This window comes from Pseudoalteromonas sp. BZA4 (assembly GCF_040104395.1).
Classification (GTDB): domain Bacteria; phylum Pseudomonadota; class Gammaproteobacteria; order Enterobacterales; family Alteromonadaceae; genus Pseudoalteromonas.
On the sequence record NZ_JBECOT010000033.1, the window covers coordinates 1 to 46,491 of the forward strand.

45 protein-coding genes, 1 tRNA gene and 3 pseudogenes are annotated in these 46,491 nt (G+C 42.2%); 31 read left to right on the forward strand and 18 right to left on the reverse strand.

Annotated features, from left to right (window positions below; genetic code table 11):
- A pseudogene (locus ABMY41_RS13740) lies at nucleotides 1-322 on the forward strand (DDE-type integrase/transposase/recombinase); the annotation flags it as partial.
- Between the two features lie 31 nt (nucleotides 323-353).
- Here ABMY41_RS13740 and groL read toward each other — a convergent pair.
- The 3 genes from groL to ABMY41_RS13755 form a co-directional block, all read right to left on the reverse strand.
- The gene (groL, locus tag ABMY41_RS13745) at nucleotides 354-2,000 is read right to left on the reverse strand and encodes a chaperonin GroEL (protein WP_054552424.1); all 1,647 of its coding nucleotides are present in this window, start codon (nucleotides 1,998-2,000) and stop codon (nucleotides 354-356) included.
- 51 nt (nucleotides 2,001-2,051) lie between these two features.
- Nucleotides 2,052-2,339 carry a co-chaperone GroES gene (locus tag ABMY41_RS13750; RefSeq protein WP_036973362.1) on the reverse strand — a complete coding sequence of 96 codons (288 nt, stop codon included), beginning with the start codon at nucleotides 2,337-2,339 and terminating at the stop codon, nucleotides 2,052-2,054.
- Between the two features lie 143 nt (nucleotides 2,340-2,482).
- A complete protein-coding gene (locus tag ABMY41_RS13755) occupies nucleotides 2,483-2,959 on the reverse strand; it encodes an FxsA family protein (RefSeq protein WP_054552425.1) in 477 nt (158 codons plus the stop codon).
- A 162-nt stretch (nucleotides 2,960-3,121) separates the two neighbouring features.
- On the opposite strand from ABMY41_RS13755, the gene cutA reads away from it, so the two are divergent.
- From cutA to ABMY41_RS13830, 15 genes are all read left to right on the forward strand, one after another.
- Nucleotides 3,122-3,442 (forward strand): divalent-cation tolerance protein CutA, encoded by a 321-nt coding sequence (gene cutA, locus ABMY41_RS13760; RefSeq protein WP_054552426.1) that lies wholly within the window; start codon nucleotides 3,122-3,124, stop codon nucleotides 3,440-3,442.
- Complete coding sequence (locus tag ABMY41_RS13765) at nucleotides 3,442-5,268, forward strand: protein-disulfide reductase DsbD (RefSeq protein WP_287245752.1); 1,827 nt, start codon at nucleotides 3,442-3,444, stop codon at nucleotides 5,266-5,268. Before cutA ends, ABMY41_RS13765 begins: the two co-directional genes overlap by 1 nt.
- Nucleotides 5,269-5,616: 348 nt before the next feature.
- Complete coding sequence (gene aroQ / locus ABMY41_RS13770; RefSeq protein ID WP_175078906.1) at nucleotides 5,617-6,069, forward strand: type II 3-dehydroquinate dehydratase; 453 nt, start codon at nucleotides 5,617-5,619, stop codon at nucleotides 6,067-6,069.
- 30 nt (nucleotides 6,070-6,099) lie between these two features.
- Nucleotides 6,100-6,570, forward strand: coding sequence for an acetyl-CoA carboxylase biotin carboxyl carrier protein (gene accB / locus ABMY41_RS13775; protein WP_175083047.1), 471 nt, complete (start codon nucleotides 6,100-6,102; stop codon nucleotides 6,568-6,570).
- A gap of 23 nt (nucleotides 6,571-6,593) precedes the next feature.
- A complete protein-coding gene (gene accC, locus ABMY41_RS13780) occupies nucleotides 6,594-7,934 on the forward strand; it encodes an acetyl-CoA carboxylase biotin carboxylase subunit (RefSeq protein WP_054552430.1) in 1,341 nt (446 codons plus the stop codon).
- Nucleotides 7,935-8,076: 142 nt separating this feature from the next.
- Complete coding sequence (gene tsaE, locus ABMY41_RS13785) at nucleotides 8,077-8,550, forward strand: tRNA (adenosine(37)-N6)-threonylcarbamoyltransferase complex ATPase subunit type 1 TsaE (RefSeq protein WP_055020890.1); 474 nt, start codon at nucleotides 8,077-8,079, stop codon at nucleotides 8,548-8,550.
- 66 nt (nucleotides 8,551-8,616) lie between these two features.
- On the forward strand, nucleotides 8,617-9,924 hold the full coding sequence (locus ABMY41_RS13790; protein ID WP_349275100.1) for an N-acetylmuramoyl-L-alanine amidase: 1,308 nt from the start codon (nucleotides 8,617-8,619) through the stop codon (nucleotides 9,922-9,924).
- A 23-nt stretch (nucleotides 9,925-9,947) separates the two neighbouring features.
- Nucleotides 9,948-11,792, forward strand: a complete 1,845-nt coding sequence (gene mutL, locus ABMY41_RS13795; RefSeq protein ID WP_269408450.1) for a DNA mismatch repair endonuclease MutL — start codon at nucleotides 9,948-9,950, stop codon at nucleotides 11,790-11,792.
- Nucleotides 11,793-11,807: 15 nt separating this feature from the next.
- The gene (miaA, locus tag ABMY41_RS13800; protein ID WP_175079159.1) at nucleotides 11,808-12,725 is read left to right on the forward strand and encodes a tRNA (adenosine(37)-N6)-dimethylallyltransferase MiaA; all 918 of its coding nucleotides are present in this window, start codon (nucleotides 11,808-11,810) and stop codon (nucleotides 12,723-12,725) included.
- A gap of 80 nt (nucleotides 12,726-12,805) precedes the next feature.
- Complete coding sequence (gene hfq / locus ABMY41_RS13805; protein ID WP_054552435.1) at nucleotides 12,806-13,069, forward strand: RNA chaperone Hfq; 264 nt, start codon at nucleotides 12,806-12,808, stop codon at nucleotides 13,067-13,069.
- Nucleotides 13,070-13,086: 17 nt separating this feature from the next.
- Entirely contained in the window at nucleotides 13,087-14,376 is a 1,290-nt protein-coding gene (hflX, locus tag ABMY41_RS13810) for a ribosome rescue GTPase HflX (RefSeq protein ID WP_054563491.1), read from the forward strand.
- A 91-nt stretch (nucleotides 14,377-14,467) separates the two neighbouring features.
- The gene (hflK, locus tag ABMY41_RS13815) at nucleotides 14,468-15,634 is read left to right on the forward strand and encodes an FtsH protease activity modulator HflK (protein ID WP_054563492.1); all 1,167 of its coding nucleotides are present in this window, start codon (nucleotides 14,468-14,470) and stop codon (nucleotides 15,632-15,634) included.
- 5 nt (nucleotides 15,635-15,639) lie between these two features.
- Nucleotides 15,640-16,518 (forward strand): protease modulator HflC, encoded by an 879-nt coding sequence (hflC, locus tag ABMY41_RS13820; RefSeq protein WP_058583966.1) that lies wholly within the window; start codon nucleotides 15,640-15,642, stop codon nucleotides 16,516-16,518.
- Nucleotides 16,519-16,744: 226 nt separating this feature from the next.
- Complete coding sequence (locus ABMY41_RS13825; RefSeq protein WP_054552439.1) at nucleotides 16,745-18,058, forward strand: adenylosuccinate synthase; 1,314 nt, start codon at nucleotides 16,745-16,747, stop codon at nucleotides 18,056-18,058.
- 112 nt (nucleotides 18,059-18,170) lie between these two features.
- Entirely contained in the window at nucleotides 18,171-18,779 is a 609-nt protein-coding gene (locus ABMY41_RS13830; RefSeq protein WP_349275083.1) for a tetratricopeptide repeat protein, read from the forward strand.
- Between the two features lie 50 nt (nucleotides 18,780-18,829).
- Here ABMY41_RS13830 and ABMY41_RS13835 read toward each other — a convergent pair whose 3' ends face one another.
- Entirely contained in the window at nucleotides 18,830-20,689 is a 1,860-nt protein-coding gene (locus ABMY41_RS13835) for a sodium:proton antiporter (RefSeq protein WP_251603637.1), read from the reverse strand.
- Between the two features lie 909 nt (nucleotides 20,690-21,598).
- Here ABMY41_RS13835 and proB point away from each other — a divergent pair.
- Complete coding sequence (proB, locus tag ABMY41_RS13840; protein WP_175079156.1) at nucleotides 21,599-22,705, forward strand: glutamate 5-kinase; 1,107 nt, start codon at nucleotides 21,599-21,601, stop codon at nucleotides 22,703-22,705.
- Nucleotides 22,702-23,949 carry a glutamate-5-semialdehyde dehydrogenase gene (locus ABMY41_RS13845; protein WP_138617986.1) on the forward strand — a complete coding sequence of 416 codons (1,248 nt, stop codon included), beginning with the start codon at nucleotides 22,702-22,704 and terminating at the stop codon, nucleotides 23,947-23,949. Before proB ends, ABMY41_RS13845 begins: the two co-directional genes overlap by 4 nt.
- A 158-nt stretch (nucleotides 23,950-24,107) precedes the next feature.
- On the opposite strand, the gene ABMY41_RS13850 is transcribed toward ABMY41_RS13845, so the two are convergent.
- Nucleotides 24,108-24,183, reverse strand: a tRNA-Ala gene (locus tag ABMY41_RS13850).
- A 165-nt stretch (nucleotides 24,184-24,348) separates the two neighbouring features.
- Between ABMY41_RS13850 and ABMY41_RS13855 the strand changes: the two genes are divergently transcribed.
- The gene (locus tag ABMY41_RS13855) at nucleotides 24,349-24,735 is read left to right on the forward strand and encodes a hypothetical protein (protein WP_054563498.1); all 387 of its coding nucleotides are present in this window, start codon (nucleotides 24,349-24,351) and stop codon (nucleotides 24,733-24,735) included.
- A complete protein-coding gene (locus tag ABMY41_RS13860; protein WP_062566636.1) occupies nucleotides 24,736-25,236 on the forward strand; it encodes a prolyl-tRNA synthetase associated domain-containing protein in 501 nt (166 codons plus the stop codon). It begins immediately after the preceding gene.
- Here ABMY41_RS13860 and ABMY41_RS13865 read toward each other — a convergent pair.
- Complete coding sequence (locus ABMY41_RS13865) at nucleotides 25,203-26,339, reverse strand: MFS transporter (RefSeq protein ID WP_175083043.1); 1,137 nt, start codon at nucleotides 26,337-26,339, stop codon at nucleotides 25,203-25,205. The genes ABMY41_RS13860 and ABMY41_RS13865 overlap by 34 nt on opposite strands.
- 232 nt (nucleotides 26,340-26,571) lie before the next feature.
- Here ABMY41_RS13865 and ABMY41_RS13870 point away from each other — a divergent pair, with 232 nt between their 5' ends.
- The 4 genes from ABMY41_RS13870 to ABMY41_RS13885 all read left to right on the forward strand — a co-directional run bounded on the left by ABMY41_RS13870 (nucleotide 26,572) and on the right by ABMY41_RS13885 (nucleotide 29,620).
- The gene (locus ABMY41_RS13870) at nucleotides 26,572-27,111 is read left to right on the forward strand and encodes a DUF2058 domain-containing protein (protein ID WP_063701878.1); all 540 of its coding nucleotides are present in this window, start codon (nucleotides 26,572-26,574) and stop codon (nucleotides 27,109-27,111) included.
- A 103-nt stretch (nucleotides 27,112-27,214) separates the two neighbouring features.
- Entirely contained in the window at nucleotides 27,215-27,538 is a 324-nt protein-coding gene (locus tag ABMY41_RS13875) for a c-type cytochrome (protein ID WP_289097531.1), read from the forward strand.
- Between the two features lie 129 nt (nucleotides 27,539-27,667).
- Entirely contained in the window at nucleotides 27,668-28,435 is a 768-nt protein-coding gene (locus ABMY41_RS13880) for a class II aldolase/adducin family protein (RefSeq protein WP_054552449.1), read from the forward strand.
- A gap of 9 nt (nucleotides 28,436-28,444) precedes the next feature.
- Nucleotides 28,445-29,620 (forward strand): mandelate racemase/muconate lactonizing enzyme family protein, encoded by a 1,176-nt coding sequence (locus ABMY41_RS13885; protein ID WP_054552450.1) that lies wholly within the window; start codon nucleotides 28,445-28,447, stop codon nucleotides 29,618-29,620.
- A 65-nt stretch (nucleotides 29,621-29,685) separates the two neighbouring features.
- On the opposite strand, the gene ABMY41_RS13890 is transcribed toward ABMY41_RS13885, so the two are convergent.
- From ABMY41_RS13890 to zapB, 9 genes are all read right to left on the reverse strand, one after another.
- A complete protein-coding gene (locus ABMY41_RS13890; RefSeq protein ID WP_287245762.1) occupies nucleotides 29,686-30,060 on the reverse strand; it encodes a hypothetical protein in 375 nt (124 codons plus the stop codon).
- A gap of 8 nt (nucleotides 30,061-30,068) precedes the next feature.
- Nucleotides 30,069-31,616, reverse strand: a complete 1,548-nt coding sequence (locus ABMY41_RS13895) for a S41 family peptidase (protein WP_289097532.1) — start codon at nucleotides 31,614-31,616, stop codon at nucleotides 30,069-30,071.
- A gap of 44 nt (nucleotides 31,617-31,660) precedes the next feature.
- Complete coding sequence (locus tag ABMY41_RS13900; RefSeq protein ID WP_349275088.1) at nucleotides 31,661-32,503, reverse strand: amidohydrolase family protein; 843 nt, start codon at nucleotides 32,501-32,503, stop codon at nucleotides 31,661-31,663.
- Nucleotides 32,500-33,225, reverse strand: a complete 726-nt coding sequence (locus ABMY41_RS13905; protein ID WP_349275101.1) for an SDR family oxidoreductase — start codon at nucleotides 33,223-33,225, stop codon at nucleotides 32,500-32,502. The genes ABMY41_RS13900 and ABMY41_RS13905 overlap by 4 nt, the downstream gene beginning before the upstream one ends.
- A gap of 9 nt (nucleotides 33,226-33,234) precedes the next feature.
- Complete coding sequence (locus ABMY41_RS13910) at nucleotides 33,235-33,723, reverse strand: peptidylprolyl isomerase (RefSeq protein ID WP_054563509.1); 489 nt, start codon at nucleotides 33,721-33,723, stop codon at nucleotides 33,235-33,237.
- A gap of 63 nt (nucleotides 33,724-33,786) precedes the next feature.
- Nucleotides 33,787-35,283, reverse strand: a complete 1,497-nt coding sequence (locus ABMY41_RS13915) for a LysM peptidoglycan-binding domain-containing protein (RefSeq protein WP_349275090.1) — start codon at nucleotides 35,281-35,283, stop codon at nucleotides 33,787-33,789.
- 28 nt (nucleotides 35,284-35,311) lie between these two features.
- Nucleotides 35,312-36,298, reverse strand: a complete 987-nt coding sequence (locus tag ABMY41_RS13920; protein WP_349275092.1) for an MBL fold metallo-hydrolase — start codon at nucleotides 36,296-36,298, stop codon at nucleotides 35,312-35,314.
- A gap of 68 nt (nucleotides 36,299-36,366) precedes the next feature.
- Nucleotides 36,367-36,654, reverse strand: coding sequence for a cell division protein ZapA (locus ABMY41_RS13925; protein ID WP_054563511.1), 288 nt, complete (start codon nucleotides 36,652-36,654; stop codon nucleotides 36,367-36,369).
- Entirely contained in the window at nucleotides 36,654-36,884 is a 231-nt protein-coding gene (gene zapB, locus ABMY41_RS13930; RefSeq protein ID WP_054563591.1) for a cell division protein ZapB, read from the reverse strand. The genes ABMY41_RS13925 and zapB overlap by 1 nt, the downstream gene beginning before the upstream one ends.
- A 240-nt stretch (nucleotides 36,885-37,124) precedes the next feature.
- On the opposite strand from zapB, the gene rlmJ reads away from it, so the two are divergent.
- Nucleotides 37,125-37,964: a 23S rRNA (adenine(2030)-N(6))-methyltransferase RlmJ gene (gene rlmJ / locus ABMY41_RS13935; protein ID WP_175079149.1), complete on the forward strand. Its 840-nt coding sequence runs from the start codon at nucleotides 37,125-37,127 to the stop codon at nucleotides 37,962-37,964.
- A 55-nt stretch (nucleotides 37,965-38,019) separates the two neighbouring features.
- On the opposite strand, the gene ABMY41_RS13940 is transcribed toward rlmJ, so the two are convergent.
- The 3 genes from ABMY41_RS13940 to ABMY41_RS13950 all read right to left on the reverse strand — a co-directional run bounded on the left by ABMY41_RS13940 (nucleotide 38,020) and on the right by ABMY41_RS13950 (nucleotide 40,388).
- Nucleotides 38,020-38,829: an META domain-containing protein gene (locus ABMY41_RS13940; RefSeq protein ID WP_058583951.1), complete on the reverse strand. Its 810-nt coding sequence runs from the start codon at nucleotides 38,827-38,829 to the stop codon at nucleotides 38,020-38,022.
- Between the two features lie 150 nt (nucleotides 38,830-38,979).
- The gene (locus tag ABMY41_RS13945) at nucleotides 38,980-39,546 is read right to left on the reverse strand and encodes an alkylphosphonate utilization protein (protein WP_058583950.1); all 567 of its coding nucleotides are present in this window, start codon (nucleotides 39,544-39,546) and stop codon (nucleotides 38,980-38,982) included.
- Between the two features lie 80 nt (nucleotides 39,547-39,626).
- Nucleotides 39,627-40,388, reverse strand: a complete 762-nt coding sequence (locus ABMY41_RS13950) for a transporter substrate-binding domain-containing protein (protein WP_349275096.1) — start codon at nucleotides 40,386-40,388, stop codon at nucleotides 39,627-39,629.
- A gap of 104 nt (nucleotides 40,389-40,492) precedes the next feature.
- Between ABMY41_RS13950 and ABMY41_RS13955 the strand changes: the two genes are divergently transcribed.
- The 6 genes and pseudogenes from ABMY41_RS13955 to ABMY41_RS13980 form a co-directional block, all read left to right on the forward strand.
- Nucleotides 40,493-41,770: an HDOD domain-containing protein gene (locus ABMY41_RS13955; RefSeq protein ID WP_349275098.1), complete on the forward strand. Its 1,278-nt coding sequence runs from the start codon at nucleotides 40,493-40,495 to the stop codon at nucleotides 41,768-41,770.
- Nucleotides 41,771-41,824: 54 nt separating this feature from the next.
- On the forward strand, nucleotides 41,825-42,439 hold the full coding sequence (locus tag ABMY41_RS13960) for a paraquat-inducible protein A (RefSeq protein WP_175079148.1): 615 nt from the start codon (nucleotides 41,825-41,827) through the stop codon (nucleotides 42,437-42,439).
- Between the two features lie 43 nt (nucleotides 42,440-42,482).
- Nucleotides 42,483-42,836, forward strand: a complete 354-nt coding sequence (locus ABMY41_RS13965; protein ID WP_175079147.1) for a hypothetical protein — start codon at nucleotides 42,483-42,485, stop codon at nucleotides 42,834-42,836.
- 104 nt (nucleotides 42,837-42,940) lie between these two features.
- Nucleotides 42,941-44,263, forward strand: a pseudogene (locus ABMY41_RS13970) (TolC family protein).
- Nucleotides 44,256-45,713 (forward strand): efflux RND transporter periplasmic adaptor subunit, encoded by a 1,458-nt coding sequence (locus tag ABMY41_RS13975; protein ID WP_287243916.1) that lies wholly within the window; start codon nucleotides 44,256-44,258, stop codon nucleotides 45,711-45,713. Before ABMY41_RS13970 ends, ABMY41_RS13975 begins: the two are co-directional and overlap by 8 nt.
- Nucleotides 45,710-46,366, forward strand: a pseudogene (locus ABMY41_RS13980) (efflux RND transporter permease subunit); the annotation flags it as partial. The gene ABMY41_RS13975 and the pseudogene ABMY41_RS13980, both read left to right, overlap by 4 nt.
- Nucleotides 46,367-46,491 lie beyond the last annotated feature (125 nt).

A 46,491-nucleotide genomic window follows, 5' to 3' on the forward strand; every position in this document is an offset into this window, starting at 1 on the left:
GCGCGAAGAAAGAAGGTACAATCAAAGCGAGTAACTTACTACGACGCCAATTTAATGTTGATACAGCAAATACCGTGTGGGTATCAGACATCACACAAGTACGCTGTAAAGATGGTTGGCAGTATTTGTGCGTCATCCTTGACTTGTACTCTCGTAAGGTTGTTGGCTGGGTAACAAGCCGGATAAACAACGCCGAGTTAGTTATTAAAACACTGAGAAAGGCATGGTCAGCACGTAACCCTGATGGTGCGAACTTGCTCTTTCATTCAGACTGATAGCTGACAGCTTAAAACTGATAGCTAAAAGAAAACCCAGCCGGAGCTGGGTTTTTTAAGCGAAGTGCTTGGGGATGATTACATCATGCCGCCCATACCACCCATGCCGCCCATACCGCCCATATCTGGAGCAGCTGGCTCATCTTTCGGGATTTCAGCAACCATTGCTTCAGTTGTGATCATAAGACCCGCGATTGAAGCTGCGTACTGTAGTGCAGAACGCGTTACTTTAGTTGGGTCTAAGATACCCATTTCGATCATGTCGTTGTACTCGCCTGATGCTGCGTTGTAACCGTAGTTACCTTCACCGCCTTTTACTGAGTTAACAACAACAGATGCTTCGTCACCTGCGTTAGTTACGATTTGACGAAGTGGTGCTTCCATCGCACGTAGTGCAACTTTGATACCGTGGCTTTGGTCTTCGTTGTCGCCAGCAAGTTCAACAAGTTTGCTTGCTACGCGAACTAGTGCAACACCACCACCTGGTACAACACCTTCTTCAACCGCTGCGCGAGTTGCGTGTAGTGCATCTTCAACGCGGTCTTTTTTCTCTTTCATTTCGATTTCAGTTGCTGCGCCAACTTTGATTACTGCAACACCGCCAGCTAGTTTAGCCATACGCTCTTGTAGTTTCTCTTTATCGTAGTCAGACGTCGCTTCTTCGATTTGTGCTTTGATTTGTGCAACACGACCATTGATGCCGTCTTCTTCGCCTGCACCGTCGATGATTGTTGTATCATCTTTAGTGATCACAACGCGCTTAGCTGTACCTAAGTCTTCGATTGTCGCTTTCTCTAGCTCTAAACCGATTTCTTCAGAAATAACAGTACCACCTGTTAACACTGCGATGTCTTGTAGCATTGCTTTACGACGGTCGCCGAAACCAGGTGCTTTAACCGCAGATACTTTAACGATGCCGCGCATGTTGTTCACAACAAGAGTTGCAAGTGCTTCACCTTCAAGGTCTTCAGCAATGATAAGTAGTGGCTTGCTAGCTTTTGCAACAGCTTCTAATGTAGGTAGTAGCTCACGGATGTTAGATACTTTTTTGTCTACAAGTAGAATGAATGGGTTGTCTAGCTCTACAGCGCCTTTTTCAGCGTTGTTGATGAAGTATGGAGAAAGGTAACCGCGGTCAAACTGCATACCTTCAACTACGTCTAGTTCGTTTTCTAACGACTGACCTTCTTCAACAGTGATAACGCCTGAATCACGGCCTACTTTTTCCATTGCTTCTGCAATGATGTCACCGATTTCTTTATCAGAGTTAGCAGAAATAGTACCTACTTGTGCAATTGCTTTAGTGTCTGCACATGGAACAGAAAGTGCTTTAAGCTCTTCAACTGCTGCAGTAACTGCTTTGTCGATACCGCGCTTAAGGTCCATTGGGTTCATACCCGCTGCAACTGCTTTTAAGCCTTCGTTTACGATAGCTTGCGCTAATACTGTTGCAGTTGTTGTACCGTCACCAGCAGCGTCATTCGCTTTAGACGCTACTTCTTTAACCATTTGTGCGCCCATGTTTTCGAACTTGTCTTCAAGCTCGATTTCTTTTGCTACAGATACACCATCTTTAGTGATCACTGGAGCGCCGAATGATTTGTCTAATACAACGTTACGGCCTTTAGGACCTAAAGTTACTTTTACTGCGTTTGCTAAAATGTTTACGCCAGTTAGCATTTTGCCACGTGCGTCACCTGCAAAAAGTACTTCTTTTGCTGCCATGATTAAATTCCTCTTAAATTCTGTAAACGGGTTGCTAAACGAAAAGTAGGATTAGCCTACAATGCCTAGAATGTTATCTTCACGCATGATCAGGTACTCTTGACCTTCGATCTTTTCAGCTTTTTCAACATAAGAGCCGAACAGCACAGTGTCACCGGCTTTAACTTCTAATGCTCTTACTTCACCGTTGTCTAAAACACGGCCATTACCAACAGCGATAACTTCTCCGCGAGTTGATTTTTCAGCTGCAGAGCCAGTTAATACAATACCGCCAGCAGACTTAGTTTCTTCTTCTAGACGCTTAACGATGACGCGATCATGTAAAGGACGAATGTTCATTTATTTAGTTCTCCTAACAGTTTCTGAACAGTACAGAAAAAATCTTGTGTTATTGCAGGGGAGTGCTAAGCCACCCGTTGCGTTTCATTGCATTCATTAATGGGGGTGGCTTAAAAAAATCCAAGTACAAAAATTAAAAAATTTTAATCTTTTCGCTCAAATTCACCATCGATAGTTGTCGGTTGATGGTTTGGCTCTTCATGAGTGGTTGTTTTACTATGGTATTGGAAGTGTGCAGAGCCTTGATTTGCCTGCGAACTCATGCGCACAGTTGCCTGACTAGCAAGGCCTGCAGCCAGTTTGTTGCGGATTGCTGGCGTGAGTAGTAAAAAGCCAAAAAAGTCAGTCATGATGCCTGGTGTCATTAATAAAACACCGGCGATAATGACACATAATCCAGTAAATAATTCTTTTGCAGGCATTTGCCCTTGTGCCATTTGTAATTGCACGTTTTGAATTGCGCCCATACCTTGCTGCTTCACTAATTTCGCACCGACAATCGCGGTCACAATTACAAGCGCTATGGTGGCAAAGCCGCCGATCACTTCACTCACTTGGATGAGTAACGCGATCTCCACAATCGGCACTAAAATAAATAACAAAAATAAAAATCTAAACATAACGCTCTCTAAAAAATGTCATTCTCTTTCGAGTCAGTGAAATATAAATTGGGGTGAGCAGGTCATTTTTCAAGACGGAACCTAGGATCACCTTGCTCGCTACACATTATAGTTACTATCGGCTACTATGGTGCGACTCACGTAATCAAATAAAGGTTCCTTATGACTACGCATTTTCGACTTATTTTTACTACTTGTGCAAATGAGGCTGAAGCCCGTCAGTTGGCACAACATCTAGTTAAAGAAAAGCTAGCTGCTTGTGTGAACATTTTGCCTACTATTGAATCTATTTACATGTGGGAAGGCGAGGTGACTCAAGCTATTGAGAGTAAGTTACTGATCAAAACTAAGTCAGAAAAAATGAATGAGGTGATCCAAACTATCAAGAAATTGCATAGTTATGAGGTGCCTGAAATTCAGGTCGTTGATGTGGCTACAGGCAATTTAGCCTATTTTAATTGGATGGATGAGGTACTTAATTAATGCGATCGTTCCTTTTATTACTTTGTGCATTGTGGCTTATGCCAGCAAGCGCAAGTAATAACAATTTACTTGGAAATCTACTACAACCTGCGGAGCAAACATTTCTCCCAGTTGATCAGGCTTTTGTTTTCGATTTTGACCAGCAAGGCAAAACTTTATTTATTGGCTGGGATATTGCGCCTGATTATTACCTTTATAAAAAGAAAGTCGAAATTATTGCCAAAGGCGCAGATATTGAAATTCCTGATCTTGGCAAGGGCGTGATTATTGAGGATGAATTTTTTGGTAAGACCGAGGTATTCTTTGATTCGTTAAGTGTGGTTTCTAAGCTTAGTAACGTCACAGAAGGTGCGGTTGTTAAAGTGCGTTTTCAAGGCTGTGCCGAGGCGGGGTTATGTTATCCGCCAGAAGTTAGAACCATTCCTTTATCTGTGATTGCAGGTGAGCAAGTATCACAGGCTGCAGATGCGGGGAATGCATTGGCTGCATTAACACAAGCAGCCGATACTAATGAAGCGTCATCAGCCCCTTCTCAAGAAGTTTCAAAACCAGCTGGTGAGCAGTCATATACCGATAAGCTGGCATCGCAAGGTTTACTAACTAACCTAGTAATCTTCTTTTTAGTGGGTGTTGGTCTTGCCTTTACGCCATGCGTATTCCCAATGTTTCCGATTTTGTCGAGCCTTATAGCGGGTCAGCAGAATTTATCGACTAAAAAAGCGTTCTCGCTGTCGTTTGTATATGTACAAGGTATGGCCGTTACTTACGCAGCACTGGGTTTAGTGGTTGCATCATTAGGTGGGCAAGTACAAGGGTATTTACAGCATCCTACTGTACTAATTAGCTTTAGTATCTTATTTGTATTGCTGGCAATGTCGATGTTTGGCTGGTACGAAATCAAATTACCTAGCGGTATGATGAATAAACTTACTCAGGTTAGTAACCAGCAAAAAGGCGGCAATTATGTTGGCGTATTTATGATGGGTGTACTGTCTGGTTTGATTGCCTCACCGTGTACAACAGCGCCATTATCTGCTGCTTTACTCTATGTAGCGCAAAGTGGTGACTACCTCGTCGGTGGTTTAACACTTTATGTACTCAGTTTAGGCATGGGCTTACCGCTGTTATTACTGGGGACTTCTGGCGGTAAATTACTACCAAAAGCCGGTGGTTGGATGGAGCAAGTGAAAACCCTCTTTGGTTTCATTATGCTGGTCGTGCCGCTTATTCTGCTTGAGCGTATTGTTGATATTGAAATCATTTGGTTAATGGCGGGTTTATTAGCTCTTGCTACAGCGCTTTATTTACACCATTGGCAAAGTGGTCAATCACAAGGCAAACTAAAAACAGCATTGTGGTTTGCAGCAACCTTATTGGTTGTAACTGGGGCGAGTTTAACGAAGAATTATTTTTGGCCTAGTAAAGCGGTGGTTACCGAAGCCGCTGTAAAAACACATGGTTTTAGACAAGTTGCTAATCTAAGTGAATTAAAAGAAGAAATTGCACAGGCAAGTAGCGAGGGGCGCTTAGTGATGGTCGACTTATATGCCGACTGGTGCGTTGCCTGTAAAGAGTTTGAACACTACACGTTTCCTGACGCTAAAGTGCAAGAGCAATTTGCTCACTTTGAATTAATTCAAATCGATTTAACACAAAGCGATGCAAAAACCATAGAGCTGATGGAAGAATACACGGTATTTGGTTTACCGAGCATTTTGTTCTTTGATAGCCAAGGTAATGAGCTTTTAGAGCAACGTGTGACAGGCTTTTTAAATGCCAAAGACTTTGCAGAACATTTAGCAAAAGTACGAAATAGCGCTAAATAAACGCAAACGTGCAAGAAAATAGCAAAACGCCACTCATCTGAGTGGCGTTTTTGTATCAGCATCATAAAAAATACTTATTTTAAGTGAAAAATAGCAAATTCACTGATTGAAGCTCAATTAATCAGCAGGAAAACGCTTAGAATGACCCTGTTGTGTGCCTTGCTATGCTTGACTTTGCCACGAGCAGGGAGTGATTAGACCAGTATTTTGCTGCTATTTACGTCGAAATATCTATAATAGGTGGTTAACGTGAGAAATAGTTGCTATTTTACATCAGCACGCTTAGGTTAAGCGTGGGTTTATGATGAATATGGTTAAACTGCTTACTTATAGGATATATCGCGTATTATGGCTGCAAAATTCAAACTTTTAGTTCTAAATGGGCCAAATTTAAACATGCTTGGCAAGCGTGAACCAGAAAAGTACGGTACTCAATCTCTTGATGAGATTATAGCTGAACTTAGTCAGGTTGCTGCCAGTCTCAATGTTGATTTAACGCATTTCCAAAGTAACAGTGAAGCTGCATTAATAGAACGCATTCACGATGCATGGCAAACGGTTGATGCAATTATTATCAACCCTGCTGCATTTACGCATACAAGCGTAGCCTTACGGGATGCATTACTTAGTGTAAACATTCCCTTTTACGAGGTGCATTTAACTAATGTGCATGCTCGAGAAGCATTCCGTCATCATTCGTATTTTTCGGATGTGGCACAAGGCGTCATTATTGGATTAGGAGCAATGGGTTATAAGGTGGCACTTGAAGCTGCTGTTAGCCGGTTGCAAAACACACATTAATTTTTAAATAACTAACAGGCGGGTCGTTCAATGGATATTCGCAAGATCAAAAAACTTATCGAATTAGTAGAAGAATCTGGTATTGCTGAATTAGAAATCACTGAAGGTGAAGAGTCAGTACGCATCAATCGTAACAATATGTCTGCAGCACCTGCAATGCAGTATGCACCACAACAGTTTGCAGCACCTGCGCCAGCAGCGGCACCAGCTCCAGCTCCAGTAGCAGAGGCACCAGCAGCAGAAGCGGCTGCTCCAGCTGCACCGACTGGCCATCAAGTTAAATCTCCTATGGTTGGTTCATTCTACTCAGCGGCTTCTCCAGAAGCAGCACCATACGTAGAAGTAGGTTCTAAAGTAAATGTTGGCGATACGTTATGTATCGTTGAAGCAATGAAGATGATGAACCAAATCGAATCTGATAAAGCAGGCACAGTAAAAGCTATCTTAGTTGAAAATGGCGAGCCAGTAGAATTCGATCAACCTTTATTCATCATTGAATAATAGCGCAACAAAAGGCCAACTCTATGTTAGATAAAGTAGTCATTGCAAACCGAGGTGAAATTGCACTTCGCGTACTGCGCGCCTGCAAAGAGCTTGGGATCAAAACTGTTGCTGTGCATTCAACGGCAGACCGTGATCTTAAGCACGTGTTACTGGCAGACGAAACAATTTGTATTGGTAAACCAGCAGCCACTGAAAGTTACTTAGATATTCCGCGCATTATTGCAGCGGCAGAAGTAACAGACGCAGTTGCTATCCACCCAGGTTATGGTTTCCTTTCTGAAAATGCAGACTTTGCTGATCAAGTTGAGCAAAGCGGCTTTGTATTTATCGGTCCTAAAGGCGACACAATTCGTTTAATGGGTGACAAAGTTTCTGCAATCGAAGCGATGCGTAAAGCCGGTGTACCTTGTGTACCAGGTTCTGATGGCCCATTAACGGCAGACAGCGAGCGCAACATTCAAATCGCTAAGCGTATTGGTTACCCTGTAATCATTAAAGCAGCAGGCGGCGGCGGTGGTCGTGGTATGCGTGTTGTTCGCAGCGAAAAAGAACTGATTGATTCAATCGCCCTTACCCAGCAAGAAGCAAAGCAGTTCTTCGGTAATGGTATGGTTTACATGGAAAAATTCCTTGAAAACCCACGTCACATCGAAGTTCAAGTACTTGCAGACGGTCAAGGCAATGCAGTTCACTTAGGTGAGCGTGATTGTTCAATGCAACGTCGTCACCAAAAAGTTGTTGAAGAAGCGCCAGCGCCAGGTATCACAGCTGAAATGCGTAAGTTCATCGGTGACCGTTGTACTCGTGCATGTATCGAAATTGGTTATCGCGGTGCAGGTACGTTCGAATTCTTATACGAAAACGGCGAGTTCTATTTCATCGAAATGAATACTCGTATTCAGGTTGAGCACCCAGTAACAGAAATGGTCACTGGCGTTGACTTAATCAAAGAGCAGCTAAAAATTGCTGCTGGCCAACCATTATCATTCACACAAGAAGATGTGGTTATTCGTGGTCATGCAATTGAGTGCCGTATTAATGCGGAAGACCCAGACACCTTTATTCCATCACCAGGTAAAATCACGCGATTCCACCCTGCTGGCGGTTTAGGTATTCGTTGGGACAGCCACATCTACGCAGATTACACAGTACCACCTCATTACGATTCAATGATTGGTAAGCTGATCTGTTACGGTGAAAACCGTGATGTAGCTATTGCTCGTTCACGCAATGCGTTAAACGAATTAGTGATCGATGGCATCAAGACCAACACACCACTGCACAAGAAAATCTTGGCAGATGAAAACTTCCAAAACGGTGGTACAAACATCCACTACCTTGAGAAGAAACTAGGTCTGTAAACAAAATTCTGTTTAAGCTAAAAAGCCGGCAACTTTGCCGGCTTTTTTTTGTCAAACTAGGCATAAGAGCGGCTCTCGCCTTACAAAATTATTCTGGTATGATTAACAAAGTAATGTGTTTTTAGTTTTTCATGAGGTAATAATGACCGACAGTGTTGGTTTTCCACTCGCTGATGAAGCAGCAACGGTTAATATGGGTAAGCAACTTGCAACCTTGATGGAGCAAGGGGCAGTCATCTATTTACATGGTGATTTAGGTGCCGGTAAAACGACATTAACCCGTGGTATCGTGCAAGGTTTCGGTCATCAAGGTAAGGTTAAGAGTCCGACTTATACACTGGTTGAGCCTTACCAATTAGCTAAAGCTGATGTCTATCACTTTGATTTATATCGCTTAGGTGACCCTGAAGAACTTGAATATATGGGAATTCGTGACTATTTTTCACCACAGGCTATTTGTGTTGTGGAATGGCCTGAAAAAGGCGGCGAATTTATTCCAACACCGGATCTTGATATCACCCTACGCTATGAAGGCGAGGCACGTGCTATTGCAATTAACAGCTTAACCGAGCGTGGTCAGGCAATTGTTCAGCAACTTAAGAGTGCGCAAGAATAAACATAAAAAAATAAAGGTGTATTAGTAAAAATGGGTCGTTGTACGTTTAAACTATTAACTACTTTGATGTTATTGGTTGTGAGCCAAATTGCGCTTGCACAAAATACTATTAATAGCGTACGTGTGTGGCCTTCACCTGACAGCACTCGTGTGGTCTTTGATTTAAACGATAAACCTGATTTCAGCTATTTCATGCTGAAAAATCCAGCTCGTTTAGTCATTGATTTAAAAAATACCGACAAACTAGATAGCTTGCCTGCTATTCCTAAAAAGCATCAGATTGTTTCTAAACTACGTTACTCGAAACCTAAAGATAGCAAAAGTGTGCGCTTTGTTTTTGAGCTAGCCCGTGCTAGTAAACCCGTTGTGTTTGCTTTACTACCTACCGACCCATACAAGCATCGTTTAGTGGTTGACCTTGTTGATAAAACACCGAAGGCAGAGCCTGTTGTTTCGACTAACACCAGTGTGAAAAAGCGTGAGCTTCATCAAGAGCGCGATATTGTTATTGCCATTGACGCAGGTCATGGTGGTGAAGACCCTGGTTCAATTGGTCCCTCAGGCACTTATGAAAAAGATATTACGTTACAAATAGCCAAGCGCTTAGAGCGAATGATAGATGCTGAAAAAGGCATGATTTCGCGTATGGTGCGCCGCAGTGACTACTTTGTAAATTTAAACACTCGAACTAGCATTGCCCGTAAGAAAAAAGCTGACTTCTTTGTGTCGATTCATGCGGATGCCTTTACAAGCCCACAACCAAACGGTGCCTCAGTGTGGGTGCTATCACTACGCCGTGCAAATTCAGAAATTGGTAAATGGATTGAGGATAAAGAGAAACACTCAGAGCTTTTAGGTGGTGCAGCTGGGGTATTAAAAGATACCGCAAGCGAAAAATATTTAGCGCAAGCACTGCTAGATATGTCGATGGATCACTCGATGAAAACAGGCTTTAGTGTCGCAGAAGAAGTGGTTAGCGAATTACGAAAAGTGGCTAAAATGCATAAGAAACGCCCACAAGCGGCGAGCCTTGCAGTATTAAAGTCACCTGATATTCCCTCTATTTTGGTCGAAACTGGGTTTATCTCGAATCCACGCGAAGAGCGAATGCTAAAAACGGCGCAGCATCAGGAGCGCTTAGCTAAAGCAATTTTCACCTCGATTAAAAATTACTATATGCAAAACCCGCCAGATGACTCGCTTTTCGCTAAGTTAAAGTCGCAGTTTCCGACTAAACACAAAGTTCGCCCTGGTGAGTCGTTAAGTATTTTAGCAAGCAGATATAACACCTCTGTGAGTAAGCTAAAAACGGCCAACAACTTAAAATCAAATACCTTATTTATTGGTCAAGAGCTTGATATTCCTCAAAGCTAGTCAATTTTCGTGTTAGGAACACTATGAGTATAGAAATACTACCCGCGCGATTGGCTAACCAAATTGCTGCGGGTGAAGTGGTTGAACGCCCAGCATCCGTTGTTAAAGAGCTGGTAGAAAACAGTTTAGATGCTGGCGCAACGCGCATTCAAATAGATATTGAGCGTGGCGGTCATAAGCTTATTCGCATTCGCGATAATGGCTCTGGCATTAATAAAGATGAGCTAACATTAGCCTTGTCGCGCCATGCCACGAGTAAGCTTAAGTCACTCGATGACCTAGAGAACATCTGTTCACTTGGCTTTCGTGGTGAAGCGTTGGCATCAATTAGTTCTGTTTCTCGCTTAACCTTAAGCTCAAAGCCAAAGCAGCAAGAGGCTGCATGGCAAGCGTTTGCTGAAGGTCGTGATATGGCGGTGCAGATTAAGCCAACCGCACACCCTGATGGCACCACCATTGAGGTGAAAGACTTATTTTTTAATACCCCTGCGCGACGTAAATTTCTTCGCACCGAGAAAACCGAGTTTTCACATATTGATGAGCTCATAAAACGCATTGCGCTGAGTCGTTTTGATGTTTCTATCACCCTGACCCATAACGGTAAAGTAGTGCGCCAATATCGTGCTAAACCAAACCCTGAGCAAGCAATAGCGCGTGTCGCTCAAGTTGCTGGCAAAGCATTTAGTGAGCAGGGGCTGCATATTCAATCAGGTGAAGCTGGTTTGATGCTGCGCGGTTGGGTATTACCCGTGGGCTCAACAAATAGCACGCAATATACCTATGTGAATAATCGCATGATGCGCGATAAACTCATTTTGCATGCAATCCGTCAAGCCTTTGAAGAAGTCGCAGGTTCAGAAGAGCTGCCCGGTTTTGTCATTTATATTGATATTGACCCACGTCAGGTCGATGTAAACGTGCACCCAGCAAAACATGAAGTGCGTTTTCATCAAGGCCGTTTAGTGCATGACTTTATCCTGCAGGCAATAAAACAAGTGGTGGTGCCGCTTCAGCACGAAGCTGGTTTTACAGAGCATAATGACACTGCTTTTCAGCATGCTCCGTTTGATGAGGCGCACTCAAGCAGCACACAGCCAAGTTTTACTCAATCAGCGCCAACAGAGCAGTATGATTACCCTAAATCTGAATTACAGCCGACACGTTCAGCGAGTTATTCTGGGGCAACTGGAGCAGGGCGCTCTGGCGGTGGTTTTAGTAGTGACAGCCAAGGTCGCAGTAAAACATCGCACCAAGATGTCAATGCATTTTATCAAGGGATCAGCGAGCAACATGCTGCGCATTTTGACCAAGTACGCCCTGAACCAAGTGTTACAGCACCGGTTGTAGAGCAAGCAAAACTTGCCAAGCTTATTCATGTACGAGAGGGCGAGTGCGTATTTAGTGAAGACAACCAACTCTTTGCTGCGCACTTTAAGCATGCATTAGCACTCGACTGGCAAGCGCACGTAGAGCAAGCAGGTAGCCTTGATGGCAAAGCCTTGTTGTTACCTGTGCGAGTAAATGCAAGTGCTGATGATATTAGCGCGTTAAATGCTCAGCAGTCGTGGTTTACCTTACTTGGTTTTGATTTAGTCATTGAAAAACAGTTTGTGATGGTGAAAAAGCTTCCGCCTTGTGTCTATTTACTTGATGTAAGTGATGCTATTGAGCGACTTATTGCAGGCTGTAAAGCCTCACCAAGTTCACTCGATGAATGGTTAGCTTGGTTAGCTCAGCAAATCCCAGCACGCTATTACGCAAGCCAAGCCTTTTTGGAGCAAGTGGCTCGGTTAGAAAATAATCCACAAACTATGCAACGTTTACGTCAAAAAGCAGTTAAAATAGAACTATCTCAGTTTTTAAACTAAGCAAGGTATTTAGGCTTGAATAACTTACCCGTCATTTTTTTAATGGGACCAACCGCTGCAGGGAAAACAGATTTAGCAATTTCGCTGTGTGAGCATTTAAACACAGAAATAATCAGTGTTGATTCAGCATTAGTCTATAAAGATATGGACATCGGCACAGCAAAGCCAAATGCCGAAGAGCTTGCTCGTGCGCCGCATCACTTGATCGATATTATCGACCCAGCAGATAGTTATTCAGTGGCAGATTTTCGCCGTGATGCAATTGAAAAGATTGATCTATTTCATCAGCAAGGTAAAGTACCTGTATTGGTTGGCGGTACAATGATGTATTTTAAGTCACTTATTGATGGCTTATCACCGCTACCAGAGGCATCACCTGAAGTACGTGCTGAACTTGAAAAGGAAGCAAAGCAGTTTGGCTGGCCACATTTGCATAAAGAGCTTGTGAAAATCGATCCTGATGCAGCGAACAAAATGAGCGAAAATGATTCGCAAAGAATTAATCGTGCATTAGAAGTGTATCGTATTACAGGTAAAACAATGACTGAGCTGCAAAAACAAAAGCAGCCTGAGCTTCCTTATACTTTCCATCAATTTGCCATTGCACCTGATGATCGCAGTGAATTACATCAGCGAATTGAGAAAAGGTTTAAAATAATGCTCGACCAGGGGTTTGAAAATGAAGTTTCATCCCTATATAAACGTAAGGATTTACACCCAGACCTGCCTTCGATTCGTTGTGTGGGTTATAGACAAATGTGGGATTACATTGCTGGCGAAATTGACTATGATGAAATGGTCTTTCGTGGTATTGCAGCCACACGGCAGTTAGCCAAGCGACAACTCACTTGGTTAAGAGGTTGGCCTGAAGTAACTTGGTTGACCACGGGTGATGAAGAAAACTTGCAACGTGTAGTAAGTTCGCTAAGCTAGTAGTAGCTGGAAGTTTTTTAGCTTTGTTAAATTAGTTCAGCTACTTAATTATAATAACACCTAGAACGAAGGAAAATAACATGGCAAAAGGCCAGTCGTTACAAGACCCATTTTTAAATGCGTTACGTCGTGAGCGCATTCCAGTATCAATCTTTTTGGTTAATGGCATTAAATTGCAGGGTAAAATCCAGTCATTTGACCAATTTGTTATTTTACTTGAAAACACCGTAAATCAAATGGTGTATAAACACGCTATTTCAACTGTTGTTCCAGCGCGTTCTGTTAACTTCCAAGGCGTTCAAGGAAGTGATGATTCAGAAGAGCAAGAATCTGGAAATTTTTAAACTTAGGAGCGTAATGCTTGTTTGACCGTTATGAAGCCGGCGAACAGGCAGTTTTAGTTCATATCGACTTACCTAAAGAGGGGGATCGCGAAGATCTTCACGAATTAGAGTTGTTGGTATCTTCTGCTGGTGTTAGTAGTTTGGCGATTGTGCAAGGCAGTCGTCAAGCACCACATCCGAAACTTTTCGTCGGGACCGGAAAAGCAGAAGAAATCGCTGAAACTGTCAAAATCCACAATGCAGATGTCATCATTTTCAACCATCAACTTAGCCCGTCACAGGAACGCAATTTAGAAAGCGTTTGCCAGTGCCGCGTTCTTGATCGTACGAGTTTGATCTTAGATATTTTTGCGCAGCGAGCGCGTACTCACGAAGGTAAACTTCAGGTTGAGTTAGCTCAGTTACGCCACATTTCTACTCGCTTGATCCGTGGTTGGACTCACCTTGAAAGACAAAAAGGCGGGATAGGTTTACGTGGCCCAGGTGAAACCCAGCTCGAAACCGATAGACGATTACTGCGCGCAAGAATTAAAAACATTCGTGCCCGTTTAGATAAAGTTGCTGTTCAACGTGAGCAGGGACGACGTGCGCGTACGCGCAATGAAATTCCAACTGTGTCACTGGTAGGTTATACCAATGCGGGTAAATCAACGTTATTTAACCGTATTACAGACTCAGATGTGTATGCTGCTGATCAGTTATTCGCAACCCTAGATCCAACCTTACGTAAGTTGGATATCGGCGATATAGGTCCAATAATTTTAGCTGATACGGTAGGTTTTATTCGTCACTTACCACACGACCTTGTTGCAGCATTTAAAGCAACCTTAACAGAAACCCGTGAAGCTGATTTACAGCTACATGTTATCGATGTGGCAGACCCTCGTCGAAAAGAAAATATTGAGCAAGTACAGTCTGTTTTAAAAGAAATCGAAGCAGATGAAGTGCCGCAATTATTGGTTTATAACAAAATTGATGCGCTAGATGACGTTGCGCCACGTATAGATAGAAACGACGAAGGTCAGCCAGTACGAGTCTGGTTGTCGGCCCGCACTGGCGTTGGTTGTGAACTGTTAAGTGAGGCAATTAATGAGTTACTTGCCAAAAAGATGTTTGCTGATGAGCTAAAATTACCACCACAACATGGTCGTATTCGCGCAGCATTATTCAACTTAAATGCAGTTCATCAAGAGTGTTTTGATGAGCAAGGAAACTGGTTATTATCGGTACGCTTGCCAATGGCAGAATGGAATCGCTTGAAAAAAGAGATGGGACAAGACCTCGACTCTTTCGTAGTGACTGATTAAAAATCACCAGCATTTGTCTTTTTTAGTATGAGAAATGCTGTAGATTTGATAGATTTAACCTAATTCATTTAGATAACAATGGAGTATAGCTATGGCCTGGAATGAACCGGGTAATAATGGCAATGATAAAGATCCGTGGAATAATAAAGGCGGAAAAGATCAAGGCCCACCTGATTTAGACGAGGTAATGCGTAAGTTCGGCAACAAGTTTGGCGGTTTATTTGGTGGTAATAAGCCAGGTAAAAACGGCGGTGGACTTGGTGGCGCAGGCATTTCTTTCATCCTTATTATTGCCATCATTGTATGGGCATTAAGTGGTATTTACACGGTAAAAGAAGCTGAGCGCGGTATTGTTTTACAATTTGGGCAATACGATCGCATTGCAGAACCTGGCTTACGTTGGAAAATGACCTTCATTGAACGCGTGATCCCTGTTGATATCGAAGCGGTACGCTCGTTATCTGCTAAAGGTTTTATGCTTACCGAAGACGAAAACGTGGTAAATGTAGAGTTTGAAGTACAGTACCGTGTTATCGACCCACATCTTTACAAGTTCAGCGTTACTGATGCTGACCACAGCTTACAACAAGCACTTGATAGTGCATTACGTTATGTAATTGGCCACGTAAAAATGGACCAAGTACTAACAACAGGTCGTGAGTTAGTGCGTCAACAAACGTGGGATGAGCTTAACAAAATCATCGAGCCATACAATCTAGGTATTATTGTAAGTGATGTGAACTTTAAAGATTCACGTCCGCCGGGTGAAGTAAAAGACGCGTTTGATGACGCTATTGCTGCACAAGAAGATGAAGAGCGTTTCATCCGTGAAGCAGAAGCCTATGCTCGTGAAATTGAACCTCGTGCTCGTGGTCAAGTTACTCGTATGACGCAAGAAGCAGAAGCGTACCGTGAACGTATTACATTAGAAGCACAGGGTGAGGTAGCGCGTTTTGAAAAGCTATTACCTGAGTACCAAGCTGCTAAAGAGGTAACTCGTAAGCGTCTTTACATCGATGCGATGGAAGAAGTGTTAGGTAACAGCTCTAAAGTGTTAGTTGATGTTGAAGGTGGTAATAACATGATGTATTTACCGCTTGATAAAATCATGGAAAAGCAAGGTACAGCAACACGTGTTGCATTACCAAGCTCAAGTGATATCAAAGACCTTCGCAATAAAATAAACACGTCGCGTAACAGCACGGTAAATTCAAGCAATGACCGTTTCGCAACTGACCGTTTTAATGAGGGGAGATAAGCAAGATGAAAAATTTTAGTTTAGTAATACTTGCCCTTGCAGTTGTGCTGTCTTTCTCAGCGATTTTTGTTGTGCAAGAAGGCGAGAAGGCAATCGTACTGTTATTCAGCAAAGTTGAAAAAGACAGTGACGACAAGGCTGTAGTATACGGCCCAGGTTTACACCTAAAAGTGCCTTTTTTTAGCCAAGTACGTCGTTTAGATGCACGTATTCAAACGCTAGATGGTGCACCTGACCGTTTCGTAACAAGTGAGAAAAAAGACTTAATCGTTGATTCTTACGTTAAGTGGCGAATTAATGACTTTAGTGCATTCTACCTGCGTGCCCGCGGTGATAAGCAATACGCTGAAACGCTACTTAAGCAAAAGGTGAATAACGGTCTGCGTACTAATTTCGGTTCTCGTACTATCAGAGAGATCGTTTCTGGTGAGCGTAGTGAGCTGATGGAAGAAGCATTAGTTCAAGCGTCTGAAAGTGCACAAGAGCTAGGTATTGAAGTACTTGATGTACGCGTTAAGCAAATTAACTTACCACAAGAAGTGAGTAGTTCAATCTTCCAACGTATGCGTGCTGAGCGAACTGCGGTTGCAAAAGAGCACCGTTCTGAAGGTCAAGAGAAAGCTGAAACAATTCGTGCAGAAGTCGACCGCCGTGTAACAGTAATGCTTGCAGACGCTGAGCGTAATGCGCGTACTGTTCGTGGTCAAGGTGATGCCGATGCCGCAGCTATCTATGCTAACGCTTATAACAAAGATGCAGAATTCTTTGGTTTTATGCGCAGCCTAGAAGCGTACAAAAATACCTTTAAAAATAAGCAAGACGTGATGGTGATTTCACCTGATAGCGACTTCTTTAATTATATGAAAGGTACAAAAGCACAGTAATTAATATTTGTGTGATAAAAAGCCCTGCAGTTTGTAGGGCTTTTTTTGTTTTTGCGCGTGATTAATTTTTATCCTGAACTATTTTATAAACCCCTGTTCTGCATGTAGTTGTTTAAGTAATTAAGAAGGTAAAAATTCATGCGCAGAAAAAATAAGCTAAACGGGGTGATCTTTCACCTCGTTTTCTGATAAAATCTCGTCCTAATTTTTTCTAAGTGAATTTGCAATGGGTAAAAACGTTGTTGTACTAGGCACCCAATGGGGTGACGAAGGTAAGGGTAAGGTAGTTGACCTCCTTACAGACAAAGCATCTTTAGTAGTTCGTTATCAAGGTGGTCATAACGCAGGCCATACTCTGGTAATCAACGGTGAAAAGACGGTTTTACACCTTATTCCATCGGGTGTATTACGTGACAATGTTAAGTGTGTGATCGGTAACGGTGTTGTTTTATCACCAGAAGCATTAATGAAAGAAATCGGCATGCTAGAAGAGCGTGGCGTACCAGTACGTGAGCGCTTATTAATCAGCGAAGCATGTCCATTAATTTTACCTTTCCACATTGCATTAGATTTAGCCCGTGAAAAAGCACGTGGCGATAAGCCAATTGGTACTACAGGTCGTGGTATCGGTCCAGCTTATGAAGATAAAGTAGCACGTCGTGGTTTACGTGTAGGTGACTTATTCAACCCTGAACAGTTTGCTAGCAAGCTTAAAGAAGTATTGGAATACCATAACTTCACATTAGAGCATTACTACAAAGCTGAACCAGTTGACTTCCAAAAGACATTTGACGATGCAATGGCTATCGCAGATATCTTAAAAGCAATGGTTGTTGATGTTACTGAGCTTCTTGATCAAACGCGTTTAGCGGGCGACAACATCTTATTTGAAGGTGCGCAAGGTACATTACTTGATATCGATCACGGTACTTACCCGTACGTAACATCATCAAACACAACAGCTGGTGGTGTAGCAACAGGTGCTGGTTTTGGTCCATTACACCTTGATTACGTGCTAGGTATTATTAAAGCTTACACTACACGTGTAGGTTCTGGTCCATTCCCTACAGAGCTTTACGACGGTCTTGATAAGCAAGATCCAGTTGGTAAGCACTTAGGTGACAAAGGTCATGAGTTCGGTGCAACGACAGGTCGTTTACGCCGTACAGGTTGGTTAGATGCAGTGGCAATGCGCCGCGCAGTGCAAATCAACAGTATCTCAGGTTTCTGTTTAACTAAACTAGACGTTTTAGACGGTTTAGAAACACTAAAAATCTGTACTGGTTACCAGTTAGAAGATGGCACAGTAACGAACGTTACACCATTAGCAGCTGAAGGTTACGAGAAAGTAACACCAGTATACGAAGAGATGCCAGGCTGGTCAGAAAACACAGTAGGTGCTACGTCAGTTGATCAATTACCGCAAGCGGCACTTGATTACATCAAACGTATTGAAGAAATCACTGGCGTTCCAGTTGATATCATCTCTACTGGCCCAGATCGTGTAGAAACTATGGTATTACGCAGCCCGTTTGCATAATCGTCATAGTGACTGAAAAAGCTGCCTCGGCAGCTTTTTTTGTGCCCAAAATTCACTCTGGAATGATAATTGTATATTATTTGCTAAGACTGACTTTATTTAAGTGATTTTGATGCGTGTTTTATTGCCTTTAACATTACTCTTCTCAAGCCTAAGCATGGCTGAAGAGCCTATAACAGCAGTGCCTCTGTACACAGAGAGCGAGTTAATTGGCTTGATCAATAAAAATGCACACCTAGCACGTGTAAAGGCAGATGATTGCCAGTTAGTGCAAGATATCGAGGCACGAGCCAATAAAATGGCACTACCATCATATCAGTTCCTGTATGGCGATATGCTAGCTTATGCAGTGTGTGTAGACCGCAATGTAGAGTTAGGGGTTTATTACATGCGTCAGGCTGCTCAACAAGGGCTAGGCGCGGCATTAGAGCAACTTGGTCGCTACTACGATGTAGGCCAGTTAGTGCAGCAAGATAAAGCGATTGCGGTGACTTATTTACGAGAAGCATCAGCCCAAGGCAACTTAAAGGCACAAATGCGACTGGTTAACCTATTTAATCAAGGTTATGGCAGCCCGCGCGATTATGAAGATGCCTACCGTTGGTTATTTCATTCAATGGTTGCCGATAAAGCAACTCACAAGAAAGTCGAAAATTTACTCGCTAAGCTTGCCGAAAAAATGCCAGACAGCGTCGTTGCACGCGCCCGTTTACCTATGTAGGCAAATAAAAATACATGCAAATAAAAAGGCCAGCTAATGCTGGCCTTTTTTTATTTCTCTTCTTTAGTTTCTTTTGGTTTGCCGTTGTTCGGGTCTTTTAGTACCGATAATTTAGGTGGCTGTAGTGCCACAATACGTTCACCTACTTGAGGTGTTTTTTCCATATTTGTAGTGAACGGGCGAATTTTAATAGGTGAATCGTCATCATCACTTTTCTCACCATTTAAAATAAACAGCGGGATAGCTTCGCTATTAACGTCTTTGTATTGCTCCCAACTAAACTCTTCTGAAATACGTGTTGCACTGACTTTGCCGCCTTTGGCAATTAAGCTACTTAAGCGCGCATAAGCGCCATTGTCGCCAAACAGAATTTGTCGCGATAAGAAGGTCGCACTGTCTTTATTTGCTTTAGCGTGGTTGGTTGAAGAACGCAGTGAAAATACATCTTTTTCGTCAAGTAAATGCGAGAAATACTGCACGCCTAATGCGTTGTGGTGACGGTTAGGCGAAAGCGCGAGTACGCTACGAATCGTCGTTAACGGTAAATAACGCTCAGCATGCTCTGACTGCGGATTACCATAGTAACAAGGTAAGCCATCCATGCGTGCCATTTTGCAGTTCTCCCATGCAGGATCAGACAAGTGCACCGGAATGTTTTGATCTTTTAAACCGCGTGCGATGGCTCTTGCTACATGGTTGGCACCAATAATCAAAATTGTATTTGGTGCAGGTTGGCGCACTTTTAACAGCTTTGCCAATGGTGTTGCCGTTAAGCTTTGTAGTACTACAGTGACAATGATCACCGTGAATATGAGTGGTACCATTTTTTCAGCATCGGCAATGCCAGCTTCCACCATACTTAACGCGAATACAGAGCCTACCGCAGCTGCAACAATACCTCGCGGAGCAATCCAAGCCAGCACTAAACGAGACTTGATAGGTAAGTCGGTTTTAAAAGTCGATATTGCAATACACGCTGGGCGAGCCACAAAAAGCACGATGGCTAAGAAAATAAACACATCGCTATGTAACATCATTAAATCTGATAGCTGTAGGCGGGCTGCAAGTAAGATGAATAACGATGAAATCAAGATCATCGAAAGGTCTTCTTTAAACTCAAGTACAGAGTCAATTTCAAGTTCGTCTTGGTTGGCAAGCCAAATACCAAACACGGTAACGGCGAGTAGGCCAGATTCATGGCTTAGGTGGTTTGAAACCGTAAAACTGATGAGTACTAAGGCAAGAATACCAAACTTGTGTAACTCAAACGGCAGCCACTCTCTACGAATAAGCAGCGTTGTAAGCCAGCCTGCAACCACACCAATGGTTAAACCTACACCGAGAGTTTTAAATAACGCGATAATGGTATGACTTAGTACCTCGCCTTGGCCTACCAGCATGACAGCTTCAAAAACCAATACAGCAAATAAGGCACCAATAGGGTCTATTACGATGCCTTCCCAGCGTAAAATGCGGTCTATGTCTTGGTTTGGTCTCATAGAGTTTAATAACGGTGCAATAACCGTAGGGCCTGTTACAACAAGTACCGCACCAAGTACAGCGGCTACACGCCAATTAAGTTCTAGAATCCAATAGGCACTTAAACTTATCACCAAACATGTTGTGATCATTCCGATTGAGCAAAGGTTACGAACTACCTTGCCAATCCCTTTAAGTTCTCGAAAGTGCAGAGTGAGTGAACCTTCGAATAAAATCACTGCCACACTTAAAGAAACCACTGGGAATAATAAATCTCCCAACAATGCATCTGGTTCTAGTACGCCACTAAAAGGCCCGAGAATTAAACCTGTTAGTAGTAAAAATAAAATAGCCGGTACACGAAACGCCCAAGCTACCCATTGTGCTAATACTGAGCACAAGGCGATCCCTGCTATAAAAATTGCTGACATAGAATGAATTATCCTTTAGTTACTACAATTTAAAATGCCAACGCCTTAGATAATCGCGTCATTAGTTGCTGACATTATTAAAATAATGCTTGCCTATTAAAGCCTACTCACCGTCATGGATACAAGCAAACTCGTTGCTTCAAATACGATTTTAGTCGTTATTAATACTTTTTGGGTGTGTTTATGAAATTAAACCCTGCTAGGCTCATTAAAAATTATTACACAATAAAATTGCGCGCCTAAGATACTGTTAATAAATGTATATTTTCTATGTTTATGGTAAGTATAAAAGTTATGACTACTTTTTGCACTTGATCTTTGCCCCTGATTTCCCGTATTATAGTTCGTGTTCAAACAATTTGATATCTAAATAGTTATTAGCTTTAGAGACACTCTTTATAGCTTAGCTTTCTGAAAAGATACTTGTTTGCGACATTATTAGTGTTTTATACACTTTGTTTTCTAATTAAATAGAAATGAGCTCTAAGTTGTTCAGTGCATATTTATTACGTGTTGAATAGAATATAAGTTCATTATCTGGTCAATGTTTAGCTCCCATCGTGGCAGCTAAATCTCGGTCATACAATCTACACCCTATCTGTTGGTGTACCAGATTGTATAGGCTCTATGTATGTTGTTATTAATAAAAGCCGCACACAGCTTTTTACAGCGATACATAAACAACACTTATCTTTTTTTATCAACTTATGGTTTATAACCGTTTGGTCTACTGACTGAATAAAAGTTGTGCTATATCTAATCGCAGTACTTGCGTGGCGTAGTCGTGTGCATAGATAAGTGGTTTGGCAAAGTGATAATAGTCAGTGCGTTTAGTAAAGCTAAGCGCGAGTCTTTTAATCAGTGGCAAATTGGCACTGAACAGATAGTAAAATGGAAAGTTGAACAGTTATGCAAAAGTTAAATTGGCGACGTATAGTACTAAAAGTAGGTAGCGCATTAATCGCACCCGAACAAGACGGGTGTCGCTCTCGTTATTTACTGACCATTGCACAGTTCATCGTTCGCTGTCGAGCGCAAGGTATCGAAGTTATTTTAGTATCATCGGGTTCGGTAGCTGCTGGTTCTCATTTATTCCCTGAACAAGAAAAACGTTCAGTGACGATGAAAAAAGCAATGGCTGCTGCCGGTCAGACAGAAATGATGGCGATGTGGGATCGCTTCTTTGATTTCCCATCAGCACAGATTTTATTAACTCATGGTGACTTACGTGACCGTGAGCGTTACACAAGTATCCGTGAAACCGTTTTCACCTTACTTGAGCATGGTGTATTACCTATCATTAATGAGAATGACACGGTAACTACCGACGATTTAAAAGTTGGCGACAATGATAACTTGTCGGCAATGGTAGCCGCAGCGGCGGACGCAGATGCATTGATGATTTTTTCGGATGTTGATGGTCTTTATGACAAAAACCCGAATCTGCATGAAGATGCAGTGTTATTACCTGAAATTGACAGCATCGATGAATCAATTTACGCCATGGCCGGTTGTGCAACCAGTGCCGTTGGTACAGGTGGTATGAAAACGAAAATCGAAGCGGCTGAAAAAGCCACTTCACATGGTATTACAACCTTTATTTTAAATGGTTTTAAAGAAGAGACATTTAACCGACTGCTTGCGGGTGACAACCCAGGTACTATCTTCACACCATACGAAAAACCAATGCAAGAAGCAGTGCATTGGATGACTCACACCGCTAATGAGCAAGGTGAGGTTGTCGTTGAAGGTTCATTCGATGAATCATTAACAGATGAAGACGGTTGTATTCGTAGCGATGAAATCGTTGCAGTACACGGAGAATTTGGCGTAGGCGATACCATATTAGTTCGTAGTGATGATGGTACGCGTCTAGCAAAAGCAACAGCGAACTACAGTAGCTGTTTATTGAATTTTATTGCTGACAACGAGCAAAGTGAATTTAGCGAAAAAATGCAAGATTCAATCGGCCCAGTTGTTTCAGAGAAAGATATCGCATTATTGGAGAAGTCATGAGTTTAATTACGGATATTTCGAGTCAAGCTGCAAAAGCTGCAACCCAGTTAGCTTTACTTGATACTGCTACTAAGAATCAAGTGTTAACTGAGATGGCAGAGGCGCTACGCGAGAGCAAAGCCTTTATCATCAAAGAGAACGAAAGTGATTTAGCGGCAGCACGTGATAACAACCTTGCAGCATCAATGATTGACCGTTTAACGCTTAACGATGAGCGTATTGAAGCAATGGCTGAAGGCATCGAAGTAATTGTTAGCCTTGATGATCCTGTTGGTCAATTACGTGAAATTTCAGAGCGCCCAAACGGTATTAAGATCAGCAAGATGCGCGTACCATTGGGTGTTGTGTGTATGATTTATGAAGCACGTCCAAATGTGACGGCTGATGCCGGTGCGTTATGCTTTAAATCGGGTAATGGTGTTATTTTACGTGGTGGTAAAGAAGCACTTCGTAGTTCGCAAGCAATCGCAAGTGTAATGCACAAAGTACTTGAAAAGCATGGTTTACCAGCTGCGTTGATTTCAGTGATCCCAGATCCAGACCGTGGTCTACTCATGGAGTTGATGCAACAGCGTGACACAATTGATTTAATCATTCCGCGTGGTGGTGAAGGTTTAATTAATTTTGTAACAGAAAACAGCACTATTCCAGTCATTCAGCATTTTAAAGGTGTATGTCACCTTTATGTCGATAAAGACGCTGATTTGAATGTAGCAATCAACTTACTATTAAATGGTAAAACTCAGCGTACTGGTGTGTGTAATGCCCTAGAAGGCTTAGTGGTTCACCAAGATATCGCTGATGAGTTTTTAAATCTGTGTGCAGTTGTTCTTCGTCAAGAAGGCGTAAAAGTAAATGCAGATGCGAAAGCTGCCGAGTACTTTGATAATGCAACAGTACTTGCTGATGACGAGTTTGGTGAAGAATATTTAGATTTAGAAATCGCAATTAAGGTTGTGCCTGACTTTGCTGGTGCCATTGATCATATTGCTAAGTTTGGTTCAAACCACACCGAAGTGATTTGTACTAAAGACCAAGCTGCAGCGCAGTTATTCCAACGCAGCGTGGATGCATCAGTGGTGATGGTCAATGCGTCATCGCGTTTTTCTGATGGCTCACAGTTAGGTTTAGGTGCTGAGATTGGTATTGCGACAACTAAGCTACATGCTTATGGTCCTATGGGTCTAGAGTCACTTACAACTGAAAAATACCTAGTGAATGGCGAAGGCCAAATTCGTGAATAATCACTAAAAAGTAATTGCTTAAAAAGCCGGGCTTTGCTCGGTTTTTTTGTGTTTAAAATAAAACGAAGACGGCAGAAAGACTAATAAAGTCGCTTTAATTTAGATTGTATTGGTTTTTATTAAGTATTTGGCAGATTGCCTAAAGAGAGGTAGGAAGGTGGTGGAGCTAAGCAGGATCGAACTGCTGACCTCCTGCGTGCAAGGCAGGCGCTCTCCCAGCTGAGCTATAGCCCCACATTCCTAAATACAGGATGCTTAAGTCTTGCGTCTCAAGCGGGGTGAACTTTAAATATTTTTGCATTTGTGGTCAAGTATTTTTTTTAAAATGTTCGATTTTTTACTCTGTTGTTTTATTTTTGGTAGACTAAAGCGCATTCACTGTTCAAGGCTTATCCAATAATGAAAAAAATAGCATGGCTTTTGGTTGTTTTACTTGCCGGTTGCGCAAGCCAACAAGAAGCGCCTCCTTTTGAAATCAATAATAAGCAGTTTTACGAAAAAAATGATGAGCAAGGCAATAAAATCTTTGCCTATGTGGTGTCAGTTAAAGCACAGGGCAGACGCCCGATTAATCTTGATAAGCCAATGACACGCAGGCAGTTTAAAGATTTTGCCGAGCAAGAAGTATTTGAAGAGTCGAGCAACTTAAAACTTATGCTCGAAGACCAAGCGGTTGAATTATTAAATGAAGAGCTTAAAGAACGACAATACTGCGACGATAAACACGTTATTGACGAAGTATTATGGCGTGATTTAAGTGTGCAATTACGAGGACGTTGTTTGTAAATGTATGCAGATAAAAGCAAGTTAGCTGCTACGCTAGCTCAATTAGATATTAATTATGATGTGATTGAGCATCCACCATTACACGGCAGCTTAGATGCCGATAAGTTTATGCTCGATAGACCGGGCACACGTTTAAAAAACCTGTTTTTACGAGATAACGAAGGTAAGCGCCACTTTTTAGTGATCACCGCTCACGATAAGCAGCTCGACTTAAAAGCCATTGCTCAGCAGCAGGGGTTATCGCGTTTAGGGTTTGCATCCGATGAGCGATTAGCGCGTTATCTTAAAGTGCCACCGGGCTGTGTTTCTATGTTGGCACTGTTAAACGATAAGCAAAATAATGTCACTCTTTGGCTAGACCAAGAAATTTGGTTTAACGAGCTTTTTCATTGTCACCCTTTTGAAAATACCGCCACTTGGCTGATGAAAAAAGGCGACTTAGAGCTGTTTTTTGAAAGTACCGGGCATCAACCGCGTATCGTATTTCTACCTGCCAAATAAACTAAGCTTAAACCTACTAAGCAGACTAAAAGTAGCACGGTCATAAAGGCAACTTGGCCGTGTTGCTGATATACCAGCCCTGGCAATAATGAACCTAATGCCCCACCGCTATAATAAAACGATACATAACCGCCATTGGTGACACTTGCAGGTGCGCTGCTGATTTTATTTACCAATGGAGCGGCACTTGAGTGGATAACAAACATTGCACCGCAAAAGCCAGTAAAAGCAATAACAAAAAGTAATAACTGTTGGCTCATCAATAGCACCATCGTCAAGCTATAAAATACAAAAACCCAGGTTAATAAACGCCAAGGTGTTGATGACTTTCGTAACAGCCAAGGTGTGGCTATAGAAGCTAGTGCACCAAGCAAATAACCGCTGTAAACCAGTCCGATATCTCGGGTGTTAGTGATAGCAAAGCTGTCTTGCAGAATGAAAGGTAAATAATTTAACAGTGCCGCAAAACAAAAGAACATACAAAACACCGCTCCGTAGAGCTTTAATACCAACGGATCTTTTAATTGCTTTAGATACAATAGCGGCGACTTTGCAGCATGAATACTCGCGCCTTTACTTGATTTAGGAATGGCGAGTGCAAATAGTACTAACCCAAGCGCAATCACATAATAAAAACTTTGCCAGCTTAAAAAGTCAGTAAACAAAGCAGCGAGCATACGTCCGAAGTAGCCACCAACAATGGTACTGCCAATGTAAAGCGTCATATTACGTTGTAATTGGTCAGCCTGAAAAGTCACACCAATATAACTGGTCATAGCGGTGAGCGCTGCTGGTAGGGTGATCCCTTGTATAAAACGAACCAGTAATAGCAACTCAAAGCTTGGTGCTAAAGTAAAAGCGATACAGCTGATTGCTAACACAAGCATAGCAATCTTTAGAATTGTGAGTGGGTTTCGCTTAGCTAAAAACAAGCCATACACTAAAGGAGCAATGGCTAGTGGCAACATAGTAGCGGTCATTAAGCTACCTGCAGTAGCAGGTGACACAGAAAAATGACTAGCAAATAATCCAAGTAAGGGTTGTGGGGCGTATAAAACAAAGAAAATAAACACAGAGCAAAGTAACAAATGTCGCAGCTGCATTTTTAGCTCCCAAGAGGAAAAGCCCTAGCTTATCGGGTATAGGTTTTTTTACAAGTTCAAAGGCGACTAAAATGATAAATCTTGCGTTAAATCAATATGTCATGATTTCATCGCGTGTTAATCTCACATCAATATACTCGATTGCTGTGAATCAAGTGGGCTCAGTACTGTTATTTGTTGGCAGAGCTGATTAAAATAACCCTAATACGCATTAATAAATTGGAATTTCGTCATGGGTTCATTACAAGATCAATTACTTAAAGCTGGTCTTACTACGGCACATAAAGCTAAAGTAGCCAAAACAGAAAAGCGCAAACAGCAAAAGAAGAAAAAGAAAGGCGCCACGAGTAATCCTAGCGATCTGCAAAAACATATTGAACAAACTAAGCTTGAGCAGCAGAAAAAAGCCGATGAGCTTAATAAAGCGCGTTTAGAAGAGCAAAAACAACGTGAGCAAGTAGCGCGCGTTAAACAGATTTTAGAGCATCACAACCAAGATGAAATCCGTGGTGATCGCACATTTAACTTCACTTATCAAAATAAAGTGAAGGAACTTGAAGTAAACGAAAAAACACAAAAGGCCCTAGCTGGTGGCCGATTAGCAATTTGTGTTTTAGAAGGCCAATTTTTTGTACTGGAAGACGAACCAGCACGAAAAGTCGCTGAAGTCAGCGAAGACTACATAGTGTTCCATGTTGAGCCTGAAGATAAGCAAAAGGATGAAGATGATCCGTATGCTGATTTTGAAGTACCTGATGATTTAATTTGGTAGTGACTGTTTCTATTGCCGTTACAATTTTCGGGTGCAATATTGTTAAATCATGGTCTACACTAAAGAAAATGTTTAATAACCCGTCAAAAAAGAGAAGATACAAATGAGCAAGATCACGAAAATTTTATGTGGGGCTGGCATTGCAATGACTGCAAGCCTATCTTTCAACACTATGGCTGCGGATGGTGCAACACTATACACAGCTAAGCTTTGCCAAACTTGCCACGGTGCAGAAGGTAAAGCGCCTATCATGCCTCAGTACCCTAAATTAAATGGTCAAAATAAAGAGTACTTACTAGCACAAATGAAAGACATTAAGTCAGGTGCGCGTAGCAACGGTATGGCTGCTGCAATGAAAGCAATGGTTGCGAACGTATCTGAAGAAGAAATGGCTGCAATCGCTGATTACTTATCGCAAGTAAAATAAACGCCATTTTAGCGTGAAAAGGCCACATCAATTGATGTGGCCTTTTTGTATCACCTATTGATCATCTATTAATAGTAATTTAGACTTCTATACATCTATTTGTGCAGTGTCACATATACAAGGTTTTCCATGTTTGACTTACCAAAACTCGATTTAAAAAATAAAGTATCTGAACAAGAATGGCAGCTTCGTGTTGATTTAGCTGCATGTTACCGTTTGGTGGAGCACTTTCGATGGGGGGATTTAATTTATACCCACCTATCGGCACGTTTACCGGGCACAGATCACTATTTAGTTAATGCATTTGGTCTTAGTTTTGATGAAGTGACGGCATCAAACCTTGTGAAGGTGGATTTAGCTGGCAATATTCTTGATGACACGCCATTTAAAATTAATCCGGCTGGTTTCACTATTCACAGCGCGATTCATGAAGTTCGTGATGACGCTCACTGTGTTATTCATTTACACACAAAAGAAACCATCGCCGTTGCAACGCAAGAAAAAGGCCTGTTACCACTTAGCCAATACTCAATGTTCTCATTGCCATCATTGTCTTATCATGGCTACGAAGGGTTAGCGGTAAACAGTGATGAGAAAAAGCGCTTGCAAGATGATTTAGGCACTACTAATCACATGCTATTGGTTAACCACGGTGGCTTAACTGTTGGCCCAACAGTGGGAGATGCCTTTATGAGATTTTATGATTTGCAGCGTGCCTGTGAAATTCAATTGGCTATTCAAGCCAGTGGTCAAACGGCAATTCCAGTACCACAACCTATTATCGATAATATTTATAATCAAGCGAATGTCGTGCATAGCGGCAGCACCGGTGGCCAGTTAGCTTGGCCAGCCATGCTGCGTAAAGCTTATCGTCTTGATCCTAGTTTTGCTCAGTAAGGAGTAACCATGAAAGTTAATCGCGTCGAAGTGTTCGATATTCATTGTCCAGACAGACCTGCTTGGACACCTGTTTTTGTGCGTATTCACACCGATGAAGGTATTAGCGGTGTGGGTGAAGCGGGTCTGGCTTATGATTTAGGTCATAGCGCAGCTGCGGCAATGATCAAAGAAATGGCTGATGCCTTTTTAATTGGTCATGACCCATTTCAAACAGAAAAACTGTGGTCACGAATGCTACGCGAAAGCTTTTGGGGTTTAGGTGGCGGTCCTGTTGTATATGCAGCAATGAGCGCCATTGATACTGCACTTTGGGATATTAAAGGTAAAGCATTAGGCTTGCCTGTTTACCAGCTATTAGGTGGTAAAGTTAACGACAAGCTGCGTACTTATGCATCACAATTACAGTTCGACTGGGACAGCGAATTTAAAGCGCTTGTTCACCCAGAAGAATACGCAGAAGCAGCGCTTAAGGCGATGGCTGAAGGGTATGATGCGGTAAAAGTTGACCCAATCCAGTACGATAAAAACGGCAATACTTATTACGATCGCACTAACATTATTTCTCGTGCAGAAATGAAATTATATCGTGCGCGTATGCAGGCTATTCGTGAAGCCGTCGGTGACGAGGTTGATATTATTTTTGAATGTCACAGCTTACCTGGTGCGACATCAGCAATTCAAATTGGTGAAATTGCTGAAGAGTTCGATTGTATGTATTACGAAGAGCCAGTGAACTACTTAAATCATTCATTACACGCAAAAGTTGCCGACAAAGTAGCGGTGCCAATTGCAGGTGGCGAACGTTTGTATAACCGCTGGGGTGTGCGTCCATACTTAGAAGATCAAAGTATTGATGTATTACAGCCAGACTTAGGCCTGTGTGGTGGTTTCACTGAAACTAAAAAAGTGTGTGATTATGCAGATATCTTTGATGTGCGTATTCAAGCTCACGTGTGTGGCGGCCCAGTAGCAACTGCAGCTTCGTTACACCTAGAAACCGCAATTCCTAACTTCTTAATTCACGAACATCACACCTATGCGATTAAAAAATGGAACCGTGAATTGTGTATCCAAGATCCACAACCTAAAAATGGTTTCTTCCAAGTATCTGAAGAGCCAGGTATCGGTATTGAGCTGAATGACGAAGTTGTTATGCGCTCACAACGTGTTGAGATTAAGTAACACTCACTAATATTTTACTAAAAAAGCCCGTAAGGGCTTTTTTTATATCTGTTTTTTAGTTTAGATTAGTTTATCGGTTTACATTTTACCAAAGGCAGTGGCTCGGTCGCTTTACTATCTAGATGGCGCACAAAACACATTTTATTTTTGATTAATAATTCAAAACGCTCAGGCATAGCTAGCTGTTTACCCATTATCGGGTTACCTTGCGCATCCAGTACATTCATACTATCAGTCACTAATATACTGCTATTTATAAACGCATCATCGGCTATAGCGACAGGCTTGCTATGCATTAGTCTTGCTATCCCTTTTGCTATTAGCTCACTTTGTGGCTCAGTTAACCGCGCATGCTGTAGTTTCGGTGTTGGCTCTTGGCTTTGAGCACTACAGCCTAGCAGTGTCGATAACAGTAATAGACTAGTAAGTAGGACTCTCATTAAAACTCCTACTGCTCTAAAATTTTACTTTGCTGAAGCAAGGTAGAAGTACGGGTATCAAGCACTTTAGGTGTGTCTGTAAAAATAGCCGGTGCATACCCTTGTTCACTAATCGTTGAAGTGGCAAAAGGGCAGCGGCCAGTCTCACGATAACTAAGCGCTGTACTAAGCATAGCTTCATTTTTATCGCCTAATTGATGAGTGAAGTCATCAGCCACAGCACAGCCTGGAACTTTTACAGGTTGAAACTCGCTATCGTTGCTGTTTTGTGGTGAAAAACCATCAGCATACTCACCAAATCCTTTATTATTGACGCCAGTAAATTGAATGCTGAAGTATGTGGTGTCGCAATTATCAGTTGGATAAAAGCCATAGGGTTTACCGCAAGTTGTTTCGCCTATTTGAATTACCTCGATGTCGGCACCGCGTAGGCCATTAATCACTGCCTCACTTGCTGAGCAGGTGCTGCCTGTTGTCAGCACAAAAACGCGCTCTAGGTTCAACGAAGGTAAAGGGGTTCCAGGTCTGATAGCTGGACTGTCGGCAAAACCTAGAAACTCATTGGTAAACTCAACAGGTTTAAGGCGCTCTCCAGTAATAGGATTAAAAGTAGGGTGTTTATCATTAAAAATAGTCTGTTCAAATATTTTACCACTGGTATTGTTTTTGCCTGCCACCATATAAGCAACCTGACTTGCCATTTGAAGGAATCCACCGGGGTTATAGCGCATATCAATAATTAAATCTTTAACATTGCCTGCTGCTAAGCTCTTAAATGCGTCGTATAGAGGTTTTTCTGCTACAGCATTATGACGGTTAAACTGAAAGTAGCCTACTTCACCATTAGCGAAGGTCTTTATGTTGCTAACTGCTTGGCCTGTAATAGTTTGTGCAGTCATAGTGACTTCGCGAATTTCGCTGGTATTAATGTCTTTAAATACAAAAGAGGTCACCTTGCCAGACTCTGATGGAAAGAGGCCTGCATTTAATACATCAACCTCAGCTTGGGTGCTGGCATTAACAAAGTCAACGCCATCCACTTCAATGACTTCTAAGCCTCGGCTTAGATTGAGGTTTGCAGCCGGTGAGTTAGGTTCTGTGTAGCTGATAATCCCTTGGCGAGGGGCGCTGGCACTGATTAACTTAAGTTTAAAGCCATAACCAAAAGATTGTCCTGATTGGCTTTGGGCTTGCCACTCAGCGGTAGGTAAGCTCGAGTGGAAATTATCTTTTTTAGCACCTGAATCTGTAGTGTTTTCAGTTTTTAATAAAGCGAAATAATTTAGTACCCCTTCAGTTAGTGCGGGGTCTCGATCAACTATTTCGTCATACCACAGATAAGTTTCATGGCTCCAAGCTCGCAACCAGTGCTTTTCATTGAGTGCTTGGCATTGTTGGTCAAACTTACTTGATGGCTCAAATACCCCCTGAGTCCATGTGATATCAGCAGCATCGATAACCCCTGACTCTGAGCTACCAGAACCACCACAGCCTGTAATAATAAGCGAACAAGTAACTGCTACAGCAGCAAAAGGCTTTTTAAAATGAACAAACATAACACCAACCTAAACAGCTTTACTGACCTGAATATAGCTAGTCTTTATACAATTTGATAGATTTCGTGGGCATTTTTATAGCTTAGTTTATGCCATAAGCTCGACTGTGAGCACAATGAGTGGTAGTGCTGCCAGCAGTTTGTGTAGCTGGTATTTATCTGGCAAACAGGGAAATTACTGGCAAACATAACTCGATTTTCACCAAAGTATTTTACTAAATTATTAATCAGCCAAAGATGTTTGTTTGTGGCAATTTGTGTGAACTCTAACCCTGAGAACTTTATCGCGATATTATCGCAGCGGCTGAGTTTAATGATTGCTTCAAGCCATATTTGCTCATTACTAATAAAGCCTAAATGATTAATCACTACACGTAATGACGGCAGTGCGGTGCAATATTTAATAAGCTGCTCGGTTACCTGCATGTCTTCAATTTCAAACTGTGCTTCAAAGTGTAAGTTTTCGCTTGCGAGCATGGCTAGGTTATCTTGGCAGTGAGGAGTTAATAAGCGTTTGGTTTCTTCACCTTCGGTTATATCGCGAATACCAACCAAAGATGGATGCTCTAACTTATTGAGTGACGCTTCAAAGTGTTTGCTAGATGCGTCAATCGCGCTGTAGCTGATTGCGCGATAGGGAATGTCATTTAAATGCGTTGCAAGCCAATTAAGCTCATTCACTGGCGCTTGGTTATCAAAGCCGGCTTCAAGATGCACCAGTGCTTTTAGTTGAAATGGGCAAGCGGCTTTAAGCTCTGAAGCAGTTATTTGTTTTTTTATTTTATCTAGATTTGGCCAAGCGGGGGGATTGCTGCCTTGTAGCCAAGTGTATTGACCCTCAGTGAGGTTAAAAAAGTGCACATGGGGGTCAATAATCTTGTCGCTCATTGCGTGGTGTATCCACCATCAATGCTTTGTAAGCTGCCAGTAATAAAGCTTGCTTCTGGGCTTATTAAAAAATTCACCAAAGCAGCAATTTCTTCTGGTTGCCCTAAACGGCCTAGCGGCTGCAGCGCGGCTTCTTCAGCAACAATTTCTGCTTTATTGGCACCACTGCGCTGACAATATGCATCAATCGCATTATGAAACAGTGGTGTTTCTATCGTACCCGGACAAACCGCATTAGCACGAATGTTAAACGCGGCATAATCGAGTGCTGTCGTTTTTGCCATTGAAGCTAGCGCATGTTTGGTGAGGTTATAAGCAAACGAGTTTGGTTTGCCAATGATTGCCTGATCAGAGGCAACCAATACAACACTGCCGCCTTGTTGGCTTTTCATGCTAGGTAATACAGCTTGAATTGCAGCATAGGCACCTTTCACATTGAGCGCAAATAGGGCGTCAAACGTTGCTTCATCGGTATTTTCAATGTTGGCACTTAAATGACGACCTGCATTAGAGATTAAGGCATCGACACGACCCGTCTCGGCAATAATATCAGCGATAACAGACTTCACCTGCTGAACATCACTAACATCACAGTGGCGATAGTTGCCCTCAGATGAGGTGATATCTAAGTTATATACTGTGTAGTCTTCACGTTCTAAACGCTCAACGATAGCTTTGCCAATACCTTTACTGCCACCAGTGACAATTGCAACGTTTGTCATCATTTACCCTTAGTGGCTGTGGCCACAACCGCCTTCACCGTGCACGTGACCGTGTGATAACTCTTCGGCAGTTGCTTGGCGAACATTAATAACTTCAACATCAAACGTTAGTGTTTTACCAGCAAATGGGTGGTTTAAATCACAATCTGCATTGAAACGGCCCACTTTAACGATAGTCACTTGGTGACGACCTTGGTTTGAATGAACGATTGCAGTCATACCTGGCTTCCACACTTTTGTGTTGCCTTGTAAATGCTTAAGTGGAATACGTTGAATTAAATTATCAACGCGTTCGCCGTAAGACTCGCTAGGCTCAAGTGTCACGCTAAAGTTATCGCCAGCCGATTTACCTTCAAGGGCTTTTTCAAGACCAGGAAGCATGCCTTCAGTGCCATGGATATATGAAAGTGGCTCGCCATCTTTACTTGATTCGATTTGCTCGCCTGCTTCACTAAGTGTGTAGTGAAACTCAACCGCTGCGTCTTTACTGATCTGCATGTTATTTCTCTTTAGAATTTAAATATAAGCGCTGATTTTACGCTAACCACAAAGAGTGAGCAATCAAGGCTTTTTCAACGAGCTTTCAATGCCTGACAACATGGCTTCGCTGGCTGGTACTTGCGGCTCAGCGGGTTTTGCTTGCGGTAGGTGCAATGTCAAAATGGTGCCCGGTTTTAAAATGCTGCTGGCACTGAGTTTATTCCATGTTGCAACGTCTTTATGAGGCACGTCGTATAGCTGGCTGATACTCCAAATTGAATCACCTGGTTTGACTAGGTAATCAACCGCAATGGTTGCGATAACTTCCTCGTGCTGTTCAAGGTAAGGGCTAATATTGTAATCAACCATAAGTGATTCCGGCATGGTTTGGGGCTGTGATAAGCGCAATTGTTCACCGACTTTAATCAGGTTACTTGTTTTGCTATTAAGCGCTTTCAGATCCTTCACAGACATATTAAAGCGTCTGGCAATGCCATAAAGGGTATCGTCTTTTTGCACTATATACTCACCGGCAAAGTTGTTGCGAAACAGCTTACTTTGCAGCAGGGTGCGGCGCTCCATAGGTAAAAGCAGAGTATGTGGACCATTTGGCGAGCTTTGGTTTTTTAAATATCCTGGGTTTAATTTGTGGAGCTGGTTATGGCCCACACCAGATAAATTAGCTATCACCGAAAAATCAAATTGCTGGCCAACATCAAATTCTGTGGTGAGTGCTTTATTCGCTAATTTAGGGCGTTTTAAGCCTTGCTCAGGATGCTTTAGTAAATAGCTAAGCGCCAAAAGCTTAGGAATATATTCAGCGGTTTCTTTTGGTAGTGATAATGACCAATAGTCAGTTTTCTTGCCAAGCTTTTTATTTTTTTCGATAGCTTTTTTAACGCGTCCTTCACCACTGTTATATGCAGCAAGGGCATGCAGCCAGTCACCATCAAAGCGTTTATGTAAGTAACTTAAATAAGCTAAAGCGGCATCGGTTGAAGCGAGTATGTCTTGGCGGCCGTCATACCATTGGTCGCTTTGCACACCGAAATGATAAGCCGTTGCGCCGACTAACTGCCAAACACCAACTGCTTGCTCTGATGATCGTATTGTTGGTCTAAAATCACTTTCAACAAAGGGTAATAGGGCCAGCTCCATCGGCAGCTTCTGTTGCTCGATACGTGTGACGATATGATACAAATAAGGTGCCGCACGTTTATTTACTTTAATCAGGTAATTGGGTTGTTTTAAATACCATTTTACTCGTGCAGATGTATGTTTATTGGTTTGAAATACCAGCGTTAAATTGTTGGCGATATGTTGCCACAGATCTTTCGAGCGAGGATTGGGTAACGGCGTGTCGTTGGCAGGCAATGGCACAGCCTTGGAGGGCGATTCAACGGCAGTTGAATCGACAAATTCGCTAGTTGCTTGTTCAGACGTTAAATCGGGCTCATAATGGCTAAAAATCTCCGGCCTTGCCCGTTGTTGTTCTGTTTCTTGCTGAGTTAGTTGGCATCCTTGTATTCCAATAACTAAGCTCAGCAAAAGTAAATATTTCAAACTTACTTGAGCCATATAATAAAATCCTTTTACTATTTTAGCCCTATTTTGACAATTTGCTTTGTTTAAGTCCAGCTTCTAGAAACATAGAAAACGCTCTTTCGCCCACTTCATCAAGCTGGTATTGCTGTTTAACCTCTGCAGGAAAAAGCGGAATTAATTCATTAACTGACTTATCTGGCGAGGAATTTGTCATCTCTTGAATGGTTTTTAAAAACCTTAAAGGGAGTGCAAGTTCAGCAGGTGTCAGTGGCTTACCGTGACCCGGTAAAATTGTTGTCAGTGTGGTATTTTTTTGGATACCTTGCAGCGTGGTTATCCAGCGAGTGAATGTACCATGCCCAGGATAGGGTAAGCTGTCGACTATATCGCCACCTAACAGCACGCGACCTTGATCTGCACTTAAAGTGAGATCGCCTTTCGTGTGCGCTTGATACGGTTTAATAACGATAGGGTAATTACCAAGGTTTAGCTTTGTTGATTCAGTAATGCTAATCGCCGGTGGCTTTAAGGTGAGCTCTCGCCAGCGAAATAAGCGTTTTTTAGCAAGCTCTAGTTTGTCGCGCCAAATAGCTTGTTGATCTTCAGGTTGATTGGCAAGGCGTTGATAGCTCAATTCAATACTTTTTTCATAACCATCTAATTTATCTGTCAATGCTTGCTGCATTGCTACAAACTCAGTTGCTACTTGCTGATGCACAATAAGCTTAGCTTCAGGGAACTCAGCCTGTAAAACGGCCAAGCCTAGCAGGTGATCATCATGATAATGGCTCGCTACTAAATAACATAATGGTGTTTTTAAGCGTTTTTTTAACTGCACTGCGAGCTTTTCTACTTCGGCAAAGTTACCACTGGCATCAAACATTAATGCGCATTCTTTACCTTCAATCAGCACTTGATTCGAATCGTAAAAACGCAGTTTATTTTGTTGTTGTAGAAATTGGATTTCGGGAGTGATGCTATGCCAGCTAACGCTTGCTTGGGCGCTATAGCTTACGAAAAGACAGATCAAAAAAGCACAAAATCGCATAGTGTTTCGCTCTGATAGTGGTTAGTAGAATTGATTGTAAACAAAAAAAGCGCAGGATGCGCTTTTTTCTAAATACTAAGGTGCTGGCTAAGCTTATCTATTAAGCTGTCATGTTGTTGCTCTTGTTCTGCTTGTTGCGATTTAACTTCAAGCAATTCATGACTTAAATGTAATGCTGCCATCAGCAACGCTTTTTGGTCATTGCGAACCGATGAGCGTTGTTTCATTTGCTCCACTAAGTCATTCAAATTTTGTGCAGCAGCAACTAGGGCGTGCTCTTGCCCAGGTGGGCAAGAGAACTCATGTTCTTTACCTAGTAGCTCTACGGTGACCCGCTGACTTTGTGGGCCGCTCATTAGCTAGCCTGTTGAACGCTTTGTAATTTCTCAAGCAGGCCAGTTAGTGTGCTGCTTGTGTCTTTTTGTTTCTCTTCGTTTTCTAGTACTTCTAGTTGCAGAGTTTCGTTCTCATCTAAAAGCTTAGAGTTTTGCTCTTGTAAGCTTTTAACTTCGCTTTCAAGTTCACTGTTGCGAAGAATTAACTTGTCGATCAGTTGTTCGAGTTGGGAAAGAGTTTCGTTATTCATAAATGCGCTCATAAAACTGTGATTATTGTCATGCAAATGTAAAGGAAAGTGTCTTGATATGCCAGCATTTACGGCCGTTTTAGAGGATTTTTATTTATTATTAAGGTGTAATTCAGCGTAGCGGCTTTTTTATTCATTTATGATTCACCAAAGCGCCAGATGCTAGGATCATTTTCTGTTTATCATGTACAATATGGCTATTCATTTTTAATGCAGATTTGCATTTGGCGATTTATAAATATGCTTAGTTATCGACACTCTTTTCATGCAGGCAACCCTGCTGATGTGCTAAAACACCTTGTTCTAGCTGAAGTTCTTAAATACCAAACAATTAAAGACAAACCGCTTGATTATGTGGACACCCACTCAGGTGCTGGCTTTTTTGAACTTGCAGGCAGTGATGCACAAAAAACACAAGAGTATTTAGATGGGATTGCTAAGCTTTGGCAGCATAACAGTGAACACAATGCACTTAATGAGTACATTGAGCTGATTAAATCATTTAACTCAAATGGTAATTTAGACTTTTACCCCGGTTCGCCAAAAATTGCAGAGCACTTTTTACGTCGCCAAGATAACGGTTGGTTCTTTGAGTTGCATCCACGTGACTTAGAGTTACTGCAAGACAACGTGAAAGGTAAGCGTTCTATTCGCGTACGTGGTGAAAACGGCTTTCAAGGCTTAATTGGTTTATTACCACCAGCATCACGTCGAGCTTGTGTGCTTATTGACCCTCCATACGAAATTAAAAACGATTACGATACGGTTGTTAATACTCTTGTTAAGGCGCATAAACGCTTTGCAACTGGAACGTACATGATTTGGTATCCGGTTGTAGATCGTGAGCGAATTGACAGAATGGAAGCGGGTTTAATCGCATCGGGTATGCGTAACATTCAGCTTTTCGAGCTTGCAACAGAGGCAGACACCGACGTTCACGGTATGACAGCATCGGGTATGATAGTGATCAATCCGCCATGGAAACTAAAGCAAACAATGGATGCGGTATTACCAGAGCTTGTTTCATTACTAAGCGATAGCAGTGGTTTTTATCGCAGTGAACAGTTAGTTGAAGAATAATTTCTGCAATACAAAAACGCCCAGCAATTGCTGGGCGTTTTTTATTTAACTGGTGTTAATTCATATAAGTCGCTGCGAAGGTCGCAAGTGGCTCGTCACTATCATCTAACAAGGTTAACTGTTCACCATTGATAGAGTACTTAGCTGTTGCCGCAAGCGCTGCAGACATGGCCGCTTCAATATCCATTTGTGATACACACATTTTTTTGGTGCTTGCTAATGGGTTGAATGTAAGCGTCTGCTCGTTAACCTCGTAACTACCTGAGAAGTTATTACATCCTAAGTGACCATTGGTTGAACCATCGTCTTTAAACTGTACGAAAGGTTCTTTATTTTCAACGGTGATAGCCTCACCGCTGATTGTAACTGCTTTCCAATACGTATTGGTCAATGTAACGTCTGGCTTTTTCGCTGATACTTTTGTCACTGTCACCTTGTACACATCACCAGAGGCATCTTCGGCAAATGGATTATTATGAGTGGTGCTGATGTAAAGTAATTTACCTTGATTCTCAATGCGTGCACTCACGCTGTAGCGGTGACGGTCAGCAATTTTGCTTTCGTCATACTCAAGTGCCACGTTGTATGGTGGTGCACCATTTAATTCAATTTCTTGTTCGCTGATAACCTCTGCTTTGGCATCCATTTTTGATACATCAGCAAGTTGTACTTTTAATACTGAACCCGGTGGCAGCATGCTGCGGTCTAAATAAATAACCTGAGTATTGAGGGTTTTCATTGTTGATTGCTCAGCTTGTGGTGCGGCAGAGTCTTCACCACAACCTGTTAATACTAAGCTGCTCCCTAAGATCATTAAACTGCATAGAGAAGCGCGTTTGAAAGATGAGATGGTATCCGAAGCCATGATTGTTTCCTTGCGTTTTAGGGTTATGCGTCTTTGTAATTGAATAAGCATAAAGTTCGCTGACTTAATCATAGCTTAATTAACAAAAAATGGGCACTAGGCCCATTTTCTTAATTACGGATTCGCTTTAAAAAGCAAATTTAGTGCTCGTTATTTTTTCACGTATTTGGTTAGAATAACAATGCGTTGACCATCAACACGGCCTTCAATATGTTCTGGGTTGCTCGTTAAGCCAATGTTTCTTACTGCTGTGCCACGCTTGGCAACAAGGCTGCTGCCTTTCACATCAAGATCTTTAATAAGTGTCACAGTGTCACCCGCTTGAAGTACAACACCATTACTGTCGATGTGCTTAATATCGTCATCTTCAGCTAGGGCTGTTTGCGCCCATTTTAACGTGTCTTCTTCAAGATAAATCATATCTAGTGCATCTTGTGCCCAGCCGTTATCAGCAGCTAAGCGCTTTAACATGCGATAAGCCACAACTTGTACAGCAGGAGTTTGACTCCACATGCTGTCGTTCAAGCAGTGCCAGTGGTTTGCAGTCAAATCAGCATTGTTTTCGATTTGATCTTTACAAGTTTGGCAAACATAAATGCATTTATCAGAATGAGCCTCTGTAACAGGCGGCACTTCGTATACAGACAGGTTATCTGTAGCGGCACAAAGTTCACATTGGTTATTACTGCGTTCGATTAGGGCTTGTTCAATGCTCATAGGAGGCTCTTTTTAGTTAACAAGGTAAGAAAAACAGCGCGCATTATAGCAAAAGCAGGTTCAAAGCGGAATATCCCTAATTATTGTAGGGGTATGCTTTTTGTGTATTTATTGATTATGGTATCTAAGCTGCCAGAGCTTTTTAATTTTTTGATTGCTGCATTTATTTTCGGTAATAGGGATTGATGCTCACTGCGTAGGCGAATTTTTAGATTACCTAGCGAATGTAATGCGCCAAAGCTGATATCAGCATCAAACAGCTTAGCCCAATATAATGCGGGTAGCTTATCTATTATAACGACCTCAACACGTTGCATTTTTAGTGCCTGAATTAGCTGTTGTTCAGAGTGAAAATCAACCCGTTTAAAGCGGTTATCATCATAATAGTAATAACCTAGAACAGTCCCTACAGGCTGATTGCGAATACTGTCTAGCTGCTGCCATCGAGCTACAGAGTTTGTTAGGCTCACTAGGTACTCATCAACGGTAAATAGGGTGTCTGAGTAACTAAATTGTGGGTTTTGTTTTTCAGCTTGGCTCAGCCATTCGGGGCTTATGACGTCAAAGTCGATATGTCCTTGGTGAAGGTACTTAATGGTTCGCTTTGCAGGAAGCTCGATATGCTGCACTTGAATATCTGCAAGTTGCATAACTTGTTTGATAATTTCAGGGAGGATCCCCGGGTTGCTTTTATCGTCAATATAATAAGGGTAGTAGTTACCTGAGCCAGCCACATTATATTTCAGTACAAGCTGCTCAGCTGAAACTGCTTGAGTAAGAAAAAGTAAAATTAAGAAAATCGAGTTAGAGAAGCGCAATGGTCTGATTGAATTCGTTTTCATGTAACTAGTTTGGTAGGGTTTTTGTTTTTTAGCAAGGCAAACATCTTTCACTATACTTACAACAATAGTAATGTGGAGTTAGCCGCATCTAAGTGAGAAGTAGAATGTCAGAATTAAGTATGGAAGGTAACAAAAGTCAGAGCATGACTCAGTATATAGCCCGGCAGCCAATATTTAATGCTGACAGAAGTTTGTATGCTTACGAATTATTATATAGAGAATCGAGCGATAATGTCTTTCCGGTAGGCACCAGTGATGGCCAAGCAACGGGACGGCTGTTTTTTAACGCGTTAATGTTGATGGGACTCGAGAAGCTAACGGGTTTTCAACCTGCGTTTATCAACCTATCGACTGATGCTATTTTGGATGACTTCCCTAAGTTGCTGCAACCACGCAGTGCGGTTATCGAAATAGTTGAGCGGGCTACTAGCATTCCCAAAGTTGTGAACCGCGTTAAGCAATTAAAACAAGAAGGCTATTTGTTCGCGCTTGATGATTACGATGGCACAGATAAATGGCAAGATATTTTGCCTTTGATGGATTTTATTAAGCTTGAAGTTACGCAGCCGATTATTAAAACCAACATGATGATCAAAAAGCTCAAACGCAGCTTCCCCGAAACTACTATCATAGTGGAGCGCATTGAAACTTATGAAGACTTTAAGCAACTAAAAGCGGCTGGTTGCGACCTGTTTCAAGGCTACTTTTTTGCCAAGCCAGAGCTTTTAAGTTTTGGTAATGTTGAACCATCAAAAGTTGCCGTGCTTGAATTACTTAACTGTACTGCGCAAACAGATTTAAATTTTGACGCAATTCAACAACGGGTTGCTAAAGATATAGGCCTTACAGCACGCATTTTAAAATTAGTTAATGCGCGGATCAGCAATAGTCAGCAAACAATTCGTTCGATTTCACAAGCGGTTATTTACCTTGGTGAAGACGCGATTAGACAATTTGTACGGGTATTAGCGCTGAGCGAGTTAGGCAATGATAAACCGCAAGAGCTAACGAAACTGGGCTTAACAAGAGCTAAATTTATTGCGCTGATGCTTGAACCTGGTGGTAAAGACCTAGCTGAGCAAGGTTATTTAGTTGGCTTACTCTCTGTTTTAGATGCAATTTTAGATATGGAGCTTGATATCATTGCCAAAGAGTTTTCACTGGGTAGTGAGCTTTCGAGCGCATTGTTAAACTTTAATGGCATGCAAGGTGCGAGCTTACAACTTGTTAAGGCGATGGAAGAAGAGCAATGGCAAACTGCTCATGAGCTGCTAATGATGATCCGCCCTGCGTCAAAGATGGATGTGGTTTTTCAAGCTATGTACGATGCCCGTGCTTATGCCGATGAAGTGTTCGCAAGCTTATCATCGGTTACAGACTAAAAGCGCAGAGTTCGTTATTATGCGGGCTCTGAGTATTAAAAAGGTTTGTAACTAATGCGTGTTGTTTTTCCAGTACTGGCTATTTTAATTGCCTTGGCGTTACTAATTCCTGGTGTAACCCAGCCTGTGCTCACCCTAGAAGGAAAAATCGATAAATCTAAGCTTGCCAAAACAGGTATTGAAATGATTGCGGATGAAGGCGATCGCAATACCCGTAGCGTGTTAATGATGGCTTCAAGCATGTTGGGGCTTGATAAACTTGAAGGTGAAATAGATGCCTACAAAAAAACACGCAGCATTTGGGGCACCGTGAATGAGCTAGCCAATAACAAAAACTACCTTGTTGCCGCGCTTGTTGCAGTGTTCTCGATTGTTATTCCCACTTTAAAACTCCTGATGCAATTGCTTTATTGTTTTTTACCTGCGAATAGATTTAAGCATTTGCTCGGTCAACTCATACAGGGCCTAAGTAAATGGAGCATGGTCGATGTGTTTGTGATTGCATTGATCGTGGCCTATTTAGCAGGTAATGCCGATGGGCAAATGGGCGAGCTAATCAAAATGCATGCCGAATTAGGTGATGGTTTTTGGTATTTTACTGGTTATTGCCTGTTTGCTATTGCTGCCAGCAGTAGCATAAAAATAGATAAACCCTTGTCGAGCGCGTAAATTTCGGGCTACAATTTGGGCAATTAATTTTTAAGGTATGATGATGACGCGACTTTCAAGCTACTTATTGATAGCTATGATACTGCTCACTTTTGTGGGTCAGTCAGTTGCGTCTGTTGCTATGGTGTGTGATATGCCACATGCCAGCATGCAAATGGATCATCATGCTAATATGAATGCTGACAACGACATGAGTGATATGGATTGTTGCCATGAAGACGTAATGGATAACAGCGATTGTGCGTGTCCGTTCAATGCCTGTACAGCTCACTCACTCCTGCCGCTAAATGATTTAGTTGTTAAATCAATTAAGCAATCAGAAAAAGTCACCGTGTTAGGCGCCAGCCAGCTTAGTTTCCACGCAAGTTCTTTATATCGTCCACCTATTACTGCTTAAGCAGGATAGGTCTGTCTAAAATTCAGTAAAACGCTGAAATAATCCTTATTCTGCAACCAAAATCTATTGTTTTTTAACCATTTTTAAGATTTTTGGAGCATGTGATGATTCACAGCAAATTGATTAAGGCGCTTTCTCTAGGCGCAGTATTGATAACCTCAAGTTTAGTGAAAGCAGAGCCATTGGCGCTCAATCAGGTAATTGATTATGCATTGACTCACGAGCCTTGGTTACAGGCAAATAAATACCAGCAACAGGCGATAGAAGCGCAAAGCATTGCGGCCGGTACCTTACCAGATCCAGTGTTAACCGTTGGACTCATGAACTTACCAACCGATGGCTTTGCCTTTGACCAATAGGGTATGACGCAATTCAAAGTGGGCTTGTCACAACAATTTAGCCGAGGTGATAGTCTTGCCTTACAGCAACAAGCTTTAAAACAATCGGCTGAACAATACCCTTGGCTTAGAGCAGACCGCCAAGCACAGGTTAAAGCCATTGTTAGCGAAGCATGGCTAAATGCCTATCGCGCACAAAAAAGCATTCAACTGATCAGCCAAGATAAAGCCTTATTTAATCAGCTTATTGATATTACAGAAGCAAGCTATGCCAATACACTTGGTGCGACTCGCCAGCAGGATATTATTCGCGCCCAGCTAGAGCTGACTCGTCTTGAAGATAAACTGGTGATGTTAGAGCAACAGTTTGATAGTGCCAAAAAGCGACTAGCTCAATGGCTACCTATTGAAATGCTAAACGGTGCAGTGAGCGATGAAAATACCAAGGTGGCTGCACTAATGCCTTATCAAGAGCTTGCGCCATCGGGGGTGACTGAAGTGCTGATGAATCACCCGGCAATTATCGCTATTGATCATGCTATGCGTGCCAAAAACACCCAAGTGCAAGTGGCTAAAGAAGCGTATAAGCCGCAATTTGGTATGAACCTAGGCTATGGCTATCGTGATGATACCCCTATGGGTGACTCTCGCGCTGACTTATTCTCTATAGGAGTAAGTGTTGATTTACCGCTGTTTACTGATAATCGTCAAGATCAACAAGTTAATGCAGCAATAGCTAATGCCGAGGCGGTAAAAACCAACAAACTTATTACCCTACAAAAACTGCAAGGTCAGTATTTTAAAGAGCTTAGCCAACTAAGCCGACTTGCTCAGCGCAAAGCACTATATCAACAGCAGCTTTTACCGCAAATGGCGGAGCAAGCCGAAGCAACTTTAAATGCTTACACCAACGATGATGGTGACTTTTCAGAAGTGATGCGTGCACGCATCAGCGAACTTAACGCAAAAATTGATGCATTAAACATCGAAATAGACAAACAAATAACCCTCGCTCGCCTTAACTATTACGCAGCAGCAAAAGATAACCAAATAAATGCAGCACAAAGCCAAGGAGCTAGCAATGAATAACACAGTGAAATTAGTTATCGCCTTGGCGGTAGGTGCGGCATTGGCAACGGCTGTAAATAAACTAGCTGAGACAGATCATGAAGCTATGCCAAGCGCTGAGAAAAAGCCCTTATATTGGGTAGCACCTATGGACAGTAATTACCGCCGTGATGAACCGGGTTTATCGCCAATGGGTATGGAATTAGTCCCCGTTTATGAGGAGCAAAGTAGCGCTGAAGACAGCCCAGGTACTGTGAGAATCTCACCAGCAGTCGTTAATAACTTAGGGGTAAGAACAGCGCCCGTACGGTTTAAATCATTACAAACGACCGTTGATACGGTTGGTTATGTGCAATACGACCAAGACCAACTCGTGCACATTCACCCTCGTGTCGAAGGTTGGATAGAAACCTTATATGTAAAAGCTGCTGGTGACCAAGTTAAGCAAGGCGAGCCACTTTATACCTTGTATTCTCCACAGCTAGTGAATGCACAAGAAGAGCTATTGCTTGCCCTTAAACGTAATAATGCGGTGCTAATACGTGCAGCAAAAGCACGCTTAGCCTCACTGAATGTTTCTGACGATTTTATTGCCCGATTAGAGCAAAGCCAAAAGGTCAGACAAAACATTACCTTTTATGCCAAGCAAAGTGGCGTATTGGATGAGTTAAATATCCGCGAAGGTTTCTTTGTGAAACCGGGCACAACCATGATGAGTATTGCTCACCTAGAAGAAGTGTGGGTTGAGGCTGAAGTTTTTGAGCGTCAAGCAGGGCTTATTCATAAAGGCTTGCCAGTTACTATGAGCTTAGATTACTTACCGGGCAAACGCTGGCAAGGCAAGGTCGATTATATTTACCCAACCCTTGATGAGAAAAACCGTACCCTTCGCGTACGTTTACGCTTTGCCAACCAAGATGGCTTACTCAAACCGAATATGTTTGCTGAAGTGAGTATTACTACTAAGCCAACAGAGCCGCAATTAGTGATAGCAAAAGAAGCGGTGATCCGCACAGGTAGCCAAGACCGTGTCGTGATTGATTTAGGTGAAGGTCGCTTTAAATCAGTCGCAGTGACGCTAGGTCGTAGTGATAATCATGATGTCGAAATTTTATCAGGCTTATTGAAAGACGATAACGTAGTAGTTTCAGCGCAGTTCTTAATAGATTCCGAATCAAGTAAGAGTTCTGACTTTATGCGTATGCAAGAACCAGATAGTGACAGCGCAATGGTCAATGGCGTGATCAACAGCATTGACCGCGAAGCCAGAACGGCCGTGATCAGTCGTGAGGCTATCCCTAAGTGGGGACGCGAGGCTGCAACCATGGAGTTTCATTTTTCGCCGCGTATCGATATGTCTAGTTTACAAAGTGATGATGAAGTGCATTTTACCTTTAAGTTGGTAGACGGTGAGTTTGTGATTTTTGACATCATGACCATGAGCCACCCTATGCAAGGAGAAATGCAATGATAGCTGCCGTGATCCGTTGGTCAGTCGGTAATCGCTTCTTTGTATTACTGCTGTCTTTAATGTTGGCGGGCTTTGGGGTTTTTTCTTTAAAGAATACCCCAGTTGATGCCTTGCCTGACTTATCTGATGTACAGGTTATTGTAAAAACGTCTTACCCAGGACAAGCGCCTCAAGTGGTGCAAGACCAAGTAACGTTTCCTATCACTACAGCCATGTTGTCGGTGCCGGGAGCTGAAACGGTAAGGGGCTTTTCGTTTTTTGGTGACTCTTATGTATACGTTATTTTTAATGAAGACACCGACCTTTATTGGGCTCGTAGTCGGGTGCAAGAGTATTTGAGTCAAGTAAGTGCTCGCTTACCTGACTCAGCAAGGCCTGAACTTGGCCCTGATGCAACAGGGGTGGGTTGGATTTACTTGTATGCGCTGGTGGATAAAACCGGTAAGCACGATATTAGCCAGCTACGAAGCTTGCAAGATTGGTTTTTAAAGTTTGAGCTGCAAACGGTGCCGGGCGTATCAGAGGTAGCGTCTGTAGGCGGTATGGTTAAGCAGTATCAGGTGAATGTCGACCCCGATAAATTGCGTGCTTATGGTATTCCGCTAAGTTTAATTCAAACAGCAATTAAGCAAGGTAACCAAGAGCGTGGTGCACGGCAAGATCATTATAAATTGAACTTATAGAGCAAGTAGTGATCAGATCAAGGCATAATAATTACTTGGTCGCATAAATATGAGCACTACTTTTCTGAAACATTTTAATTCAATTACAGATCCTC

Excerpts from the sequence above, each read along its gene's own strand:
- groL (WP_054552424.1), bottom strand. The coding sequence starts at position 2,000 with ATGGCAGCAAAAGAAGTACTTTTTGCAGGTGACGCACGTGGCAAAATG.
- ABMY41_RS13750 (WP_036973362.1), bottom strand. The coding sequence starts at position 2,339 with ATGAACATTCGTCCTTTACATGATCGCGTCATCGTTAAGCGTCTAGAA.
- ABMY41_RS13755 (WP_054552425.1), bottom strand. The coding sequence starts at position 2,959 with ATGTTTAGATTTTTATTTTTGTTATTTATTTTAGTGCCGATTGTGGAG.
- cutA (WP_054552426.1), top strand. The coding sequence starts at position 3,122 with ATGACTACGCATTTTCGACTTATTTTTACTACTTGTGCAAATGAGGCT.
- ABMY41_RS13765 (WP_287245752.1), top strand. The coding sequence starts at position 3,442 with ATGCGATCGTTCCTTTTATTACTTTGTGCATTGTGGCTTATGCCAGCA.
- aroQ (WP_175078906.1), top strand. The coding sequence starts at position 5,617 with ATGGCTGCAAAATTCAAACTTTTAGTTCTAAATGGGCCAAATTTAAAC.
- accB (WP_175083047.1), top strand. The coding sequence starts at position 6,100 with ATGGATATTCGCAAGATCAAAAAACTTATCGAATTAGTAGAAGAATCT.
- accC (WP_054552430.1), top strand. The coding sequence starts at position 6,594 with ATGTTAGATAAAGTAGTCATTGCAAACCGAGGTGAAATTGCACTTCGC.
- tsaE (WP_055020890.1), top strand. The coding sequence starts at position 8,077 with ATGACCGACAGTGTTGGTTTTCCACTCGCTGATGAAGCAGCAACGGTT.
- ABMY41_RS13790 (WP_349275100.1), top strand. The coding sequence starts at position 8,617 with ATGTTATTGGTTGTGAGCCAAATTGCGCTTGCACAAAATACTATTAAT.
- mutL (WP_269408450.1), top strand. The coding sequence starts at position 9,948 with ATGAGTATAGAAATACTACCCGCGCGATTGGCTAACCAAATTGCTGCG.
- hfq (WP_054552435.1), top strand. The coding sequence starts at position 12,806 with ATGGCAAAAGGCCAGTCGTTACAAGACCCATTTTTAAATGCGTTACGT.
- hflK (WP_054563492.1), top strand. The coding sequence starts at position 14,468 with ATGGCCTGGAATGAACCGGGTAATAATGGCAATGATAAAGATCCGTGG.
- hflC (WP_058583966.1), top strand. The coding sequence starts at position 15,640 with ATGAAAAATTTTAGTTTAGTAATACTTGCCCTTGCAGTTGTGCTGTCT.
- ABMY41_RS13825 (WP_054552439.1), top strand. The coding sequence starts at position 16,745 with ATGGGTAAAAACGTTGTTGTACTAGGCACCCAATGGGGTGACGAAGGT.
- ABMY41_RS13830 (WP_349275083.1), top strand. The coding sequence starts at position 18,171 with ATGCGTGTTTTATTGCCTTTAACATTACTCTTCTCAAGCCTAAGCATG.
- ABMY41_RS13835 (WP_251603637.1), bottom strand. The coding sequence starts at position 20,689 with ATGTCAGCAATTTTTATAGCAGGGATCGCCTTGTGCTCAGTATTAGCA.
- proB (WP_175079156.1), top strand. The coding sequence starts at position 21,599 with ATGCAAAAGTTAAATTGGCGACGTATAGTACTAAAAGTAGGTAGCGCA.
- ABMY41_RS13845 (WP_138617986.1), top strand. The coding sequence starts at position 22,702 with ATGAGTTTAATTACGGATATTTCGAGTCAAGCTGCAAAAGCTGCAACC.
- ABMY41_RS13855 (WP_054563498.1), top strand. The coding sequence starts at position 24,349 with ATGAAAAAAATAGCATGGCTTTTGGTTGTTTTACTTGCCGGTTGCGCA.
- ABMY41_RS13860 (WP_062566636.1), top strand. The coding sequence starts at position 24,736 with ATGTATGCAGATAAAAGCAAGTTAGCTGCTACGCTAGCTCAATTAGAT.
- ABMY41_RS13865 (WP_175083043.1), bottom strand. The coding sequence starts at position 26,339 with ATGCAGCTGCGACATTTGTTACTTTGCTCTGTGTTTATTTTCTTTGTT.
- ABMY41_RS13870 (WP_063701878.1), top strand. The coding sequence starts at position 26,572 with ATGGGTTCATTACAAGATCAATTACTTAAAGCTGGTCTTACTACGGCA.
- ABMY41_RS13875 (WP_289097531.1), top strand. The coding sequence starts at position 27,215 with ATGAGCAAGATCACGAAAATTTTATGTGGGGCTGGCATTGCAATGACT.
- ABMY41_RS13880 (WP_054552449.1), top strand. The coding sequence starts at position 27,668 with ATGTTTGACTTACCAAAACTCGATTTAAAAAATAAAGTATCTGAACAA.
- ABMY41_RS13885 (WP_054552450.1), top strand. The coding sequence starts at position 28,445 with ATGAAAGTTAATCGCGTCGAAGTGTTCGATATTCATTGTCCAGACAGA.
- ABMY41_RS13890 (WP_287245762.1), bottom strand. The coding sequence starts at position 30,060 with ATGAGAGTCCTACTTACTAGTCTATTACTGTTATCGACACTGCTAGGC.
- ABMY41_RS13895 (WP_289097532.1), bottom strand. The coding sequence starts at position 31,616 with ATGTTTGTTCATTTTAAAAAGCCTTTTGCTGCTGTAGCAGTTACTTGT.
- ABMY41_RS13900 (WP_349275088.1), bottom strand. The coding sequence starts at position 32,503 with ATGAGCGACAAGATTATTGACCCCCATGTGCACTTTTTTAACCTCACT.
- ABMY41_RS13905 (WP_349275101.1), bottom strand. The coding sequence starts at position 33,225 with ATGACAAACGTTGCAATTGTCACTGGTGGCAGTAAAGGTATTGGCAAA.
- ABMY41_RS13910 (WP_054563509.1), bottom strand. The coding sequence starts at position 33,723 with ATGCAGATCAGTAAAGACGCAGCGGTTGAGTTTCACTACACACTTAGT.
- ABMY41_RS13915 (WP_349275090.1), bottom strand. The coding sequence starts at position 35,283 with ATGGCTCAAGTAAGTTTGAAATATTTACTTTTGCTGAGCTTAGTTATT.
- ABMY41_RS13920 (WP_349275092.1), bottom strand. The coding sequence starts at position 36,298 with ATGCGATTTTGTGCTTTTTTGATCTGTCTTTTCGTAAGCTATAGCGCC.
- ABMY41_RS13925 (WP_054563511.1), bottom strand. The coding sequence starts at position 36,654 with ATGAGCGGCCCACAAAGTCAGCGGGTCACCGTAGAGCTACTAGGTAAA.
- zapB (WP_054563591.1), bottom strand. The coding sequence starts at position 36,884 with ATGAATAACGAAACTCTTTCCCAACTCGAACAACTGATCGACAAGTTA.
- rlmJ (WP_175079149.1), top strand. The coding sequence starts at position 37,125 with ATGCTTAGTTATCGACACTCTTTTCATGCAGGCAACCCTGCTGATGTG.
- ABMY41_RS13940 (WP_058583951.1), bottom strand. The coding sequence starts at position 38,829 with ATGGCTTCGGATACCATCTCATCTTTCAAACGCGCTTCTCTATGCAGT.
- ABMY41_RS13945 (WP_058583950.1), bottom strand. The coding sequence starts at position 39,546 with ATGAGCATTGAACAAGCCCTAATCGAACGCAGTAATAACCAATGTGAA.
- ABMY41_RS13950 (WP_349275096.1), bottom strand. The coding sequence starts at position 40,388 with ATGAAAACGAATTCAATCAGACCATTGCGCTTCTCTAACTCGATTTTC.
- ABMY41_RS13955 (WP_349275098.1), top strand. The coding sequence starts at position 40,493 with ATGTCAGAATTAAGTATGGAAGGTAACAAAAGTCAGAGCATGACTCAG.
- ABMY41_RS13960 (WP_175079148.1), top strand. The coding sequence starts at position 41,825 with ATGCGTGTTGTTTTTCCAGTACTGGCTATTTTAATTGCCTTGGCGTTA.
- ABMY41_RS13965 (WP_175079147.1), top strand. The coding sequence starts at position 42,483 with ATGACGCGACTTTCAAGCTACTTATTGATAGCTATGATACTGCTCACT.
- ABMY41_RS13975 (WP_287243916.1), top strand. The coding sequence starts at position 44,256 with ATGAATAACACAGTGAAATTAGTTATCGCCTTGGCGGTAGGTGCGGCA.